The following is a 55,929-nucleotide window of genomic DNA, read 5'->3' as shown; positions in this document are numbered from 1 at the left end:
CCCCCTGGCTCGTCGTGGGGCTCGGTAATCCAGGGCCCGAGTACGCGATGAACCGGCACAACGTGGGTTTCATGGTGGCCGACCTGCTGGCCGAGCGGATCGGGGGGAGGTTCAAGCGTGCGGGCAGGGCGCAGGCGCAGGTGGTGGAGGGGCGGATCGGTCCTCCGGGGCCGGCGAACCGCCGGGTGATCCTGGCGAAGCCGATGTCGTACATGAATCTGTCGGGTGGTCCGGTGAACGCGCTGCGGGACTTCTACAAGGTGCCGGTGGCGAACATCGTGGCCGTGCATGACGAGCTGGACATCGATTACGGGATCTTGCGGCTGAAGCTGGGCGGCGGGGACAACGGGCACAACGGGCTGAAGTCGATGACGAAGGCGATGGGGTCGGACTACCACCGGGTGCGGTTCGGGATCGGGCGGCCGCCGGGGCGGATGCAGGTGGCCGATTTCGTGTTGAAGGACTTCTCCTCCGCGGAGCGGAAGGAGTTGGACTACTTCGTGGACCGGGCGGCGGACGCGGTGGAGGCTCTGGTGATCGAGGGGCTGGAGCGGGCGCAGAGTACGTACAACTCCTGACTTGTCGCCCGGGGAGGTTGACCGGTCGTAGGGGGATGGCCAATGATCCCGGCCATGCCTGCTGCCGCCGCCACTCGTTCTCGTCAGGCCTCGTCCGTCGCGCTCCGGTTCGGTCAGTTCGCCGCGATGGGGACGGTGACGGCGCTGATCCTGATCGCGGGGGTGTGGGCGTCGTGGGGTACGGCGCAGCACGTGATGCTGGCGAAGGGGCGGGAGCACGGCACGATCACGGTGGCGTCGTGTGGTGAGGATGCGTGTACCGGGTCGTACCGTCCGGTGTCTTCGGGGTCGAGGGCGCGGGGTCGGGTGGTGATCGCTCAGACGGTGGCGGTGCATCGGGGCGGTACGTACAGCGTGGTGGTGAAGCCGGGGACGGACGAGGTGGTGCGTTCGGGGCCGGCGGGGATTCTTTACGCGTGGGTGCCGTTGGGCGGTGCGCTGTTGCTGGCGTCGGTGGTGGTGGCGGGTGGTCTGCGGCGGACGCGGGCGGCCTGGGTGCTGGCGGGGTCGGGGGTCGCGCTGCTGACGGCGGCTTTCGTGACGGTGTGACCTCTCCGTCTGATGTACGGCATGAGAATGCCCCCGGGTTCGGGTGAACCCGGGGGCATTCTCATGCCGTGTGCGGTGGGTCAGCCGGTGTTGCGCAGGCCCGCGGCCACGCCGTTGACGGTCAGCAGCAGGGCGCGGGAGAGCAGCGGGTCGGGCTGCTCGCCGGCGGCCGCGGCGTCGCGCTGGCGCTTGAGGAGGGTGACCTGGAGGTAGGAGATGGGGTCCAGGTAGGCGTCGCGGATGGCGAAGGTCTGCTTGAGGACGGGGGTGGCGTCGAGCAGTTCCTTCTCGCCGGTGATCTTGAGGACTTCGGCGACGGTGAGCTCGTGTTCGGCCTTGATGGTGTCGAAGACGTGCTTGAGCTCGTCGGGGACGAGGGTGTCGACGTAGTGCTGGGAGATGCGCAGGTCGGTCTTGGCGAGGGTCATCTCGACGTTGGAGATGAAGTTGCGGAAGAAGTGCCATTGGCCGTGCATCTCGTCGAGCACGGTGTCGAGTCCGGCGGCGCGCAGGGCCTTGAGGCCGGAGCCGACGCCGAACCAGCCGGGGACGATCTGGCGGGACTGGGTCCAGCCGAAGACCCACGGGATGGCGCGCAGTCCGTCGAGCGAGACGCCCGAGCCGGGGCGGCGGGAGGGCCGCGAGCCCAGGTGCAGGTCGGCGAGCTGGTCGACCGGCGTGGAGGCGAGGAAGTACGTCGGCAGGTCGGGGTCCTCGACGAGTTCGCGGTAGGCGGCGTGGGCGGCGTCGGAGACGACGTCCATGGCGGCGTCCCAGCGGGCGAGGGCTTCGTCGGACTGGCGGGGTGCGGTGTGCAGGGCGGAGGCCTGGAGGGTGGCGGCGACCGTCAGTTCCAGGTTCTCGCGGGCGAGGGACGGGATGAGGTACTTGTCGGAGATGACCTCGCCCTGTTCGGTGACCTTGATCTCGCCTTCGAGGGTGCCCCAGGGCTGGGCGAGGATGGCGTCGTGGCTGGGGCCGCCGCCGCGGCCGACGGTGCCGCCGCGGCCGTGGAAGAGGCGCAGGCGTACGCCGTAGCGGTGGGCGACGTCGCGGAGGCGGCGCTGGGCGCGGTGGATCTCCCACTGGCTGGTGGTGATGCCGCCGAACTTGGAGGAGTCGCTGTAGCCGAGCATGACCTCCTGGACGTCGCCGCGCAGGGCTACGAGCCGTCGGTAGGAGGGGTCGGAGAGCATGTCCTCCAGGATGGTGTCGGCGGCCTTGAGTTCGTCGGTGGTCTCCAGGAGGGGGACGATGCCGATCTTGGCCCAGCCGGCGTGGAGGTCGAGGAGGCCCGCCTCGCGGGCGAGGACTCCGGCGGCGAAGACGTCGTCGGCGCCCTGGCACATGGAGATGATGTAGGACTCGATGACTTCGGGGCCGAAGACTTCGAGGGCCTTCTTGACGGTCTGGAAGACGCCGAGGGTCTTCTGGCCGGCCGCGTCGACGGGGGCCGGGGTGGGTGCCAGCGGCCTTCTGGAGCGGAGTTCCTTGGCGAGGAGCTTGGCGCGGTAGTCGCGGGGCATGTCGGCGTAGCGCCAGGATTCCTCGCCGAGGCGGTCGAAGAGCTGGCCGAGGGCGTGGTGGTGGGCGTCGGCGTGTTCGCGGACGTCCATGGTGGCGAGCTGGAGGCCGAAGGCGGCGAGGGTGCGGATGGTGCGGGCGAGGCGGCCGTCGGCGAAGAGGCCGCCGCGGTGTGCGCGCAGTGAGGTCTGGATGGTCCGCAGGTCCGTCAGGAGCTCGGTGGTGCCGAGGTAGTCCCGGCCCTCTTCGTGGGGAGTGCCCTTGGCGAGGCGCTGCTTGGTGTTGGCGAGCTTCTGCCGGATGCAGGTGGCCTTGAGGCGGTAGGGCTCTTCGGCGTTGAGGCGCTTGTAGCGCGGGCTGATCTCGGGCAGGCGTTCGAGGTCGGTGCGGAGGGATTCGAGGAGTTCCTCGGTGGCACCGGTGTAGCGGATGGAGTTGGAGAGCAGGCCGCGGAGTTCGTCGACGGTGTCGAGGGCGTCGTTGATGCCGTGTTCGTGCTGGAGGATGAGGACGTCCCAGGTCACCTGGGGGGTGACGTTGGGGTTGCCGTCGCGGTCGCCGCCGATCCAGGTGCCGAAGGTGAGGGGGCGGGTGTCGTCGGGGAGCTTCACCCCGACCCGCTCCAGTTCGGCGGTGAGGTCCTCGAGGACGTCGCCGACGGCGCCGGCGTGCAGTTCGTCGAGGTAGTAGATGGCGTTGCGGGCCTCGTCGGCGGGCTCGGGGCGGACGACGCGGAGCTCGTCGGTCTGCCAGACGAGGTCGATGTTCTCGGCCAGCCGGGTGTCGTGGCGGCGGCGGTCGGAGTCGATGACGGGGGTCTCCAGGAGCGCGGCGATGCGCCGGAGCTTGTTGAGGACCGACCGGCGGGCGGCTTCGGTGGGGTGTGCGGTGAACACCGGGCGAACGTTGAGGTGGGTGACCGATTCGCGGACGTGCTCGGGGTCGGCGTCCTTGAGGCGGTCGGCGGTGCGGGCGAGGAGGCCGCCTTCGGCGGCGCGCTTGGCGCGCAGTTCGCGGCCGCGGTGGACCTGCTCGGTGACGTTGGCGAGGTGGAAGTAGGTGGAGAAGGCGCGGACCAGCTTGGCCGCGGTCTGAAGTTCCGTGCCGCGCAGCAGCTCGGCGGCGGCCTCGCCGTCCTCGCGGGTGAGGCGGCGGACCCTCTCGACGAGCTCGAGCAGTTCGGGGCCTTCCTGGCGGACGAGGGTCTCGCCGAGGAGGTCACCCAGTCGCCGGATGTCGGCGCGCAGCTCGGTGCTGGTCGTGGTGGTCTGGTCGTCGGCACTGCTCACAGGTGCGGCTCCTTGCAGTGTTGAAGCTCGTCTGGGAGGGGACCCGTGTGTCTGGGCCGTCTGCCGCGCGGTGGGCGCCGCATACGGGCCGGGCATCCGGGAAGAAAACAGAGCGGACCGCGCTGTCCGACCGACTCCAAGGATAGGTGTCCGCCGGGACGCGCAGGTTCTTGGGCTCTTGCCGCCGGTAGACACGCTGCCATACTTACGACGCCGTAGGTTACGGAACCGTAGGGAAGGACCGCTCGAGTCCCGCTGGTTCCCCTCCGACCGGCACCTGTCTCGACCCTCGACCCCACAGGGGACGCGCATGACCTCAAGTTCCGATGTGATGGAAGACGCCCCGCAGTCGACCGGCACCCCGAGCCACTCCGCCACGCTGGGCGGCGAGCAGAAGCGTTCGATCGAGCAGATCACGCTGCTCCTCTTCATCACCGTCCCGTTCGTGGCGTTGCTGGCGGCGGTGCCGCTGGCGTGGGGGTGGGGGGTGAGCTGGCTGGATCTCGGTCTGCTGGTGTTCTTCTACTTCCTGGGCTGCCACGGCATCACGATCGGTTTCCACCGGTACTTCACGCATGGTTCGTTCAAGGCCAAGCGGCCGTTGCGGATCGCTTTGGCGATCATGGGTTCGCTGGCGGTCGAGGGTCCCCTGGTGCGCTGGGTGGCCGACCATCGCAAGCACCACAAGTTCTCCGACGCGGAGGGTGATCCGCATTCGCCGTGGCGGTTCGGGGAGACGGTTCCGGCGCTGGTCAAGGGCCTGTGGTGGGCACACATCGCTTGGATGTTCGATGAGGAGCAGACGCCGCAGGACAAGTACGCGCCGGACCTGATCAAGGACCCGGCGATCCGGGCGATCTCGCGCCAGTTCGTGCTGTGGACGGCGCTGTCGCTGGCCCTGCCGCCGCTGATCGGCGGTCTGGCCACCATGTCGTGGTGGGGCGCGTTCACCGGGTTCTTCTGGGGGTCGCTCGTCCGGGTGGCGCTGCTGCACCATGTGACGTGGTCGATCAACTCGATCTGCCACGCGGTCGGCAAGCGCCCCTTCAAGTCCCGGGACCGTTCGGGGAACGTGTGGTGGCTGGCGGTCCTGTCCTGCGGCGAGTCCTGGCACAACCTGCACCACGCCGACCCGACGTCGGCGCGGCACGGTGTGGAGCGGGGCCAGCTGGACTCCTCCGCCCGGTTCATCCGCTGGTTCGAGAAGCTCGGTTGGGCGTACGACGTGCGCTGGCCGTCACGCTCCCGTATCGATTCGCGCCGTAACCCCCAGGAAGGCGGCTCTCGGCGCCGGAAGGAGCCGGCCGAGGCGGCATGATTGACGCCGTGGCGACCGACTCCAGCAGCACCCCGAGCAATGAGAAGCCGCGGCGAGCGCGTCGCACCCGGATGACCGGTGCCGAGCGCCGCCAGCAGCTGCTGGAGATCGGTCGCACCCTCTTCGCGGCGAAAGGTTTCGAGGGCACGTCGGTGGAGGAGATCGCGGCGAAGGCCGGGGTGTCCAAGCCGGTGGTGTACGAGCATTTCGGGGGCAAGGAGGGGCTGTACGCGGTGGTGGTGGACCGCGAGATGCGGCGCCTGCTGGACATGGTGACCAGCTCCCTCACCGCCGGGCATCCCCGTGAGCTGTGCGAGCAGGCCGCGTTCGCGTTGCTGGACTACATCGAGGAGTACACGGACGGTTTCCGGATCCTGGTCCGTGACTCCCCCATCCCGCAGTCCACGGGTTCCTTCGCCTCGCTGATCTCCGACATCGCCACCCAGGTGGAGGACATCCTGGGCCGCGAGTTCAAGTTGCGCGGCTTCGACCCGAAGCTGGCCCCGCTGTACGCGCAGGCCCTGGTGGGCATGGTCGCGCTGACCGGGCAGTGGTGGCTGGACGTACGCCGCCCGAAGAAGGCCGAGGTGGCCGCGCATCTGGTGAATCTGGCGTGGCACGGGCTGGACGGGCTGGAGCCCAAGCCGCGGTTGATAGGGCATCGGAAGAGCTAGTGCCGCGACAGGCAACGTTCGCCCCGTCGCGACGCCCGGCACGCACTCTCGCCGCACCGGGCACAAGCCCAAGTACATCCAGTAAGAGGGCTCGCACCCGGCACGCCGAGAGCACGCACCGGACGCCGCTCCTTGACGGGCAAACGTTGCCTGCCGCGGCACTAGTGGTGTCCGGCACCGGGTGTTGATCACCCGATGTGATGACCTTTGCCGGTTCCGGCGGCTACGGTGGGTATCCAGGCTGTTGAATCCCGCTCATGGGAGGAATCACCATGACTGCCGAGCCGAGCGCCGCCCACGACTTCGAGCCCGGCATCCACCTGCCCGTGCCGCCCCCCGAGGGCTTCACGGTCGACGACCTGTTCACCCTGCCGGACCTCCCGCCGCACACCGAGTTGATCGACGGGAGCTTGGTCTTCGTGAGTCCGCAGCGACGTTTCCACATGCTGATGATCGACTTGCTGGTGAACCGCCTGCGCTCGACACTGCCGGACCACCTGAGCGTCGAGCGGGAGATGACCGTGGTCCTGAACCGCCGCAACGGTCCTGAACCCGACGTCAGCGTCGTCCGTGCGGAAGCGGTGGCCGGACTTGAGCAGACCCGGTTCGAGGCGGCGGACCTGGTACTCGCGGTCGAGGTCGTCTCCCCGGACTCCGAGGCCCGGGACCACGACACCAAGCCCTTCAAGTACGCAGCCGCCGGAATCCCCTATTTCTGGCTGGTCGAGATGGCCGAGGGGAATCAGCAGCCGGTGATCCGGACGTACGAGCTCGACCCGGTGACCAAGGCGTACGGGCCGACGGGCACGTACCACGAACGCCTCAAGGTCACCGCTCCCTTCGACATCGACATCGACATCAGCCTGGACGCCCTGAGGAAGCCGTAGTCACCGGTTCCAGGAACTCCAGCCGGTTGCCCACCGGATCCTCGGAGTAGAAGCGCCGGTGGCCGGGCAGGTTGTCGTCCCAGGTCACCGGCGCCCCGAGCGCCGCCAGCCGCGCCGCGTACGCCCCGATACCCGTCACCCGCAGCCCCGGATGCGCCTTCTTCGCGGGCCGGTAGTCACATTTTCCGCCTCCGGCGGGGGCCGCCTCGATCCCCAGATGCAGTTGCACGACCCCCGCCTGGAACCAGCAGCCCCCGCGCGCCGCCAGCGCCGGCGGCTTCGGGATCTCCGTCATGCCGAGGACGTCCACGTAGTACGCCCGCAACAGGTCCTCGCTCCCCGGCGGAGCCGCCAGCTGCACATGGTCCACGGCCGTGAGCATCAGGTCTCCCTCGTCGCCACGGCGAAGATCCGCCGGAACGGGAACGGCGTGCCGTGCGGGCCTGCCGGGTAGGCCTCGCGCAGGGCCGCGCGGTACTCGGCCAGGAAGTCCTCGCGCGCCTCCGGGTCGTCGGCGAGCGCGGTGAGGACCGGGCGCAGGCCCGTTCCCTTGACCCAGTCGAGGACCGGGTCCTCGCCCTGGAGCAGGTGGATGTACGTCGTCTCCCACACGTCCGCCGTACAGCCCGGCCCGGTCAGCCGTTCCAGGTACGCCTCGGGCGCGAGCACCGCGTCCTCGTGGCGCAGGACGTCCGCGAGGCGGTCCTTCCAGCGGGCGGAGTGGGCCAGGGAGCGCATCAGGCGGTGGCTGGGGGCGGCGAAGTTGCCGGGGACCTGGAAGGCGAAGGTGCCGCCGGGTTTCAGGGCGGCGATCCAGTCGGCGAAGCGCCCGGCGTGGTCCGGGACCCATTGGAGCGTGGCGTTGCTGATGATCAGGTCGTGGGGCTCGGCGGGCGTCCAGGTCCGGGCGTCGGCGGGGGCGAAATCGAGGCGGCCGCCGCCCGCCGTGGGGCCCGCGTGGTCGACGTGGGCCTTGTCGAGCATCTCGGGCGAGTTGTCGTACCCGGTGATGTGGGCGGTGGGCCAGCGTGCGGCGAGCAGTGCGGTGACGTTGCCGGGGCCGCAGCCGAGGTCGGCGATGCGGGGCGGGTCGCCGGGGAGGTCGGGGACGCGGGCGAGGAGGTCGGCGAAGGGGCGGGCGCGGTGGCCGGCGTGCCGGAGGTACTGGGCGGGATCCCAGGCGGGAGTGGTCATGTTCCCCACCTTCCCAACCCGACTATCTCGACGTCAAGAGACTTCACATCAAGAGACTTCATGTCGACACAACCACTACACTGATCGTCATGGAGGACGAGGTCGATCGGCTGGTCGCTGCGTGGCGCCGGGAGCGCCCGGACCTCGACGTGGAACCGCTCGAGGTACTCAGCCGGGTCAGCAGACTGGCCCGGCACCTGGACCGGGCGCGTCGGCTGGCCTTCGCCGAGCACCAGCTGGAGCCCTGGGAGTTCGACGTGCTGACCGCGCTCAGGCGCGCGGGGACGCCGTATCAGCTCTCGCCGGGGCAGTTGCTGACCCAGACCCTGGTCACCTCGGGCACGATGACCAACCGCATCGACCGGCTGGCCAAGAAGGGCCTGGTGGAGCGGCTGCCCGACCCGAGCGACCGGCGGGGCGTACTGGTCCGCCTGACCGGCGAGGGCCGGGACCGCGCGGACCAGTCGCTGGCGGGCCTGCTGGACCAGGAACGGGCGATCCTCGCGGAGCTGACCAGCGCCCAGCGCAGCGAACTGGCCGGCCTGCTACGCCAGCTGACCGCCCCGTTCGACAACATCCCCGGCTGAGGAGCCTGCCGGGCGGACCAGACCGGAGACGCGGGCTGGTCAGGCGCTGTTGGTCTCCTCCGGCCTGATCCGCCCGGCAGGCTCCAGATCGACCGGCCCGACCCCCGCCCGCCGGGCCAGGGCGACCGCGGCGAGGGTGGAGTGGACGCCCAGTTTGCCGAGGACGTTCTGCATGTGGGTGCGGACGGTGTGCGGGGAGAGGAACAGTCGTTCGGCGACCGCCTTGCGGCCGAGGCCCGCGACCATGCAGCGCAGCACCTCCCGCTCGCGCGGGGTGAGGGACTCCACCAGCCGCTCGCTCTCCGTGCGGTGCTTGCGCGCGGCGGTCAGTTCCCGCAGCACCCCGGTGAGCAGGGCGGGCGGCAGATGCGTCTCGTCGCGCAGGACACCGCGGATGACGTTCAGCAGCCGGGACAGCGAGCAGTCCTTGGCGACCCAGCCCGAGGCGCCGGCCTGGAGCGCGAGAGCGGCCCGGCGCGGGTCGTCCTTCTCGGCGAGGACCACGGTCCGTACCCCCGGCTGCGCCGACCGGACGCCCGCGACCAGCGAGATCCCGTCGACGAGGCCTTCCTCGTCGCCCTCCTGCACCGGCACGGCCGGGCGTATGCCGGGCACATGGCCGCCCAGGTCGGCGTCGACGAGCAGCACGTCGTAGCGGCGGCCCTCGGCGGCCGCCCGCTCCAGGCAGCGCAGCGCGGCCGGGCCGCTGCCGGCGGCGGAGACGTCGACGTCGGGCTCGGCGGCCAGGGCGGCGGCGAGCGACTCGGCGAAGATGCGGTGGTCGTCGACGACCAGGACTCGAATGCGAACCACTGAAACCCCCACTGGTCCGGGAAACGACGACCTTGCGGGTACGACCCCACGGTTGACGGAAACACAACCGCACGGCCGCCGCCGTGCGGACACTGCTACCCCCACCGCGGGCGTCGTACCCGCGTGTCTCGCCCCCTGATCAGCACCGGCCCCCACCGGTGCTGCACATCAGGGTACGGACCGGGGCGTGCGGCGGAAGGCTATTTGCAGAACTGGCCGTCCGGCGCGTTTATGGTGTGCCGCATGTTTCGTATTGAGGCGGAAGTCGACAAGGCCCGACATGATCTGCTCCGCGCCCGCCTGCGCGACGCGAACACGGCCGCGTCGCCCGTCCTGGCCGCCCTGCACGGCACGCCGGGCGAACGGGAGCGTCCGCTGCACGTGTGGGCGTCGGACGGGACGGGTGATCTCGCGGGCGGAATGGTCGGCCACACCTGGGCGACCTGGCTGCACGTGACGTACCTGTGGGTCGACGCCCGCCACCGCGGCGCGGGCCTGGGCTCGCGCCTGCTCGCGGAGGCCGAGCGGATCGCCCGCGCCGGCCACGGCTGCCACCACGCCCGCCTGGAGACCTGGGACTTCCAGGCGCCGAACTTCTACCGCAGGCAGGGCTACGAGGTGGTGGGCGTGATCCCCGGCTATCCGCCGGGGATCACGGAGTACACGCTGACGAAATCGCTGCTCTGACCGGCTCAGCCGACCCGGCGCGCCCCCGCCGCCGGTACCGCCTCGAACACGCGGGGGGCCGTGAAGCCGGCCGCCGCGAAGGCCTCCTCGACGGCCTTGCCGACGGTGTCGACGTCGGCGGCCTCCGCGAGCACGATCGCCGAGCCGCCGAAGCCGCCGCCGGTCATCCGGGCGCCCAGGGCGCCGCTCGCCAGCGCGGTGTCGACGACCAGGTCCAGCTCGGGGCAGGAGATACGGAAGTCGTCCCGCAGGGAGGCGTGGCCCTCGGTCAGCACCGGGCCGATCGCCCGGGTCTCGCCCGACCGCAGCAGGGACACGACCCGCTCGACCCGCTGGTCCTCGGTGACGACGTGGCGCACCAGGCGGCGCACCTCCTCCTCGTCGCCCAGCCGCTGAAGGGCCTCGTCGAGCTCGCCGTAGGGGATGTCCCGCAGGGCGTCCACGCCGAGCAGCGCCGCGCCCTTCTCGCAGCCCGCGCGCCGCTTGCCGTACTCGCCGTCGCTGTGGGCGTGCTTGACCTGGGTGTCGACGACCAGCAGCCGCATCCCCTCGGCCGCGAGGTCGAAGGGGATCTGCTGCTGGGACAGGTCGCGGGTGTCGAGGAAGAGGGCGTGGCCCTCCTCGCAGCACGCGGACGCCGTCTGGTCCATGATGCCGGTGGGCGCGCCGACGTAGACGTTCTCGGCGCGCTGGCACAGCCGGGCCAGCTGCCAGCGCTGGAGGCCGAGCTCGTACAGGTCGTTCAGGGCGAGGGCGACGACGACCTCCAGGGCCGCCGAGGAGGACAGGCCCGCGCCGGTCGGGACGGTCGAGGACAGGTGGACGTCGGCGCCGGTGACCGGGTGCCCGGCCTCGCGCAGCGCCCAGAGGACGCCGGCCGGGTACGCCGTCCACGCGCGGTCGCTCTGCGGCGCGAGCGCGTCCAGGGAGAGTTCCACGACGCCGCCCTCGACGTCCGCCGAGTGCAGGCGCAGCACGCCGTCGCCGCGGCGCGAGACCGCGGCGGTCGTCACGTGCGGCAGGGCGAACGGCATGACGAAGCCGTCGTTGTAGTCGGTGTGCTCGCCGATCAGGTTGACCCGGCCGGGCGCCGACCAGACGCCCTCCGGTTCGGCTCCGTACAGTGCGGCGAAGTCCTCGCGGACCTGCTGTGCCCCCACTAGTGCTCCCTTGCGATGTGCTGGGCGAACTCCCAGGCGTCGGCGACGATACCGGCGAGGTCCGAGCGGGTCGGCTGCCAGCCGAGGCGCTCGCGGGCGGCGCGGGCGGAGGCGACCAGGACGGCGGGGTCGCCGCCCCGGCGGGGGGCCACGACCTCGGGGATCGGGTGGCCGGTGACCTTGCGGACGGTCTCGATGACCTCGCGGACGGAGAAGCCCTCGCCGTTGCCGAGGTTGCAGATCAGGTGTTCGCCGGACCGCGCGGCCTTCAGGGCCAGCAGGTGGGCCTCGGCGAGGTCCGCGACGTGGATGTAGTCGCGGACGCAGGTGCCGTCCGGCGTCGCGTAGTCGTCGCCGAAGACGGAGATCGACTCCCGGCGGCCCTGCGCGACCTGGAGGACCAGGGGGATCAGGTGCGACTCGGGGTCGTGGCGCTCGCCGTACGCGCCGAACGCGCCGGCCACGTTGAAGTAGCGCAGCGACACGGCGCCGAGCCCGTGGGCCGCCGCCTCGCCGGTGATCATGTGGTCGACGGCGAGCTTGGAGGCGCCGTAGGGGTTGGTGGGCCTGGTCGGCGCGGTCTCGACGATCGGGACCTGCTCCGGCTCGCCGTAGGTGGCGGCCGTGGAGGAGAAGACGAGCTTGCGCACGCCCGCCTCGCGCATCGCGCCGAGCAGGGCCATGGTGCCGCCGACGTTGTTGTCCCAGTACTTCTCGGGCTTCACGACCGACTCGCCGACCTGGGAGGACGCGGCGAAGTGCAGGACGCCGTCGTAGGAGGCGTCGAGCCACTTGCCCGCGTCGCGGATGTCGCCCTCGACGAACGCGGCCCCGGTGGGCACGCCCTCGCGGAAGCCGGTGGTGAGGTTGTCCAGGACGGTGACCTCGTGTCCGGCTTCCAGCAGGTGCTGGGCGACCACGCTGCCGACGTAACCCGCACCGCCCGTCACCAGGTACTTCCCGCTCATGAACTCGCTACCTCTCGCAATCGCTGAGCCGCGCGCTCCGGCGGCACGTCGTTGATGAACACGCTCATGCCGGATTCGGAACCGGCGAGGAACTTCAGCTTGCCGGAGGTGCGGCGGATGGTGAAAAGCTCGAGGTGAAGCGCGAAGTCGTCCCGCGTGACGCCCTCGAAGTCCTCCAGCTGGCCGAACGGCGCCTGGTGCCAGGCGGCGATGTACGGCGTGGGAGGCTCACCGTCCCCGAAGATCCGGTCGAAGCGCCTCAAGAGTTCCAGATAAACCTTGGGGAATTCTGAGCGTGCCGCCTCGTCCAGGGCGAGCAGATCGGGGACGCGGCGCTTGGGGTACAGGTGGAGCTCGTACGGCCAGTGCGCGGCGTACGGCACGAAGGCCACCCAGTGTTCACCCTCAAGGACGACCCGCTCATCGGCGAGTTCCCTCTCCAGGATGGCGTCGAAGAGGTTCTCCCCGCCGGTGGCTTCCTTGTGTGTCGCGAGCGATCGCAACATCAGCGCGGTGCGGGGGGTGGTGAAGGGGTACGCGTAGATCTGTCCGTGCGGATGCCCGAGCGTCACCCCGATCTCGGGGCCACGGTTCTCGAAACAGAACACCTGCTCGACGGAGGGGAGATGCGACAGCTCGGAGGTCCGGTCGGTCCAGGCGTCCAGCACCAGTCGCGCCTGTTCCTCGGTGAGGTCGGCGAAGGAGGCGTTGTGGTCGGAGGTGAAGCAGACGACCTCGCAGCGGCCGGAGTCGCCGGCCAGCGAGGGGAAACGGTTCTCGAAGACGACGACGTCGTACCACGAGTCGGGGATCTCGCTCAGCCGGTCCCCGTGCGAGGGACACAGGGGGCACTCGTCGGCCGGCGGGTGGTAGGTGCGGCCCTGCCGGTGCGAGGCGATCGCCACCGCGTCGCCGAGCAGCGGGTCGTGGCGTACCTCCGAAGTGGTGACCGTGCGTTCCAGCGGGCGCCGGTCCACCGCGTCGCGCACCGCGTCGTCCTTCAGGTCGTAGTAGATGAGCTCACGACCGTCGGCCAACCGGGTCGAGGTCTTCTTCACCGCGACTCTCCATCCGTACACCCAGCAAGGCATCAAACAGAACCGAACACATCAAACCACAAACCCCCACGTCCGTCACCATCACAATCAAACAAAGAACACCAAGCAAGGTGAAAGCCGCATGCGAACACCCATGTACCTGGCCGCCGAGCTCCGGCTCCCGACCAACTGGCTCGACTACACGATCCTCGCGATCTACTTCGTCGTCGTCCTGGGCATCGGTTTCGCCGCCCGCAGGTCGGTGAAGACCAGCCTCGACTTCTTCCTCTCCGGACGCTCGCTGCCCGCCTGGATCACCGGCCTCGCCTTCATCTCGGCGAACCTGGCGGCCACCGAGATCCTGGGCATGGCGGCCAACAGTGCCCAGTACGGCGCCTACACCGTCCACTGGTACTGGATCGGCGCCATCCCCGCCATGGTCTTCCTCGGCCTGGTGATGATGCCCTTCTACTACGGCAGCAAGGTCCGCTCGGTGCCCGAGTTCCTGCTGCTGCGCTTCGACAAGGGAGCCCACCTCCTCAGTTCGATCCTGTTCGCCTTCGCGGCCATCCTGATCTCCGGAGTGAACCTCTACGCCCTGGCCATCGTCGTCGAGGCGCTGCTGGGCTGGCCCCAGTGGGTGGCCATCGTGGTCGCCGGCGCCTTCGTCCTCGCCTACATCACCCTCGGCGGTCTGTCCTCCGCCATCTACAACGAGGTGCTCCAGTTCTTCGTGATCCTGGCGGCCCTCATCCCCATCACGGTCCTCGGTCTGAAGAAGGTCGGCGGCTGGGGCGGCCTGACCGACCGGCTCACCACCCTGCACGGCCACAACTTCACCACCGCCTGGGGAGGCACCGGCATCGGCAGCGCCAACCCGCTGGGCGCCAACTGGCTGACCATCGTGCTCGGCCTCGGCTTCGTGCTCTCCTTCGGCTACTGGACGACGAACTTCGCCGAGGTGCAGCGCGCGCTGTCCGCGAAGAACCTCTCCGCCTCGCAGCGCACCCCGCTGATCGCCGCGTACCCGAAAGTCTTCATCGTCTTCCTGGTGATGATCCCGGGCCTGGTCGCGGCGGCCCTGGTGCCGAAGATCGGCACGACCGGCTCGGGCCTGCAGTACAACGACGCCATCCCCTACCTGATGGAGCAGCTGCTGCCCAACGGCGTGCTCGGCATCGCCGTGACCGGGCTGCTCGCGGCCTTCATGGCGGGCATGGCGGCCAACGTGTCGTCCTTCAACACCGTCTTCACCAACGACATCTGGTCGAAGTACGTGGTCCGGCACCGCGAGGACGCGTACTACGTGCGGTTCGGGCGGCTGATCACGGCGATCGGTGTGCTGGCGTCGATCGGCACGGCGTTCCTGGCCTCGTCGTTCTCCAACATCATGGCGTACCTCCAGACGCTGTTCTCCTTCTTCAACGTGCCGATGTTCGTCGTCTTCATCGTCGGCATGTTCTGGAAGCGGGCGTCCGCGAAGTCCGGCTTCTGGGGGCTGCTCGCCGGCACCGTGACCGCGATGGTCAACTACTTCGTGATCTACAAGAAGGGCATCATCGGCATCCCCACCGACCAGGGCGCCAACTTCGTCTCCGCCATCGCGGGGTTCGTGGCCGGCGCGGTGGTCATGGTCGCCGTGTCCCTGTTCACCGCGCCGAAGCGGGAGCGCGAGCTCCAGGGCCTGGTGTACGGCACGCGGTCGCCGGGGATGGCCGAGCCGCCCGCACCCGGGGACGAGGCGTGGTACCGCCGGCCGGCGCTGCTGGGCTGGGGCGCCGTGATCCTGGCCGCCGCCTGCTACGTCCCGTTCTCGTTCTGACCGCGGGAGGATGGAGAGACCATGTCCGAGTCCGAACACTCCGGGTTTTCCGACTCCTCCGAGTTCTCCGAGTTCTCCGAGGAGAAGCTCCAGCGGGAGGTCATCGAGCTGGAGCAGCAGTCCGCGACGGCCGCACGGATCTTCGATCTGCGGCGGATCATCGGCGGCCTGTTCGTGCTGTACGGGATCATCGTGACGATCGCCGGGATCACCGCGTCCGATGCCGAGATCGCCAAGGCACAGGGGGTGAACATCAACCTGTGGACCGGGATCGGGATGCTGCTGCTGGGGCTGTTCTTCCTGGCCTGGCTGAAGCTGCGGCCCACTCCGCCACCGGTTCCGCATGCCGCGCCGGACGAGGAGCGGGACGGCGCGGGCGGCTGACGGGCGCCGGGTGCGTCACGGCTCCAGGCCGGTGGACGCCCGGTCCAGCAGTCCCGTCCGCGCGGCCAGCGCCGCCGCCTCCAGGCGGGAGCCCACGCCCAGCTTCATCAGGACCCGCTGGACGTGGGTCCGGGCCGTCGACGGGGCGATGCCCATGCCGGCCGCGATCAGGCGGGTGTCCTCGCCGTCGGCGACCCGGACCAGGACCTCCACCTCGCGCGGGGTGAGCATCTGAAGGAGGCGCTGGCCCTCGTCGTCGGGCTGGGCGGCGGGGTTGAGGAGCTCGCTGAAGGCACCCTGCAACAGCTGGGGGGCGACGGCCGCCTCCCCGGCCCTGGCCTTCATGATCGCCCGCTCGACGCCCTCGATGCGCTCGTCGTGCCGGACGTAGCCGGCGGCACCCGCCGCGAAGGCCGCCGCGATGCCCCGCGGCGACGGGACCGGGCCCAGCACCAGGACCGCGACCTGCGGGCGCTCCCGCTTGATCTTCACCACGGGGTCGAACACCCCCGGCTCGGCGGGCGCCGCCGTACCCAGCAGGCACACCTCGGGCGCCCGGCTGATCACCAGGTCCGCCGCGCCCGCGGCCGGTGCCGCCGCCGCGAGGACCCGGTGTCCGCGCAGCTTCAGCGCCGAGGCCAGCGCCTCCGCGAGCAATCGGTGGTCGTCGACCACCATGAGCCGCACTCCCATAGAGCAACCCCCCAGTCCCCCCCATGGATGCCCCACTATGGATGCCCACGGTCCACTTGGACAGAGGGCCCCCCGGCACCCCGCCCTTCATGCCCCCGGAAGCTACACGCTTGTTCGACGTTGCGCTGCCCCTACTGGTGAGAAGTGCCCCGGAACGCTGAAATTCCCGCTATTCCTCACAATCGACAGCGCCTGACGGGTGATCAGTTCTTGGTGCCGAAGGCGACGACCAGGTCCTCCTCGCTGCTCGACGAGCCGGACTTGTCGTCCGCGTAGATCGCCGACATGTACAGGTGGCCCTGGGAGTAGAGGATCTCCGCGTACTCCGGGAGCATGTTGGTCTCCGCGTCGCGCACCGACTCGGTGGCCGGGTTCTCCAGCAGCTTGGTCTCCTTGAAGGAGCCGCCGGCGACGCTGACGATCTGCCCGCCCTTGTCGTAGGGCGGACGCTTGTACGCGAGCAGGTTGCCGCCGTCCATGCGCAGCGGGGTGATCGTGTAGCCGTCGCCGGCGTCGGCGCGCTGGCCGGTCTGCTTGCCGGTGCCCAGGTTGAAGGCGACGATCTCGTTGGTCCTGCTGTACTGGCCGGTGCCGTCGTGCTCCTCGGTCGGCACGTACAGCGTGTCGTTGCCGACGACGAGCTCCTTGCAGTACTCGACGCGCGTGATGCCGTCGCAGCGGCCGCCGAAGGAGTCGCCCGGCGCGGAGATCCGGGTGCGCAGCTTGCCGGTCTTGTTGTCGATGGAGAAGTAGTCCGAGATGCCGCTGCCGTCGCCCGCGCTGTCGCCGACGTCGGCGGCGACCACCAGCGGGTCGGTGGAGACGACGCTGGCGTACTCGATGCCCTCGGCCATCTTGTACTCGGAGATCACCTTCCCGGACTTCGGGTCGATGGTCTGGATGTGCAGCTGGCGGTTGTCGTACTGGCCGCACTTGCGCACCGCCACCAGCTTCTCGCCCCCGCCGTACCCGGCGTCGTAGCAGGTGTCGGTCGACTTCGGCCGCCACAGCACCTTGCCGGAGGCGATGTCGAAGGCGGCGCCGCCGCTGGTGCTGCCGACGGCGACGGTGTTCTGCGCGACCGTCACGTTCTCGAAGCTGATCGGGTAGTCACCGGAGTCGACCGACTTCGTCCACAGCTTCTTGCCCGCGTCGAGGTCGATCGCGGCGATCTGGCTGCACCCCGCGGAGGAGCCCTTCGCGGGCGTCTTCGGCTGGAAGGTGATCGCCGTCCTGCCGTCGGACGTGACGTGGTTCGTGGCCGCGCAGACCGGGCCGGGCAGCTTGATCGTCCACAGCTTGGTGCCCTTGGCGGGGTCGTAGCCGACGATCTGGGCGATGCCGCTCTTGGCGTACACCTTGTCGGTGATCCAGGAGCCGGCGGTGGAGACGGTGTCGTTCGCCTTGGGCAGCGGGACCTTGAAGAGCTGCTCGGCGGCGGTGTCGGCGGGCACCTTCTCCTTGCCGCCGGTGGAGGTGCCGCCGGTGCCGCCGCCCTTGTCGTCCTTGCCGCCCGTGCCGCCGCCGGAGCTCGCGGTGTCCTTCTTCCCGCTGTCGTCACCGCCGGACTTCGCGTACCAGATCCCGCCGCCGATGATCAGGGCGACCGCGACCAGCGCCGAGACGATGATGACCACCGAGCTGTTCACCTTGCGCCCGCCGCCCGGCTGGCCGGCCTGCGGGTGCATCGGCATGGTCGGCTGGCCCGGGTAGCCGTAGCCGGGCTGGCCGTACGCGGTCGGCTGCTGGGTGTACGGGGCCTGCGGCTGGGCGTACGGGTTCGGCTGCTGGCCGGGGTAGCCGTAGCCCTGCGGCGGCTGCGGAGGCTGCGGCGCCTGCGGGTAGCCGTAGCCGGGCTGCGGGGCAGGGGGCTGCGGGGCCGGCGGGGTCTGCGGCTGCTGGGCCGGGGGCGGCGGAGGCGTCTGCGCGGGCGGCGAGGTCTGCGGCGGCTGCGACGGCTGCGGCGGGCCGAAGCCGCCCTGCTGCGGGGGCTGGTTCGGGGGCGGGGGCGGCGGCTGGGTCATGGCTGAGGTACCTCGGGAGGAAGCTCGGAGAACGGAACGGAGGGCGGCGGAAGAACCGGGCTCACTTGCCGAAGGCAAGCATCAGCTTCTCCTTCGCGTCGTCGTTCCCGGACAGCCGGGTCGAGGAGATGTAGAAGCGCCCGTCGGCCCAGGCCACGGCGCCGTCGTAGAAGCCGTCCTCGATCTCCGCGGTGCCGCTGGGGTTCTGGAGCAGCTTCGTCACCTGGTGACCGGAGCCAACGGTCGGGATCGACACGACCTGGCCGCCGGTGTCGTACGACGGGTGCACGTACGCGACGAGCTTGCCGCCCTCGGTCTGGACGGGGACCATCGACTCGTCCACCGGGGACTTCACGCGCCACTTCGCCTTGCCGTTCGCGAGGCTGATCGCGACGATCTCGTTGGCGCCGCTGGTGGTGTCGGTCGGCAGATAGAGGGTGTCGGCGTCGACGGCGACGCCCTGGCAGCCCTGGAGGTCGCGTTCGAGGATGGCCCAGCCGCAGCTCGGGGCGAACTTCTCGTCGACCTTGACCTCGGAGCGGAACTTGCCGTCGGCGGTGAAGGTGGAGATGTTCCAGGCCTTCTTGTCCTCGTTGGTCAGATAGACCACGAGCGGGTCGACGGAGTAGGTCCGCGCGACCGTCCAGCCCTTCTTGACCTTCTGGGTCCACCTGACCTTGCCGGTGGCCGGGTCGAGCGACTGGATCTCGTCGTGCTCGTCGCTGCCGGCGGCGTCGCAGGAGGCGACGGCGATCAGCCGGCCGGTGCCGCCCGCGAACGCGGTCGGGAAGCAGTCGGTGCCGTACTTCTTCTTGTCGTACAGCTTCTTGCCGGTGCCGAGGTCGTACGCCGTGCCCGACTGGGAGCGGCCCACCATCAGCGTCTTGCCGCTGATGGTCAGCTCGACGCTGATCGCGCTGTCGAACAGCCCGCCGTCGGCGACCTCGCCGCTCCAGCCCTTCTTGCCCGTGTTCAGGTCGATCTGCTGGAGCTGGTTGCACTTGGCGCGGTCGCTGGTGCCGCTCATGTACGCCACGACGACCTTGTCGTCGGCCGACTTCTGCGGGGTGACCGAGCAGATCTTCTGCGGGAAGGTGATGGGGGACCAGGTGGGGTCGCCGTCGCCCACGTTGTAGGCGAAGACCTGCTTGTAGGCCGCCTTCACGGCCGTCTTGCCGGTGATCCACATGCCGGGCGCGTCGGCGCCGGAACCGGGCGCGTCCGGTGCCGTCTTGTACCAGAGGACCTTGGCCTCGCCGGACTTGCGGCCCGCGTTGAGGTCCTCCGGGTCCGAGCCGCCGTCGCCGCTGCCGTCACCGGGGTTGGCCGGGGCGCTGGTCGCGGTGGCCTTGCCGCCGTCGCTCTTCTGCGCGACCGGCTTCTTCTTGCCGCCGTCACCGCCGGCGACCGCGTACACGGTGCCGCCGATGACCAGCAGCGCCGCCACCGCCGCCCCGATGACGATCGCGGGCTTGCCCTTGAAGGGGCCGCGCGGTCCGCCGGGCGGCGGGGTGCCGGGCGCGCCGGGGTACTGCGGCTGCTGCGGGTAGCCGTACCCGGGCTGCTGTCCGTACGGGCCCGGCTGCTGCGGCTGGCCGTACGGACCGGGCTGCTGCGGCTGGCCGTACGGGCCGGGCTGGGCGTAGGGGCCGGGCTGCTGCGGGTAGCCGTATCCCGGCTGGGGCTGCGGCGGTCCGGCGGGCGGGGCCTGTGGCGGCTGGGCCGGCGGTGGCGGCGTCGGGGCGCCGAATCCCCCCTGGGGTGGCGGGCCCTGCGGCGGGCCGAAACCGCCCTGCTGCGGCGGCTGATCAGGCGGCTGGGTCATCAGCGCGTCTCCCCCTCGTTCACTGATTTTTAGCCAGTTCTCAGACCGCTCTTTCTACCACCCGGGTCCGACAGCACAGCGGGCCGGACCAACCCCTGTTCCCAAGGGAGGACCGGCCCGTGATGCCGTCGTTATGCGCCCGCACGCCCCCTTCACACGGCGCGCGCGCCGCCTACGCGTCCTCGGCGAGTTCCAGCCAACGAAGCTCCAGTTCCTCGCGCTCCGAGACCAAGTCCCGCAGCTGGGCGTCGAGTTCGGCGACCTTGGCGAAGTCCGTGGCGTTGTCCGCGATCTGGGCGTGCAGCTTGGACTCCTTGTCGGAGACGCGGTCCAACTGCCGCTCGATCTTCTGGAGTTCCTTCTTGGCGGCACGCTGGTCGGCGGCGCTCTTCTCCGCGACGGCCGGCTTGGGGGCCGAGGCGGTGGCGGAGGCGGCGACCACCTCCTCCATGCGCTGCCGTCGCTCCAGGTACTCGTCGATGCCGCGCGGCAGCATCCGCAGGGTGCCGTCGCCGAGGAGGGCGTACACCCGGTCGGTGGTGCGCTCGACGAAGAACCGGTCGTGGGAGATGACGATCATCGAACCGGGCCAGCCGTCGAGGACGTCCTCGAGCTGGGTGAGGGTCTCGATGTCGAGGTCGTTGGTGGGCTCGTCGAGGAAGAGGACGTTGGGTTCGTCCATGAGCAGGCGCAGCAGCTGGAGCCGGCGCCGCTCACCACCCGAGAGGTCCCCGACGGGCGTCCACTGCTTCTCCTTGTTGAAGCCGAACGTCTCGCACAGCTGACCGGCGGTCATCTCGCGCCCCTTGCCGAGGTCGACGCGCTCGCGTACCCGCTGCACGGCCTCCAGGACCCGCAGGTTCGGGTCGAGTTCGCCGACCTCCTGGGAGAGGTAGGCGAGCTTGACGGTCCTGCCGACGGCGATGCGCCCGCCCACCGGCTGCGTCTCGCCCTCCGTGCGGGCGGCCTCGGCCATGGCCCGCAGCAGGGAGGTCTTCCCGGCGCCGTTCACGCCGACCAGGCCGATCCGGTCGCCAGGCCCGAGCTGCCAGGTGACGTGCTTGAGCAGCACCTTGGGGCCGGCCTGGACGGTGATGTCCTCCAGGTCGAAGACCGTCTTCCCGAGCCGGGAGGAGGCGAACTTCATCAGCTCGCTGCTGTCCCGGGGCGGCGGCACGTCCTTGATCAGCTCGTTGGCGGCCTCGACGCGGAAGCGCGGCTTGGACGTACGGGCGGGCGCCCCGCGCCGCAGCCAGGCCAGCTCCTTGCGGACCAGGTTCTGCCGCTTGGTCTCCTCGGTGGCCGCGATGCGCTCGCGCTCGGCCCGCGCGAAGACGTAGTCGGAGTAGCCGCCCTCGTACTCGTACACGGCGCCGCGCTGGACGTCCCACATGCGCGTGGCCACCTGGTCGAGGAACCACCGGTCGTGGGTGACGCAGACCAGCGCGGAGCGCCGCTCGCGCAGGTGCCGGGCCAGCCAGGAGATGCCCTCGACGTCGAGGTGGTTGGTGGGCTCGTCGAGGACGATCAGGTCCTGCTCCTCGATGAGCAGCTTGGCCAGCGCGATCCGCCGCCGCTCGCCACCCGACAGCGGCCCGATGACGGTGTCCAGACCCTTCGGGAAGCCCGGCAGGTCCAGCCCGCCGAACAGGCCCGTCAGTACGTCCCTGACCTTGGCGTTCCCGGCCCACTCGTGGTCGGCCATGTCGCCGATGACCTCGTGCCGGACGGTGGCGGCGGGGTCGAGGGAGTCGTGCTGGGTGAGCACCCCGAGCCGCAGCCCGCCGGAGTGCGTGACCCGCCCGGTGTCGGCCTCCTCCACCTTGGCCAGCATCCGGATGAGGGTGGTCTTGCCGTCGCCGTTGCGTCCGACGACCCCGATCCGGTCCCCTTCGGACACGCCGAGCGAGACACCGTCCAGCAGCGCACGAGTGCCGTACACCTTGCTGACGTTCTCGACATTGACCAGGTTGACGGCCATTTCACTCCTGCCGGCGGGACTGTATCGATGTGCGGCTCCGCCGCGTGGGTCAGCCTCCCAGCCTAATGCGCGGGGGCGACTGGTCCCTCCGCCTTCGTCCTGCGCTCCAGGTACCGGTCCGTCGCGTCCAGCATCCAGGTGTCCGTCCCGGGCTTCCAGTCGACCGGCCCTATGTGCTCGCGGCCCTCCACGCAGCGCGGGTCGTCGCGGTTGGCCAGCCCGTAGACGGCGTGGATCCGGACCAGCTGGTTGTCCTCCCGGACCAGCCCGGCCAGCGCGTCCGTGATCCCGGGTTCGCGCCCGGGGTAGTCGGCGAGCCAGCAGCACACCCCGCCCCGCACGTCGCCGTCCGGGTCCCGGGCCAGCGTGAGCACGGCGGCGAGGCTCTCGGGCCGGACCAGCAGATGGGGCCGGTCCGCCGACCGTTCCAGGGTGTGCGGGACGATGCCGCGTACGAGGGGGTCGGGATGGGCGAGGTACGACAGCCCGAGCGCCTCGATCTCGGGGCCCTCCGCGTCCTGGCTGAGGGCGTACAGCACGGCCCTGAGCACCTCCGGGTCGCGCTCCTCGCGGGCCCAGGGCAGGAGGACCTCGGCGCCGCGCCCGTCGAAGGGCGAGGCCTCCAGTGCGCCTCCGATGCAGAGGGAGAGCAGCAGCTCCGCGGCGAAGAGCCGGTGCAGGCGCTCCGGATGTCGGCTCAGTGCCACGGCGCTCTGCCAGGTCTCCTCGTCCAGGCGCCGGGCGAGGACCAGACCGGCCTGCCCCCACACGGCGTGGTCCCGGTCACCGTGGGCCAGCGCCCGCGCGAGCACCCCCTCGAACGGTGCCGGCACCCCGAAGTCGTCCTCCAGGCAGGTGAGGATCCCGAGGTGCCCGTCACGCGCGGTCAGCCCGCCGAGCGAGAACCGCGTGCACCAGGCGTACTCCCCGCGGTCCATGACCCTCTCCCGCCGCACGGGCCCGTCCTCGCCGGCGCGTCGGCGCAGTTCGGCCTCCACGCCGGTCTCGGCCCAGTGCCGGGCACGCGCCAGCAGTTCGGCGCGCAGGGGCGCGGGGATCCGGCGGGGGTCGAGGAGTTCGTCCACCATCTCCACCGAGCCGCCGTCGACCGCCCGCAGCAGCGGGGTGGAACCGTCCGGCAGCGGCCGGAGCGGGTCGGCTCCCGCGTCCACCAGGGCTCTGGTGATCTCCTCGTCGCAGGCCGCGACGGCCGTGCAGAGCAGGGGCAGGCCCGTCTCCGGGTCGACGGTGTCCGGATCGGCCGTGTCCAGCAGCCTGCGGGCCCGGTCCGCGTCTCCTCTGCGTACGGCGGCGACGAGTTCGTCGGTGGTCAAGCGTCCCCCTCTGTGCGCAAAGCTCTGTGCGCGAAGCTCTGTGCGCGAAGGGGGCAGCCTAGTTACGGCCGACGGCTCGGGCAGCCGAATTTGCGCCGACTACGCCCCTGCCTCCGGTGAAACCACGCTCGCCCCCGGCGCCGGCGCCGTAGCGATCCGCACCGTCCGGCAGGTCCCGGACGCCCGCAGCGCCTCGGCCACCGCCGTCGCCGCCTCCGGGTCGCGGACCAGGAAGGCCGTGGTGGGGCCCGAGCCCGAGACCAGCGCGGTGAGAGCGCCGGCCGCGCGGCCCGCGGCGAGGGTGTCGGCGAGCTCCGGGAAGAGGGAGAGGGCGGCGGGTTCGAGGTCGTTGGAGACGGCGGCGGCGAGCGCGTCGGGGTCGCCCTTGGCGAGGGCGTCGAGCAGGTCGTCGGAGGCGACGGGCTCGGGGATGTCACGGCCCTCGGCGAGCCGGTCGAACTCGCGGAACACGGCCGGGGTCGACAGCCCCCGGCCGGCCATCGCGAACACCCAGTGGAAGGTGCCGCCGACCTCCTGCGCGGTGAGTAGCTCGCCCCGCCCGGTGCCGAGCGCCGCCCCGCCCACCAGGCTGAACGGCACATCGCTGCCCAGCTCGGCGCAGATGGCGAGGAGTTCGGCGCGGGAGGCGCCCGTCCCCCACAGCTCGTTGCAGGCGACCAGCGCGCCCGCGCCGTCCGCGCTGCCGCCCGCCATGCCTCCGGCGACCGGGATGTCCTTGGCGATGTGGATGTGCACGGCGGGCTCGATGCCCCGGCGCTCGGCGAGGGTGAGGGCCGCGCGCGCGGCGAGGTTGGTGCGGTCCAGGGGGACCTGCTCGGCGTCCGGCCCGGCGCAGGTGATCCGCAGCTCGTCGGCCGGGGTGACCGTGACCTCGTCGTACAGGCCGACGGCGAGGAAGACGTTGGCCAGGTCGTGGTAGCCGTCGGGGCGGGCGGCGCCCACCGCCAGCTGGACGTTGACCTTGGCGGGGACGCGCACGGTGACGCTCACTTGCCGGACTCCTTGTGCTCCGCGATGCGCGCGAACTCCTCGACGGTCAGGGACTCCCCGCGCGCCTGCGGCGAGACCCCGGCGGCGACCAGGGCCGCCTCGGCCGCCGCCGCGGACCCGGCCCATCCGGCGAGGGCGGCCCGCAGGGTCTTGCGGCGCTGGGCGAAGGCCGCGTCGACCACCGCGAAGACCTCCCTCTTCGACGCCGTGGTCTTGACCGGCTCGGTCCGGCGGACGAGCGAGACCAGGCCGCTGTCGACGTTGGGCGCGGGCCAGAAGACGGTGCGGCCGATGGCGCCGGCCCGCTTGACCTCGGCGTACCAGTTCGCCTTCACGGACGGGACGCCGTACACCTTCGAGCCGGGCGGGGCTGCGAGGCGGTCGGCGACCTCCGACTGGACCATGACGAGGGTGCGCTCGATGCTCGGGAAGGTGTCCAGCATGTGCAGCAGCACCGGCACGGCCACGTTGTACGGCAGGTTCGCGACCAGCGCGGTCGGGGCGGGGCCCGGCAGCTCGGTGACGTGCATCGCGTCGGAGTGGACCAGGGCGAAACGGCCGGCGCGCTCGGGCATGCGGGCGGCGACGGTGGCGGGCAGGGCCCCGGCCAGTACGTCGTCGATCTCGACGGCGGTGACGCGGTCGGCGGCCTCCAGCAGGGCGAGGGTGAGGGAGCCCAGCCCGGGGCCGACCTCGACCACCACGTCGTCCGGGCGGACCTCGGCGGTGCGGACGATACGGCGGACCGTGTTCGCGTCTATCACGAAGTTCTGGCCGCGCTGCTTGGTGGGGCGCACACCGAGGGCGGCCGCCAGTTCACGGACGTCGGCGGGGCCCAGGAGGGCGTCGGGGGTGGGGCTGCTCACCCGACAAGGGTACGGGGCCGCGGCACGCGCCCTTCACCCGTGCAGCCGAGTCCCGCAGTGCGGCCAGGGAGCGGCCCCGCTCCGTACGTACAGCTTCTTCGCCCGGTACGTCTGTTCCGCGGCCGGGGCGTCCTGCGGGCGGCCGTTGCCGCCGAGGCCGTGCCAGGTGCGGGTGTCGAACTGGTAGAGGCCTCCGTAGGTGCCGGAGGAGTCCACCGCGTCGGGCCGTCCCCCGGACTCGCAGGCCGCGAGGCCCTTCCAGTCGAGGTGTTCGGCGCCCTGCACGGACGGGGGATGCGCCTTGGTGCCCACCTTCACCAGCTGTGTCCGGGGTGTGCGCACCACTTCGGACATCTCCCGGCGCGGCTGCTGCCTGACCCCGTTCACGGTCCGCTGGAGGTAGGTGACCCGTCTCAGTCCCGGCTGCCCGGCCCGCTCGACGACCTCCGTGCCCTTGAACAGGGAGGGGTCGTTCGTCCGCCGCACGTCGAAGGGGATCGCCTCCTCGCGGACCTCCTCGGCGCCGGTGATCCTCAGCACGGTCACCGTCTGCCCGTCGCGCGGGAAGCTGCCGGGCGGTACGGAGGTGGTGTCCTGGCCGTGCAGGGTGATCCCGGCCTCGGCCACCGCCTCTCCCACGGTCGCCGCGTTGGTGCGGATGGTGCGGGCGCGGCCGTCCGCCATGATCGTGACGGTGCGCTCGGTGCGCACGTCGAGCGCCAGCCCGGTACGTCCGATGGGCCGGGCCAGCGAGGTCGACAGGTACGCGCCCTCCGGCCGCACCCCCAACTGTTCGAGGGCCTCGCGCACCGTGTGCGCCGTCGTCCACACCTCGCGCCGGTGCCCGTCGAGCGTGAGCCGTACGGGACGCCCGTAACGCACCTCGACCTCGTCGCCGCTGGCCAGTGCCGTGCCGGGGGCGGGCACCACCACGTCGTGCGCGCCGGCCGGCACGCCTTCCTCGGCCAGCAGTTCGCTCACGTCGTCGGCGAAGGTGTGCAGGGTGCGCGGCTTGCCGTCGACGTCCAGCTCGATCGCCTTGTCCTTGGCGACGAACGCGGTGGTGCCGCCGGCGAGGAAGGCGACGACCAGCGCCTGCGGCAGCAGTCGGCGCACGGCGGACTCCGGACGCTCGGCGGAGCGCGCCCGGTGCCGGCGCGCGGCCCGCCCGCCGGCCTCGGGGGGCGCCACGGCTACGGCGGGCGCCACGGCCACGGGGGCCGCGTCGGGCTCCGGGTACACCGTCTCGGGCAGGCTCGCCATCCGCCTCGGCAACGGCAGCACCGGCTCGGTGACGAAGTACGCCTCGGCTTCGTAAGCGGGCCGGTAGGTGTCCTCGTAGCTCCCGTACGGCAGGGTCTCCGCGCCGTGCACGGAGGCGTCATGGCCGTACGGGCCGTACGTCTCGTACTGCGACTTGCTCACGCCGACACGCTCCAGGAGGCCAGAGGGGTCCGGATCGGGCCCCCAGAACCTAGCGGAGCGGACGTCACTCTCCAAAGCGACGCGACTACGGACGGTCGCCCCTCGAAATGGCGAAACCCGTCGAACTGGCGGTCAGTAGTCGAAGGCGCGAGCCGTGTTGGCGCCCAGCGCCGCCGCCAGGGTGTCCTCGTCGATGCCGCGCACGGCGGCCATGGCACGCACGGTGACGGGCACGAGGTAGGGGGCGTTCGGCCGGCCTCGGTAGGGCGCCGGGGTCAGGAAGGGCGCGTCGGTCTCGACCAGGACCAGCTCCAGCGGGGCGACGGCGAGGGCGTCACGGAGGTTCTGGGCGTTCTTGAAGGTGACGTTGCCGGCGAAGGACATGTAGTAGCCCTCGCGGGCGCAGATCTCGGCCATCTCCGCGTCGCCGGAGTAGCAGTGGAAGACGGTGCGCTCGGGGGCGCCCTCCTCCTTCAGCACCCGCAGCACGTCGGCGTGGGCGTCGCGGTCGTGGATGACAAGTGCCTTGCCCCGGCGCTTGGCGATCTCTATGTGGGCGCGGAAGGACCGCTCCTGGGCCGCCTTGCCCTCCGGGCCGGTGCGGAAGTGGTCGAGGCCCGTCTCGCCGACGCCCTTGACCTGCGGCAGCCCGGCCAGCCGGTCGATTTCGGCGAGCGCCTCGTCCAGCGCGGCGTCGCCGCCCGGCTCGCGGGCGCCCTGCCTCGACCAGCCGTCCGGGTCTCCGTGGACGATGCGCGGGGCCTCGTTCGGGTGCAGGGCGACCGTCGCGTGCACGCTGTCGTACGCCGCCGCCGTCTCGGCGGCCCACCGTGAGCCCTTGAGGTCGCAGCCGACCTGGACGACCGTCGTCACACCCACCGACGCGGCCTTCGCGAGGCCCTCCCCGACCGTGCCGGACTGCATGTCCAGGTGGGTGTGGGAGTCGGCGACGGGCACCCGGAGGGGTTCCGGGAGCGGCGGTGCTGCGTGCTTGTCGTGCTGGCCGCCCGCGGCGGAGGCGTTCGAAGGCATGCCCCGATCCTACGAAAGGGGCATGCCCTGCCGGTCAGCTCGCCTTGCGCTGGAAGGGATGGAGGAGATCGGACAGGTGCCAGTGGTGGTCCGGCTCGGCCGTGGCGTCCGCGGCCGCCGAGGGGACCTTCGGCGCCTCGACCGGTCCGGCCTGCGGTACGCGGTGCCGCTCGGCCGCGCCGCGGGCCGACGAGACCTGGCCCGCCCGCATGATCCGCACCACGTGGCCGTCGCAGTTCTGGCACGCGGGCCGGCTCAGCGGGGACGGCACGACCTGGCCGGCGGTCACGTACAGGACGAACTCGTGGCCGTCGGCGTCCACGTGGTGCTCTATCTCGTACGACCGTTCCCAGCCGTGCCCGCACCGCATGCAGGCGAAGGAATACGACTCGTGTACGACTGCGGTCGCGGTACCGCGCGGGCCGGTCTGCCCAGCGATCTCACTCATGCCAGCTCCTCCCCTTGGGGGCGAGGGACAGGTGCGTCCCTGTGACCAGTGGACTCTTCCGCCGACGTGAATGCAGCAGGGCCTGTCGAGTGTTGGAGGCGATTTGGACGTCGCTTGCCAAAGCGGCCCGGCGGCGGGGTCTGCGCTTTGCCTTGGGCGGCAGTGCTTTGCCCACCCATGGGGCGCACGCTCATGGGAGAAGAGGCCTGCTCAGGAGGGGTGTGAGCCCCTTCACACCCCCTCTCACACCCCCTCGGCGCGCTTCGCCGCCACGACCGCGTCGAACACCTCGCGCTTGGGAATCCCGGCCTCCACGGCGACCGCCGCGATCGCCTCCTTGCGGCGCTCCCCGGCCTCCTCCCGGACCCGGACGCGGCGCACGAGTTCCCCGGCGTCCAGCTCCTCGGGGCCGCGTTCGGGCGCCCCCTCGACGACGACGGTGATCTCGCCGCGCACGCCCTCGGCCGCCCACGCCGCCAGCTCGGCGAGCGGTCCGCGCCGCACCTCCTCGTACGTCTTGGTCAGCTCCCGGCAGACGGCGGCCCGCCGGTCGCCGCCGAAGACCTCGGCCATCGCGGCGAGGGTGTCGTCGAGGCGGTGCGGGGCCTCGAAGTACACCAGCGTGCGCCGCTCCTCGGCGACCTCCCGCAGCCGGGTGAGCCGCTCCCCCGCCTTCCTCGGCAGGAAGCCCTCGAAGCAGAACCGGTCGACGGGCAGCCCCGACAGGGCGAGCGCGGTGAGCACGGCCGACGGCCCGGGGACGGCGGTGACCCGGACGTCCCGCTCGACGGCCGCCGCGACCAGCCGGTACCCGGGGTCGGAGACCGACGGCATCCCGGCGTCCGTCACCAGCAGCACCCGCGCGCCGTTCACGAGTTCCTCGACCAGCTCCGGTGTCCGGGCGGACTCGTTGCCCTCGAAGTACGACACCACGCGCCCCTTGGGCGTCACACCGAGGGCCTGGGTCAGCCGGCGCAGCCGGCGCGTGTCCTCGGCGGCGACGACATCGGCACCGGCCAGCTCCTCGGCCAGCCGCGGCGGCGCGTCCGCGATGTCGCCGATGGGGGTGCCCGCCAAAACAAGGGTTCCAGTCACACCGTCATCCTCTCAGGGGCCCGGCGGGGCTTTCGGCGGCCCGGCGGGGCGGACGCATCCGGACCGGTACCACCCATGCACGGGACTCACACAGAACGGTTCCCTACGATGGCGCGGTGACCAGTACCGCGTCCTCCACGGACATCCGGCAGGGCCGGGCCCCGCACGACGAGCGGCCGGGGTGGCAGCAGCGGCTGCGCCGATTCGGCTACACGGCGGGGCCGAGAAGCGATCTCCGCGACCGGCTGGTGCCGCCGTACGCCGAGCCCAGCTCCCGTCTGTGGTCCGCCCTGGGCGTGCCGCCGATGCTGGCCGAGCGCATCACGCGCTGGTCGGGCTGGGGCGGTCCGCTGCTGGTGACGCTGATGGCGGGCCTGATGCGGTTCTGGAACCTGGGCAGCCCGAAGAAGGTGATATTCGACGAGACGTACTACGCCAAGGACGCCTGGGCGCTCGTCCACCGCGGCTTCGAGGTCAACTGGGACAAGAACGCCAACGATCTGATCGTGCAGGCGAACGGCCACGTCGCCGTCCCGACGGACGCGGCGTACGTCGTGCATCCGCCGGTCGGCAAGTACGTCATCGGGCTCGGTGAGCTGGTCTTCGGCTTCGACCCGTTCGGCTGGCGTTTCATGACGGCGCTGCTCGGCACGCTCTCGGTCCTGCTGCTGTGCCGCATCGGCCGCCGGATGTTCCGCTCGACGTTCCTCGGCTGCCTGGCCGGGGCGCTGATGGCGGTGGACGGCCTGCACTTCGTGATGAGCCGGACCTCGCTGCTCGACGGCGTGCTGATGTTCTTCGTGCTGGCCGCGTTCGGCTGCCTGATCATCGACCGGGATCGAACGCGTGAGCGGCTCGCCGCCGCGCTGCCGGTCGACGCCGACGGCCGTCTGCGCCCGGACGCCGACGTGGCCGACACCCTCCGCTTCGGCTGGCGCCCCTGGCGCTGGGCGGCCGGCGTGCTGCTCGGCCTCGCGATCGGCACCAAGTGGAACGGCCTGTACGTCCTGGCCGCGTTCTGTCTGATGGCGCTGCTGTGGGACGTCGGCGCCCGCAAGGTGGCCGGCGCCTGGCACCCCTACCAGGCGGTCCTCAAGTACGACACCGGCCTCACCTTCCTGGCCACGGTCCCGGTGGCCATCGGCGTGTACCTGCTCTCCTGGACCGGCTGGATCCTCTCCCCGGCCGACGGTTCCGGCGGCTACTTCCGCAACTGGGCCGCCACCGACGGCAAGGGCGGCTTCTGGTCGTACGTCTCGCCGGACTGGCTGCGCAGCCTGTGGCACTACGAGCACGAGGTCTACAAGTTCCACGTCGGCCTGTCCTCGCCGCACACCTACCAGTCCAACCCGTGGAGCTGGATCGTCCTGGGCCGCCCGGTCTCGTACTTCTACGAGTCCCCCTCCCCCGGCGCCGACGGCTGCCCGGCCGACGCGGGCCAGAAGTGCGCCCGCGAGGTCCTCGCCCTCGGCACGCCCCTGCTGTGGTGGACGGCCTGCCTGGCCATCCTCTACGTCCTGTGGCGCTGGGCCTTCCGCCGCGACTGGCGCGCCGGCGCCATCGCCTGCGGCATCGCGGCCGGCTACCTCCCCTGGTTCCACTACCAGCAGCGCACGATCTTCCTCTTCTACGCCGTCGTCTTCGTCCCCTTCCTCTGCCTGGCGGTGGCCATGCTGATCGGCACGATCATCGGCCCCGCCAGATCCACCGACGCCCGCCGCGTGATCGGCGCGACGGGGGCGGGCGTACTGGTTCTCCTGATCGCCTGGAACTTCATCTACTTCTGGCCGCTGTACACGGGGACGGCGATCCCGATCGACGACTGGCGTTCACGTATGTGGCTGGATACCTGGGTGTAGGACATATCTGGCCACATGCCTGATGTCCGTTCGGACACCTTTCCGAAAACCCTCCTCACAGGAGCCCCTCACGACACTTACAGTGCGGGCACCGGAAGTGACGGAACGGGGGAGGGGCGCGCGGGATGCGCAAGGGGGTCAAGGGCGCTGTCGTAGGCGGCGTGCTCGTGGTGTTGGTGGGCGGGGCCGGGTACGGGGCGTACAACGTCCTCTCCGCGCTGCACGACGACGGGACGGCGGCCGTGAAGACCGGGCCGCCGGACAAGGACGAGGTGAAGGACACCACCGCCAAGTTCTTCGCGGCGTGGGAGAAGGGCAAGGCGGCGACCGCGGCCTCGTACACGAACTACCCGGGCGACGCCGAGTCGCTGCTGACGGCGTACGGGCAGGCCGCGCACATCACCGAGGTGCACATCACGCCCGGCACCGCGAGCGGGGACACCGTGCCCTTCACGGTGAAGGCGACCGTGTCGTACGAGGGGAAGTCCGAGGCCCTCGACTACCGGAGCCGGCTGACGGTGGTGCGCGGTGAGACCACGCACCGGCCGCTGGTCGAGTGGCGGCCGTCCGTCGTCCACCCGCAGCTGCGCAAGGGCGACACACTCGTCACGGGCGACGCGGCGACACCGCCGATCGAGGCCGTGGACCGCGACGGGAAGGTGCTGACGAAGGAGAAGTACCCCTCGCTCGGGCCGATCCTGGACGAGCTGCGCAGCCGGTACGGCGACAAGGCGGGCGGCACGCCCGGCGTCGAGCTGGTGATCAAGCACGCCGACCAGAACGCCGCCGACACCACCCTCGTCACCCTCGCCAAGGGCAAGGAGGGCAAGCTCCGCACCACGCTCAGCGCCGGCGTCCAGGCGGCGGCCGAGACGGCCGTGCAGAAGTACGCCGAGTCGTCGGTGGTGGCCGTCAAGCCCAGCACCGGCGAGGTGCTCGCGGTCGCCAACCACCGGAACGACGGCTTCAACGCAGCCTTCCTCGGCGAGCTGGCCCCCGGCTCCACCATGAAGATCATCAGCGCCGCCACCCTCATCGACAACGGCCTCACCAAGGCCACCGGACCGGCCCAGTGCCCGCCGACCGCGACCTGGCAGAGCCAGACCTTCAGCAACCTCAAGGGCCTGACCCCCGACGAGCACGCCACCCTCTCCGACAGCTTCGCCCGCTCCTGCAACACCGCCTTCGTGAAGTTCGCGGACGACCTGAAGGTGGACTCCCTCACCAGGGAGGCCCAGGAACGGTTCGGACTCGGGCAGAACGACTGGAAGGTCGGCGTCCCGTCCTTCGACGGCCGGGTCCCCGCCTCCGGCGGCCCCGACACGGCCGCCAACCTCATCGGGCAGGGCCAGGTCCAGATGAGCCCCCTGAACATGGCGTCGGTGACGGCGACCGCGATGACGGGCACCTTCCGGCAGCCGGTCATCGTGTCCCCCGAGCTGGACGGGCGGGACATCGCCACGGCCCGCGGCCTGTCGCCGGCCACCGTCGCCCAGCTCCGCGCGATGATGAACCGCACCGCCACCAGCGGCACCGCGGCCGGCGTGATGTCCGGCCTGAGCGGCAGCGTCGGCGCGAAGACCGGCTCCGCCGAGGTCGACGGGCAGGCCAAGTCCAACAGCTGGTTCACCGGATACCGCAACGACATCGCCGCCGCCGCGATGACCCAAGACGGCGGTCACGGCATCGACGCGGCCGGTCCGATTGTCGCAACCCTGCTACGGACGGGTGGCTGAGATCACCCGAGCCGAAAGGGACTCTAGGGTGGATGCCGTCGTTGGGGAATGTGAGGGCTACGAGGGCAGCGGGGACCCCGGGGATTCGCGGAGGATCGAAGAGCAGTGGGCAACAGAAGACGCGTCGCCGAGCGACGGAAGACCAGCCCCGCCGTGGTCGGCGGGATGATCGCCGTGGTCGTCGGCGGCGCCGGGTTCGGTGTCTACGCGCTGTACGGCGGCGGCGCGTCGGCCGAGGACCGTGCGCACTCCGCCTCCGAACACAAGCACGTGAAGACCGGTCCCCCGTCCGCCACCGAGGTGCGCACCACCGCCGAACGCTTCCTGACCGCCTGGCGGCAGGGCAAGGTCACGCAGGCGGCGGCCGCCACCGACGACTCGGGTGCCGCCACCGCGCTGCTCACCGGCTACACCAAGGACGCCCACGTCAAGGGCGTCACGCTCACCGAAGGCACCCGCACCGGCGCCGAGGTCCCCTTCTCCGTGAAGGGCACGGTGTCGTACAAGGGCATCAGCAAGCCACTGGCGTACGACAGCACGCTCACCGTCGTAAGGCGCAAGAGCGACGGCAAGCCGCTGGTCGACTGGCACGCCTCCGTCGTCCACCCCGACCTGAAGGACGGCGACACGCTGGTCACCGGCGAGTCCGGCACCCCGCCCGTCAAGGCGCTGGACCGTGACGGCGGCGAGCTGACCGCGGCGAAGTACCCGTCGCTGGGCACGGTCCTGGACGGGCTGCGCGAGAAGTTCGGCAAGGTCGCGGGCGGCAAGGCGGGCGTGGAGCTGCGCGTGGTGCGCGGCAAGGCGTCGACGAAGGCGAAGCTGTCCGACAAGACGCTCGTCGAGCTGAGCAAGGGCACGCCGGGCACGGTGAAGACCACGCTCGACCCCGCCTTCCAGGCCGCCGCCGAACGGCAGGTCGGCAAGCAGAAGCGGGCGTCGGTGGTGGCCATGCGGCCCTCGACCGGCGAGATCCTCGCGGTGGCCAACACCGACCACGGCTTCAACACGGCCTTCCAGGGCTCCCTCGCGCCGGGCTCCACGATGAAGGTCGTGACGTCCACGATGCTGTTCGAGAAGAGGCTCACCACCCCGGGGGCCTCGCACCCCTGCCCCAAGACGTACAAGCTCGCCGGCTGGACCTTCCACAACGACGACGACTCCGAGATCAAGCACGGCACGTTCAAGATGAGCTTCGGGGCGTCCTGCAACAACGCGTTCATCGACTTCGCGCCGAAGCTGTCCGACAGCGACCTGACGAAGGAGGCCCAGCAGGTCTACGGCCTCGGCATGAACAACTGGGCCATCGGTGTCCCGTCGTTCGACGGCTCCGTCCCGGTGCAGAGCGGCGCGCAGATGGGCGCCTCGCTGATCGGGCAGGGCGGAGTGCGCATGAACCCGCTGAACATGGCCTCGGTGGCCTCGACGGTGGAGTCGGGCACCTTCCGCCAGCCCTACCTGGTGTCCCCGAGCGTGGACCACCGTACGACGGCGAAGGCCTCGCGCACGATGTCGTCGAAGACGCAGTCCGAGCTGAAGGAGGTCATGCAGTACACGGCCTCCTACGGCACGGCGGCCAAGGCGATGTCGGGGCTGGGCCCGAACTACGGCGCCAAGACCGGCTCGGCCGAGGTCGACGGCCAGAAGAAGCCCAACGGCTGGTTCACGGCGTACCGCGGTGACCTCGTGGCGGCCGGTGTGGTCCAGGCGGGCGGGCACGGCGGTGACACGGCGGGACCGATCGTGGCCTCGCTGCTGAAGATGGGCGGCTGAGCCCCGGTCAGGTCAGGCCCGTACGGGCTCGCCGACCAGGTAGGTCCGGCGCAGGAACCGGATCAGCGCCTTCGACTCGAACTGCACCACCGAGACGCCCTGCTTGTCGTGGAACTCCACCACGGCCTGCACCCGGCCGCACGGCCACACCCGTACGTCCCCGCTCTCCACCGGCACCCGCAGCCCCTGTTCGAGCAGAGACCGGGAGAGGGTCCACTCGTGCGGCCCGGGCAGGCCGACCCGCACCGCACGCGGGTCGGTATCGGGGTCGTAGCGAAGGACCACCGGCACGGCGGGATCCTCCGGGATGTCGTCGTCGGTGACTATGTGGGCTCGTGCGTACTGCTCGACTACAGACATCGGGCGGCCCCTCACCTTCGGTGACCTGTGCGGAAACTGTGCGTCCGCCTCCACTCCAATGTCGCATATCTCCCGTATTGTGCACCCCATGCCGCCAACTCGCTCTTGCAAGAGGTTCGCAACAACCCATTAAAATCAAACGGTGCACGTACCTGACGGATTCATCGACGCCCCCACCTCCGCGGTCACCGGCGTGGTCGCCGCCGGTGCCATCGCCGTGAGCCTGCGCGGCGCGCGACGCGAACTCGACGAACGGACCGCGCCGCTGGCCGGGCTGGTGTCGGCGTTCATCTTCGCGGTGCAGATGCTGAACTTCCCGGTCGCGGCCGGCACCAGCGGCCATCTGCTCGGCGGCGCGCTCGCCGCGATCCTCGTCGGGCCCTGCACCGGGGTCCTGTGCGTCTCCGTGGTCCTGCTCATGCAGGGCATCCTCTTCGCGGACGGCGGGCTGACCGCGCTGGGCGTGAACATCACCGACATGGCGATCGTCACGACCGTCGTGTCCTACGCCGTCTTCCGCGGCCTGGTGAAGGTGCTGCCGCGCAGGCGGCGCTCGGTCACCGTGGCCTCCTTCGTCGCCGCGCTGCTTTCCGTGCCGGCCGCGGCGGTCGTCTTCACGCTGATCTACGCCGTGGGCGGCACCACCGACGTGGCCCTCTCCAAGGTCGCCACCGCGATGATCGGCGTCCACGTCCTCATCGGCATCGGCGAGGCCGTGATCACCTCGCTCACCGTCGGCGCCGTGATCGCCGTACGGCCCGACCTGGTGTACGGCGCCCGCGGTCTCCAGCGGCGGCTGAAGCTGCGCGTGAACGGCGAACTGGTCGACGCCCCCGGGACACCGGTGCCGGCCGCCGCCCGGACCTCGCGCCGGAGGCTGTGGCTCACCGGCCTGGTCACCTCGCTCGTGCTCGCCGGGTTCGTCAGCTTCTACGCCTCCGCCAACCCCGACGGCCTGGAGAAGGTCGCCCACGACAAGGGCATCGACAAGAAGGCGGAGCGGCACGCGAGCTCCGACTCCCCGCTGGCCGGCTACGGCGTCAAGGACATCTCCGACGCCCGCCTCTCCGGCGGCCTGGCGGGCGTGATCGGTGTCGGGGTCACGGTCGTCGCGGGCAGCACGGTGTTCTGGGTGGTCCGCAGGCGCCGCACCGGCGACCCCGCCGAGACCCGTCGTACCGGCGAGCCGGCCGAGGCCTCCTGAGATGGGCGCCGGACACGCACACCGGCTCTACCGGCACGGGCACTCCCCCGTGCACGCCCTGCCGCCGCACACCAAGCTCGCCGCCGCCTTCGCCTTCGTGGTCGTCGTGGTGTCGACCCCGCGGGAGGCGATGTGGGCGTTCGGGCTGTACGCCGTCCTGCTCGGCGGGGTGGCGTACGTCGCGCGCGTGCCCGCCGGGTTCCTGCTGAAGCGGCTGCTGATCGAGGTGCCCTTCGTCGCCTTCGCCGTGCTCATGCCCTTCGTGGCGGAGGGTGAGCGGGTCGGCGTCCTCGGGCTCTCGCTGAGCGTGAACGGCCTGTGGGGCGCCTGGAACGTGCTCGCCAAGGGCACCCTGGGCGTCGCCGCCTCCGTCCTGCTCGCGTCCACCACCGAACTGCGCGAACTCCTCCTCGGCCTTCAGCGCCTCAAGCTCCCGCCGCTGCTCGTGCAGATCGCCTCCTTCATGATCCGCTACGGCGACGTCATCACCGACGAGATGCGCCGCATGCGGATCGCCCGGGAGTCGCGCGGCTTCGAGGCGCGGGGCGTACGGCACTGGGGCGTGCTCGCCAAGTCGGCCGGCGCGCTGTTCATCCGCTCCTACGAACGCGGCGAGCGCGTGCACCTGGCCATGGTGAGCCGCGGGTACGCCGGTTCGATGCCGGTGATCGACGAGGTGACCGCGTCCCGGGCGCAGTGGTCGTACGCCCTCACCCTCCCCTTCGCCGCCCTCGTCGTCTGTCTGCTGGGATGGATCCTGTGACACCTTCGCTGGAAGTGGCCGGACTGGCCTTCGCCTACCCCGACGGCCACCAGGCCCTGTTCGGTGTGGACTTCACCATCGCCCGCGGCGAGCGGGTGGCGCTGCTCGGCCCGAACGGCGCCGGCAAGACCACGCTCGTGCTGCACCTCAACGGCATCCTGGGCGGCGGCGCCGGCACGGTGACCGTGGCCGGGCTGCCGGTCGGACGGAAGCACATGGCCGAGATCCGGCAGAAGGTCGGCATCGTCTTCCAGGACCCCGACGACCAGCTGTTCATGCCGACCGTGCGGGAGGACGTGGCGTTCGGACCGGCGGCGGCCGGGCTGAAGGGGGCCGCGCTGGAGGAGCGGGTGCGCACCGCCCTGGAGCGGGTCGGGATGCAGGACTTCGCCGACCGGCCGCCGCACCACCTCTCCTTCGGCCAGCGGCGCCGGGTGGCGGTGGCGACCGTGCTCGCCATGGAGCCGGAGATCCTCGTCCTGGACGAGCCCTCCTCCAACCTCGACCCGGCCTCCCGCCGCGAGCTGGCCGACATCCTGCGCTCGCTGGACGTGACGGTCCTGATGGTCACGCACGACCTGCCCTACGCGCTGGAGCTGTGCCCGCGCTCACTGATCCTGAGCGACGGCGTGATCGCCGCCGACGGCCCGACCGGCGCACTCCTGTCCGACGAGGCGCTGATGCGCGTCCACCGCCTGGAACTGCCCTTCGGCTTCGACCCGCGGTCCGTGACAATGGGCGCGTGACACATCAAGAGGAGTCCGGGCCGCCGCTGTCGCCGCTCCTTGACGAGCAGTTGTGCTTCGCGCTGTACGCCGCCCAGCGAGCGGTGACGGCCGCGTACCGCCCGCTGCTCGACGAGCTCGGGCTCACCTACCCGCAGTACCTGGTCCTGCTGGTGCTGTGGGAGCGCGGCGAGACGACCGTGAAGGAGCTGGCCGGCGCCCTGCGCCTCGACTACGGCACGGTGTCGCCGCTGCTGAAGCGGCTGGAGGCGGCGGGTCTGGTCCGCCGCGAGCGCTCGGCGCGGGACGAGCGCTCGGTACTCGTCGCCTGCACGGTGCGCGGGGAGGACCTGCGTGAGCGCGCGGCCCGCGTACCCGGCACACTCCTGACGACGACGGGCCTCGACGCGGCGGAAGTCGCGCGGTTGCGCGAGGAGTTGTGGCGGCTCGCGGAACGCACCGCCCGAGCGGCGACCACCCGGTAATCGAAGTTACCCACAGTTACCTCCCCCGGCGGGGGACAGCCGACGTACCAGCCAGTACCTTGTGCACGATGCACTTGCGCACACCTGTTCTGGGGGAGGGCCCGCCATGACGGACGGCACCGCCGTCGACACCCGGCCGACGAAGATCATGTACGTCGCCGAAGCCACCGCGCACGGCGGCCGGAACGGCTATGTCACCAGCCAGGACGGCCATATCGAGCTCAAGGTGGCGATGCCTCCGGCGCTGGGCGGCGACGGCGACGGCACCAACCCCGAACAGCTCTTCGCGGCCGGCTACAGCTCCTGCTTCCACAACGCCCTGATCCTGGTCGGCAACCGGGCGGGCTACGACCTCACCGGCTCCACGGTCGCCGCCAAGGTCGGCATCGGCCCCAACAAGACCCGCGGCTACGGTCTCGCGGTCGCCCTCAGCGTCTCCCTGCCGGTCCTCGACCCGGACGTCGCCGCCAAGCTGGTCGACGCGGCGCACGAGGTGTGCCCGTACTCGAACGCCACGCGCGGCAACATCGATGTAACGATCGTCCTCGGCTAGCGAAACGCAGGAATCCCAGGCTCAGGGTCGGTGTTGCGGCCACTGTCGAAGGCGAGCCGGAGGGGAAGTACAGGACTATGGACGCGGACGCGGACGTGAACGGGGCGGTGGCCGAGGGCTTCGAGCCGGTCAGGGAGGCGTTCGCGGCCAACTTCGCGCTGCGGGGCGAACGGGGCGCGGCCGTGGCCGTGTACCGCGACGGGCACAAGGTCGTCGACCTGTGGGCCGGTACCAAGAACTTCGACGGCACGGACGGCACGGCTCCCTGGGAGCGGGGCACCGCCCAGATCGTGCGCTCCGCGACGAAGGGCGTCGCCGCCGCCGCGCTGCTGCTCCTGCACCAGCGCGGCGAACTGGACCTGGACGCCCCGGTCGGCGAGTACTGGCCGGAGTTCAAGGCGGCGGGCAAGGAGCACACCCGGGTCCGGGACCTGCTCGCGCACCGGGCCGGTGTGCCCGTCCTGGACCGGCCGCTGACGCCCGAGCAGGCCGCAGACCCCGACCTCGGCGCGGCGGCCGTGGCGGCCCAGGCGCCGGTGTGGGAGCCGGGCACCGACCACGGCTACCACGCGCAGACCTACAGCTGGCTCACGAGTGAGCTGCTCCGCCGGGTCACCGGCCGCCCGATCGGCGAGTGGATCGCCGCGGAGATCGCCGGGCCCGTCGGCGCCGACCTGTGGGTGGGGCTGCCGGAGACGGAGGCCGGGCGCGTGGGCCGGATCGGTCCGGTCGAGGCCCCCGAGCCGGCCGGCGCGCTGAAGACCCGCCCGAAGCGGGCGGTCGCCGAGGCCTACGCCGACCCCGGCTCCCTGACCTGCCGCGCCTTCGCCGCGATCACCCCGCTGCCCGACGAGAACTCCCCCGCCTACCGCGCCGCCGCCCTGCCCGCCTCCAACGGCATCGCCACCGCCGACGGCCTGGCACGCTGCTACGCGTCCCTGATCGGCGAGGTGGACGGCGGCACCCGCCTGTTCACCCCGGGCACGGCGGAACTGGCGCGCACCACGCACTCCGACGGAGCCGACCGCGTGCTCGTGGTGCACACCCGGTTCGGCCTCGGCCACATGCTGCACGGCGGCGCGTCCCCGCTGCTCGGCCCGGGTTCCTTCGGACACCCCGGCCGGGGCGGCGCCCTCGGCTTCGCCGACCCCGAGTCGGGCATCGCCTTCGGCTACGTCACCAACGGCCTGCGCAAGAGCGTGACGGCGGATCCGCGGGCACAGGCACTGGTGCGGGCGGTGCGGCAGTCCCTGCCGGCCGCCCGCTGACCAGTGCGGCGACAAGTGCGGTGCTCACACGTGGATCGCGTGGGACGTCCGCCCGGACGCCTCGTCGATCTCCTCGTGCGCCTTGGTCAGCAGTTGCATGGCCAGGTCGTTGAGGGCGCGGCCGCCCGCTATCTCCTCGCCGACCCGTGGCTGGTTGGCGTCGGTGCGGTGGCGGCTGGCGTGGCCGTGCGCCCGCACCTCCGTGCCGTCGGGCAAGCGGACCAGGGCCGCGGCCCGTGTGTGCTGCTGGTCCTCCTCGAACTCGAGCTCGATGTGCCATCCCACCGTGGTGCGCATCTGAACCACCTCCGGAACCGTTGATTCCAGAGTGCTCCTCGAAGGCCCGCGGCGTCACGTCGGGGCGCCACCGCACAGGCCGGGGACCGTCACTTCTCGTCGAAGCTGGCGAAGTACGCGGCGGCCATGTCCTCGTCCGCGTGGCCCTGCGCGGCGGCCCGCGCGAACCGTGCGGCGGCCGCCTCGGCGACGTCGAGACGGGCGCCGCCCCGCTCGCCGGCCCGGACGATCAGCCGGGCGTCCTTCTCGGCGGTGGCCACCGCGAACTGGGCCGGGGTCAGCCGCCCCTCCAGCACCAGCTGGGACTTGGCCCGCAGATAGCCCATGTCGAGCGGGCCGCCCTCGATGAGCCCGAAGAAGCTCTCCGGGTCCACGCCCAGCGCCTTCGACAGCGCCAGCACCTCGCCGGCCGCCGCAGTGGCCGCCAGGACCCAGCTGTTGGCGACCAGCTTCAGCCGGGTGGCCCCGGCCGCCGCCGCGTCCTCGCCGGCCCAGACGGTACGGGCGCCGACCGCGTCGAACACGGGCGTGACCGTCTCCCGCCCCGCCTCGGGCCCGGCGGCCAGCACGGTCAGCTGCCCGGCCTCGGCGGGCTGCCGGGTGCCGAGCACCGGGGCGTCGTAGAAGACCAGGCCGTGCTCGCGGGCGAAACCGGCCAGGTCGGCGACGGCTTCGAGTCCGGCGGTGGTGGACTGCACCCAGACGGCACCGGGCCGCAGGCCGGGCACGGCCTCGCGCATGGTCTCCCGGACCGTGTCGCCGTCGTACAGCATGGTCAGCACGACATCGGCGCCCTCGACGGCCTCGGCGGGCGTGCCGGCGATGTGCGCGCCGTCCGCGGCCAGCGGCTCGGCCTTGGCACGGGTGCGGTTCCAGGCGCGGACGGTGTGTCCGGCCCGGACGATGCAGCGGGCCATCGCGGCACCCATGATGCCGGTGCCCAGGACGCTCACGGTCAGCTTGTCGGTCATGGCGGTCACTCCCCTGTTCCCATGTCGCGGTAACAGGCCTCAGCTTCCCGTAGGCGGCAGGGACACGCCCGCTATCCGGTGTGCAGCATCAGCCCGATACCGACCACCATGAGCCCCGCGGCGGCGATCCGGGGCAGACCGAAGCGTTCCTTGAAGAACAGGGCCCCGATGGCCGCGCCGACGATGATCGAGGATTCCCGGAGCGCCGCGATGGGTGCCAGCTCGGCCCGGGTCTGGGCCCACAGGACCAGGCCGTAGGCGGCGACGGAGAGGGCGGCGCCGAGCAGGCCGAGGGCGGTGAAGGGGCGCAGGACGGCGACCGTCTCCCCGCGCCACCGCCAGAGGGCGTATCCGGAGATCCACAGCCCCTGGAGCACCATCAGCCAGGCGATGTACCCGAGGGCGGAGCCGGAGGCCCGCACGCCGAGCCCGTCGACGACGGTGTACGAGGCGATGGACAGCCCCGTCGCGAGGGCCGCCCCGATCGCCGCCCAGTCGGGCCGCCGCCCGCGCAGCCCCCACACGGCGACCCCGGTCAGCCCCGCGCAGGACAGCGCGACCCCCGCCGCGGCCCAGCCGTCGGGCACCTCGTGCGCGAAGACGGCGGCGAACACGGTGACCACCAGCGGGGCGGAACCGCGGGCGAGGGGATAGGCCTGCCCGAAGTCGCCCAGCCGGAAGGAGGTCATCAACAGGACGACGTACACGAAGTGGATGCCCGCCGAGGCGATCAGATACGGCCACGCCCGCGCCGCCGGGACCGTGGCGAAGCACGCCAGGACCAGCCCGATCAGCACACCGCCCGTCAGGATCAGGGTGAACCCGACGAGCTTGTCGGTGATCCGGTGCGCGATGGCGTTCCAGCTGGCGTGGGTGACGGCGGCGAGCAGGACGGCGGAGGTGACCAGCGGGGTCACGAGGTGCGCTCGCGCACGTCCACCAGGGTGGCTCGGGCGTGGGCGACCAGCGTGCCGGGTTCCATGGGGAAGACGGTGTACGGCGTTCCGGCGGCGCCCCACACGAGGTCGTGGCCGAGGAGTCCCCGGTCGGCGAGCACCCGCGTCCGGGTCCGGTGCCCGAAGGGCGGCACGCCCCCGATGGCGTACCCGGTCGTCTCCCGCACCACCTCGGCCTCGGCCCGGGTGACGCGAGCGGCCCCGAGCTCGGCCCGCACCCGCTCCACATCCACCCGCGAGGCCCCGTCCATGAGCACCAGCACCGGCACCCCGTCCGCCGCGAAGATCAGCGACTTGCAGATCTGGCTCAGCTCGCAGCCGATCGCGGCGGCGGCCTCGCCGGCGGTGCGGGTCGCCTCCGGGAAGCGGCGGATGCGTGCGCGGAGCTCCCCGAGGCCGAGTTCGTCCAGGGCGGCGGCGAAACGGGGGTGGGCTTCGCGGTGATCGTCGGCGTCAGTGGCGGCTGTCGTCGTCATGCCGGGCACGGTAGTGGCAGGCGTACCGGGCAGGCGACCGGGTTTCGGGCGGGCGCGGGGACAAGGAAGCCGGTGAGGGCGCGCCGTCCCCACGGCGCCCTCACCGGCGATTGTGGTCAGGAGCGGGGCGTCAGACGCCCACCAGCTCCCGGTCCTCGTCCTCGTCCCCGTCCTTGACGCGGGGCTCGTCACCGGCGCGCAGGCCCTCGCCCTCGACGTCCACGTTGGGCAGCGCGCGGTCCAGCCACTTCGGCAGCCACCAGGCCTTCTTGCCGAGGAGCGCGAGCACCGCCGGGACGATGGCCATACGGACGATGAACGCGTCGAAGAAGACGGCGATCGCGAGGCCGAAGCCGATCATCTTGATCATCGACTCGCTGGATCCGATGAAGCCGGAGAAGACGGCCATCATGATCACGGCCGCGGCCGTCACCACGCGTGCGCTGTACTTGAAGCCGGTCACCACCGCCTGGCCGGGCGTCTCGCCGTGGACGTACGCCTCCCGCATCCGGGTCACGAGGAACACCTCGTAGTCCATCGCGAGTCCGAAGACCACGCCGACCATGAAGATCGGCATCATCGACATGATCGGGCCGGTCTGCTCGACGTTCATCAGGCCCGACAGCCAGCCCCACTGGAAGACCGCGACCACCGCGCCCAGCGCGGCCGTCACCGACAGCAGGAACCCGAGCGCCGCCTTCAGCGGGACCAGGATCGAGCGGAAGACCACGATCAGCAGCAGGAAGGCCAGGCCGACCACCAGGGCCAGGTACGGCAGCAGCGCGTCGTTGAGCTTCTGGGAGAAGTCGATGTTCATCGCCGTGGAGCCGGTGACCAGCACCTTGGCGTCGGTCTTGGCGGTGATGTCCGCGCCCTTGTCACGGATGGCGTGGACCAGGTCCTCGGTGGTGGCCGAGGACGGCTTGGAGTCGGGGATGACGGTGATCGTCGCGGTGTCGCCGGCCTTGTTGGCCGCGGCCGGGGTGACCGTGACGACGTCCTTCAGGCCCTTGATCTCGTCGCCGACCTTGGTGAAGGCGGCCTTGGGGTGGGCGCTGTCCTTCGCGTCCACCACGATCATCAGCGGCCCGTTGAAGCCCGGCCCGAAGCCCTCGGAGAGGAGGTCGTAGGCGCGGCGCTGGGTGGTCGAGGTCGGCTGGGAGCCGTCGTCGGGGAGGCCGAGTTCCAGGGAGGCGGCCGGGATGGCCGCCGCGCCGAGGCCGATCACGCCGAGCAGGAGGACGGCGACCGGGCGGCGTACGACGAAGCTCGCCCAGCGCGTGCCCATGTTGGGGCGGCCCGCCTGCTTGGGCCCCCGGCCACCGCCGAGCAGCTTGCTCTTCTCGCCGGCCGGCTTGACCTTGCGGCCCGCGTAGCCGAGCAGCGCCGGGATCAGCGTCAGGGCGATCAGTACGGCGATGGCGACCGTTCCCGCCGCCGCGACGCCCATCTTGGTCAGCATCGGGATGTTGACGACGGACAGGCCGACCAGGGCGATGACGACGGTCAGACCGGCGAAGACCACCGCCGAGCCGGCCGTGCCGACGGCCCGTCCGGCCGCGTCCTCGCGGGCGCGGCCCTCGGCGAGTTCGGCGCGGTAGCGGGAGACGATGAAGAGGGCGTAGTCGATGCCGACGGCGAGGCCGATCATCGACGCGAGGGTCGAGGTCGTCGAGCCGAGGTCGAGGGTGGAGGCGAGCGCGGTGATCGTGGAGACGCCGATACCGACGCCGATGATCGCGGTCAGCAGCGGGAATCCGGCCGCGAGCAGCGAGCCGAAGGTGATGACGAGGACGACCGCGGCGACCGCGATGCCGATGACCTCGCTGGAGCCGGTCTCGGGGGTGGCGGTGAGCGCGTCACCGCCGATCTCCACGGTGAGCCCGGCGCCCCGCGCGTGCTGCGCGGCCTCCTTGAGGGCGTCCTTGGTGGAGTCCTCCAGCTCCATGCCGGAGACCTTGTACCGCACCGACGCGTAGGCGACCGTGCTGTTCTTGCTGACGGCGTGCGTGGCGTAGGGGTCGGCGACGGAGGAGACCTCGGAGCCGCTCTTCAGCTCCTCGACCGCCGCGTGGACGGCCTTCTTGTTCTCCTTGTCGGTCATCTTCTCGCCGCTCGGCGCCTTGAAGACGACCCGCGCGGTGGCGCCGTCGGCGGTGGTGCCGGGGAAGCGCTGTTCCAGCAGGTCGAAGGCCTTCTGGGCCTCGGTGCCCGGAATGGAGAAGGAGGTGTTGCCGGCAGCCGGCGCGGAGGCGGCGCCCACCCCGGCGAGGGTGAGCAGCGCGACCCATATCAGGGCGACGAAGTGCCGTCGCCGGAAGGCGAGACGGCCGAGTTTGTAGAGGAACGTGGCCACGGAGGCGTACTCCCGGTCAGGTCGTGGGTTCTTCTGGGCAGGGTCGATCAGCCCGACGACGTGAGCGGGTACGTCAGGTGGTGGGCTTGCTGGGGAGAGGGTTCAGCCGGTGGTGACGCCGAGGGCGGGGAGGACGACGGCGTCGATGTACGAAAGGAGGAAGGCCTGCGTCGGCGGCTGCTCGTCGATCATCGTGCGGGCGGCGAACCCACCGATCATCATGTGCATCACGTAATGGATCGCGGGGTTGTCCGCGCGGACCTCACCCCGGTCGATCGCCCGTTGCAGCACGCGGCGGAACTCCACCATCTCCGGCTCGATGAGGTGGTCCTTGAAGGCTCTCAGGAGGTCCGGGTTGGAGTGGATCGCCATGGCCAGGCCCCGCATCAGCGCTGAGTTCTGCTCCATCTCGCAGTCGTCCGCGCGCATGGTGAGGGCGTGCAGGTCACCTCTGAGCGACCCGGTGTCGACGTCATCGGCCGAGTGGCCCGGCTTGTCGTGCCGCACGGCCTTCGCCACCAGCTCGGCCTTTCCGCCCCACTGGCGGTAGAGGGTGGCCTTGCTGGACCGGGTGCGGGCGGCCACGGCGTCCATGGTGAGGGCGTCGTAGCCGACTTCGCGGAGCAGATCGAGCACGGCCTCGTACAACTCGGCCTCGCGCTCGGGCGTGATCCGACTGCGGCGCGCGGCGGCGACCTCGGTCATCTCTCTCACCCTTCCGCTCCGAACGACTCTGTTTCGTACAGGAAGAATGTAGCGCAAGGCACCAGCGAAACGAAACGGTTTCGTACGTGTGCTGCGTCACGCCTGGTCGGAGCGGGGCCTTTTTCACGAGTTGCTCCAGTCCGTCCCCGGGGAAAGCCTGGGGAGGTGAGCTATCTGCGCTTTCCGCATCTCAACGGAGAACTGCTGTGCTTCGTGGCCGAGGACGACCTCTGGCTGACCCTCCTCGACACCCCGGGCCGCGCCTGGCGGCTCACGGTCGACCGTACCAAGACCGGTCATCCCCGCTTCTCCCCCGACGGACGCCACATCGCGTACACGACCTGGCGCAGCCTGGTCCCCGAGATCCACCGGGTCGGGACCGACGGCGGGCCGGCGCGGCAACTGACGTACTGGGGCAGCCCGGACACCCAGGTCTGCGGCTGGACCCCGCCCGACGAGCACGGACACAGCGACATCCTCGCCGTCGCCTCCCACGGCGAGCCCTTCTCCTACTTCACCTGGGCCTACAAGGTCACCCCCGACGGCGACCCGGGCCGCAAGCTGCCCTGGGGCCCGGTCTCCGACATCCAGGTCGCCGACGTCGACGGCGAGCACAAGACGCTGCTGCTGACCGGCACCCCGCCGCACGAACCGGCCTCCTGGAAGCGCTACCGGGGTGGCGCCACGGGCCGGCTGTGGCTGCACGGGCAGCGGCTGCTGCCCGACATCGGCGGGCATCTGCACTCCCCCATGTTCGCCGGCGGCCGCATCGCCTTCCTCTCCGACCACGAGGGCATCGGCAACCTCTACTCCTGCGCCTACGACGGCACCGACCTGCGCCGCCACACCGACCACGACGCCTTCTACGCCCGGCACGCCTCCAGCGACGGCACCCGGGTCGTCTACCAGTGCGCGGGCGACCTGTGGATGGTCGACGACCTGGCACCGGACTCGGAACCGCACAAGCTGGACGTGCGTCTGTCCGGGCCGCGCGCGGGCCGCCGTACGTACCAGGTTCCGGCCGCCCAGCACGTGGACGGCATCTCCGTGGACGAGACGGGCCGGGCTAGCGCCGTCGTCGTACGCGGCTCCCTGCACTGGCTCACCCACCGCGACGGCCCCGCCCGCACGATCACGGACACGCCCGGGGTACGCGCCCGGCTCCCGGAGATGCTGGGCTCGACCGGGCAGGTCGCCCACGTCACCGACGCCGAGGGCGAGGACGCGATCGAGATCGCCCAGCTCCCCCGCGCCACCGGCGACCGCGAGCCCCGCCGGCTGGCCTCCGGGCGGGTGGGCCGCGTCCTGGAAATGGTCTCGGACCCCGACGGCGAACGCCTGGCGCTCGCCGCGCACGACGGCCGGCTGCTGCTCCTCGACGTCACGGAGGTCACGGATGCCACGGAGGTCACGGACGTCTCAGATGTCACGGACGTCACGAAGAACGCGGAAGGCGCCGTCACCGAGCTGATCCGGTCGGTCAACGGGCCGGTGCGCGATCTCGCCTTCTCCCCGGACGGGGCGTGGCTGACCTGGTCGCATCCCGGGATCGGGCGCACGCTGCGGCAGATCAAGATGGCCCGGATAAAGGACGGGCTGATCCTCGACGTCACCAACGGCCGCTTCGAGGACGAGAACCCGGTGTTCACCCGGGACGGCCGCTATCTGGCCTTCCTGTCCTGGCGGGGCTTCGACCCGGTGTACGACGTGCACACCGGGGACCTGTCCTTCCCGCTCGGCTGCAAGCCGTACCTCGTCCCCCTCTCCTCGGCGACCCCCTCCCCCTTCGCCCTGAACCCGGAGGGCCGGCCGGCGGCCGGTGGCCTGGACCCGGTCGAGGACGAGGAGGGCGGCGAGGCGGGCACGGTGACCGTCGAGGTCGAGGGGCTGGAGAACCGGGTCACGCCGTTCCCGGTCACCGCCTCCAAGTACTCCGCGCTGCAACCGGTCGCCGGCGGCGGCCTGGTCTGGCTGCGCTGGCCGATCTCGGGCGCGCTGGGCGAGACGTTCGCCAATCCGGACGACACCACCGGCCGGCCGACGCTGGAGTACTTCAACATCGCCAAGGGGAAGAAGTCCGAACTCGTCGGCCACCTGGACTGGTTCGCGGTGAGCGGCGACGGCACCCGGCTGGTCGTGGTCGACGAGGGCGAGCTGCGGGCGGTGCCGTCCACCGAGTCCGGCGACGCCGACACGACGACCTGGATCGACGCCCGCCGGATCCTGCACGAGGTCGACCCGGCCGCCGAGTGGCGCCAGGCGTACGACGAGGCCGGCCGTCTCATCCGCGCCTACTTCTGGGACCCGGGGATGTGCGGCATCGACTGGGACGCGGTCCTCGACCAGTACCGGCCGCTGGTCGAACGCGTCGCCTCCCCCGACGAGTTCGCCGACCTGCTGCGCGAAGTGCTGGGCGAGCTCGGCACCTCGCACGCCTACGTCAGCGCCGCCCGCCGCAACGAGGGCCCGGCGCACTACCAGCGCCTTCAGGGTCTGCTGGGCGCCAACTTCGTGCGCCGGGACGATCGTTGGACGGTCAAGCGGATCCTGGCCGGCGACTCGTCCGACTCCCGGGCCCGCTCCCCGCTGGCCGGCACCGGCATCCGGGACGGCGCGGTCCTGACCCATGTCGACGGCCGGCCGGTGGATCCGGTGGCGGGACCGTACCCCCTGCTGGCGGGGGCGGGCGGTACGACGGTGGAGCTGACCTTCGCGCCGCCGGAGGGCGAGGAGGGCCCGGCCCGGCGGGTCGCCGTCGTCCCGCTCGTCGACGAACGGCCCCTGCGCTACCAGGACTGGGTCGCCAAACGCCGCGCGCTGGTGCACGACCTAAGCGGCGGCAAGTGCGGCTACCTGCACATCCCCGACATGGGCGGTTCCGGCTGGGCGCAGTTCAACCGCGACCTGCGGATGGAGCTGTCCCGGCCCGCGCTGATCGTGGACGTGCGCGGCAACGCCGGCGGGCACATCAGCGAGTTGGTCATCGAGAAGCTGAGCCGGACCATCATCGGCTGGGACCTGACCCGCAACGCCCAGCCGGTGTCGTACACCTCCAACGCGCCCAGGGGGCCGGTGGTGGCGCTGGCCGACGAGGCGACGTCCTCCGACGGCGACATGATCACCGCCGCCTTCAAGCTGCTCAGAATCGGGCCGGTGGTGGGGCAGCGCACCTGGGGCGGGGTGGTCGGGATGACCGGGCGGCACCGGCTGGGCGACGGCACGGTCATCACGGTGCCGATGAACGCGGCCTGGTTCGACGCCTACGGCTGGTCCGTGGAGAACCACGGCGTCGCCCCCGACGTGGAGGCACTGCGCACCCCGCTGGACTGGGCGGAGGGCCGGTACGCGCAGCTGGTCGACGCGGTGGAACTGGCGCTGGAGCTGCTGACCACCGAACCCGCGGCGGTCCCGCCGGACTACCGCGACGTGCCGGACCGTTCGCGCCCCAAGCTGCCACGGCGGCCGACGGACCGGTGAGCGGGCAACGGACCCGTGAGCGGCCGACGGACCGGTGCGCGGCGTGCGCGCGGGGAGGGGCGCCCCTCGTCAGGGGCGCCCCTCCGGGTCAGGAGACCGCGTCAGGCGTCGTAGTCCTGGCTGAAGCGGTCCTGCATCTCCTGCTCCGTGTCGTCGATGTCGTGACGACCGCGCTCACGCTGCTGCTGGCCGCGCTGCGGGGGCTGGTGCTGGCCGTGCTGCGGAGACTGCTGGCCACGCTGGCCGGCCTTCTCACGGGCCTCGCCCATCTTCTGCTTGCCCTGTTCCTGCATGCCGCGGGCCTTCTGCTGGCTCTGGTCCTTCATACCCATGTGGGTTCACTCCCGTAGTGGGTGGGGGTTGGCCCCTCGGTGGGGCCTCGACCAGATTCACACGGGCGGACACAGTGCGCATTTCGATCATTAACGGTGCGTAACGCCCGCTGGTCCAGGGCTAGTTTCGCCGCACCGACCGCTCCTGCTCGTCGGCCTCCCCGCCCGCGCCCACCAGGCCCGTCCGCATGCCCCGCAGCCGGGGCGCGAACCGCCGCATCTCCCGCTGGCCCACCGTCCCGATGAGACCCGGCAGATACCCGCGCACGCCCTGCATCCCGCGCAGCCACCGCTGCCCGTACACATGGCCGGCCCGCCGCTCGATCCCGGCCACGATCCGGTCGACCGCCGGGCCCAGCGGATAGGTCTTGTTGGACGGCCACGGCAGCCGCTGCCTGAGCTCGCGCATGACCTCGTCCTGGTCGGCGCCGCGCACCATGTCCGTGTCGGTCCACGACAGATAGGCCACGCCGACGCGGACGCCCTGATGACCGACCTCGGCGCGCAGACTGTGCGCGTACGCCTCCACACCCGACTTGGACGCGCAGTACGCCGTCATCATCGGCGCCGGGGTGATCGCGGCGAGCGAGGCGATCTGGAGCAGATAGCCCCGGCTCTCGATCAGCACCGGCAGGAAGGCGCGGGCGGTCACCGCCGAGCCGATCAGATTGACCTCGATCACCCGCCGCCAGGCCTCCGGGTCGGAGTCCACGAAGGGACCGCCGGTCGCCACCCCGGCGTTGGCGACGACGATGTCGACCTTGCCGAACCGCTCCTTGACCTCCCGGGCGACCCGGGCCATCGCCTCGTGGTCGGTGACGTCGGCGTACCAGTGGTCGCTGTCGCTGTGCAGCCGCCCGGAGACCTCCTTCAGTGCCTCCGGCTCCAGCCCGACCAGCGCCACCCGGGCGCCGCGCGCGGAGAGCTTGCGCGCGAGCAGCTCGCCGACGCCGCGCGCGGCCCCGGTGACCACCGCGACCTGTCCCTCGAGATCCACCCTGCTCATGCGCTCTCCTCGACCGTGTCCGTCACGTACCCGCAGACCAGTTCCCGGATCTTCCCGGTGACCAGTTCCGGTGCCTCCACCGGTGTCATGTGGCCGACGCCGGCCAGCTCGGTGCTGCCCACGCAGTGCGGCAGCGCGGCCACCAGCGACCGTGCGTGCACCGGCGGGGTCATCCGGTCCGCCGTGCCCACGACCACGACCGTCGGCGCCCTCAACTCCCTTACGCCGTGGTCGAGATCGAGCGTGTCCAGCACCAGTGACCAGGCGTGGCGCACGGTGCGCGGGCAGGCGTGCACGATCCGCGCGCACGCCTCGACCATGTGCGGGGCCGAACCGGCGCCCATGGTGGCGTACTTGAGGATGCGCCGCGCGAGAGGCGTGACCGGCCCCAGCGGGGCGCGCGAGCCCAGGACGCGCGCCGTGAGCCAGGTGCGCACCCGCCCCGCGCGCAACGGCACCACGAGCGACTCGGCGACCAGCCGCGAACTGCCCGTGCTGCACAGCAGGACGGCCGCCGCGTGGTCCCGGAAGCGGGCGCGCGCCGAGGCGGCCAACACCGTCATCCCGCCCATGGAATGGCCCACGATCACGGCCTTCTCCCCCGGCGCGAGGGTCTCGGCGAGCACCGCCTCCAGGTCGTCGGCGAGCGCCTCGGCGGTGCAGCCGGGGCTCGCCGGGCTGCGGCCGTGTCCGCGCTGGTCGTAGGCGATGACCCGGTGGTCCACGGCCAGCTCCCGGATCTGCGCCGCCCAGAACGCGGTCGAGCAGGTCCAGCCGTGGGCCAGGACGACGGGGGGCGCCTCGTCGGGGCCGTGCACCTCGACGTGCAGCCGGGCGCCGTCGGCGGAGACGGCCGTCAGGACGCGGCCGGGGACAGGTGGGGCGTACGGGCCGGAGGCCACGTGGGGGAGGCGGCTCATGCGGTGACCTCGCTGGGGCTGTGGGACGCGTCGGGGGTCTTCTTCGTGGCGGGCGGCCGGACCACCTCGTACTCCGCCAGGTCCACCCGTCGGGTCGCCCGGCGGAACTCGGTGGGCGTGCCCGGCCAGATGGTGGTGTTGCGGCCGCTCGCGTCCAGGTACCAGCTGGTGCAGCCGCCGGTGCTCCACACCGTGCGCTTCATGCGCTCCTGCACCTTGTGGTTCCAGGCCCGGACGGCGCTCGGGCGGGCGTCGAGGGCGACCCGGCCGCCGAGGACGTCCAGCTGGCGCACGAAGTCGGCCAGGTAGTTCAGCTGGGACTCGATCATGAGGATCATGGAGGAGTTCCCGAGGCCGGTGTTGGGGCCGATGACCGTCATCCAGTTCGGGAACCCGGCGGCACTGGCCCCGCGCAGCGCCTGCATCCCGTCCTTCTTCCAGGCCTCGGCGAGGGTGCCGCCCTCCGCCCCGACCACCCGCTCGGCGATCGGCATGTCGGTGACGTGGAAGCCGGTGCCGAAGACGATCGCGTCGGCCTCGGCCTCGCTGCCGTCGGCGGCGACGAGGGTCGAGCCGCGCACCTCGGCGAGCCCGCTCGCGACGACGTCGACGTTGGGGCGGGTGAGGGCCGGGTAGTACTCGCTGGACAGCAGGATCCGCTTGCAGCCGATGCGGTAGTCCGGGGTGAGCTTGGCGCGCAGGGCCGGGTCCTTGACGGCCCGCGCCATGTTGCGCTTGGCGATCTGCTCGACCAGGCCCAGCTCGTCGGGGTGCCTGGTGAACGCCTGTACCTGCAACTCCCGGATGCCCCACAGCAGTCCGCGCCTGAGCTGCGTGGTGAACGGCAGGGTCCGGTGCAGCCGCCGCTCGACGCCGCTGATCGCCCGGTCCATCCGGGGCATCACCCACGGCGGGGTGCGCTGGAAGAGGGTCAGCCGGGAGACGCGGGGCTGGATGGACGGCACGATCTGGATCGCCGACGCGCCCGTACCCACCACGGCGACCCGCTCGCCGGTGAGGTCGTGGTCGTGGTCCCAGCGGGCCGAGTGGAAGACCTTGCCGGGGAAGGTGTCGAGGCCGGGGACGTCCGGGATCCTCGGGTCGGACAGCGGGCCGGTGGCGGAGACGACGACGTCCGCCGACAGCGCGCCGCCGGCCGTCTCGATGTCCCATCGCAGCTTCTCGGTGTCCCAGGTCATCCGCCTCACCTCCGCGCCGAAGCGGATGTGGGGCCGCAGCCGGAAGACGTCCGTCACGTGTTCCAGGTAGGCGCGGATGTGCTCCTGCCCGGAGAAGGTGCGCGGCCAGTCGGGGTTGGGCGCGAAGGAGAACGAGTACAGATGTGACGGCACGTCACACGCGCACCCCGGGTAGCTGTTGTCCCGCCAGGTGCCGCCGACGCTGTCGGCGCGTTCCAGGACGACGAAGTCGGTGACCCCCTCGCGGCGCAGTCGCACGGCCGCGCCCAGCCCGCCGAATCCGGATCCGATCACCGCCACCCGCACGTGTTCGCGTTCGGTCATCCCGACAGCCTCCTGCCCGACGTGACTGCGCCAGTGAACACTGGCGCAATGGGACTGTAGAGCAGCTCCGTACCGACCGGTAGGGGGTGCGACGAGGAAAGTTACCCCGGGTACGACATAGGGTGCGGGCGTGGCAGACAAGCGCGAGTACCGCATGGAGGAACTGGCCCGGCTGGCCGGCATCACGGTGCGCACCCTGCGTTTCTACCGGGAACGCAAGCTGATACCCCCGCCCCGCCGCGAGGGCCGTATCGCCTGGTACGACGACCACCACCTGGCCCGCCTGCGCACGATCTCGGCGATGCTGGAGCGCGGGCACACCCTGAACGGCATCGCGGAACTCGCCGAGGCCCTCGACCAGGGCCGCGACGTCGCCGACCTGCTCGGCGTCGACGACCCCACCGAGGAGGAGCCGGTCCGCCTCACCCCCGAGGAACTCGCCGCCCGCTTCGAGGGCCACGTCACCCCGGAGAACCTCGCCGCCGCGATGGAACTCGGCTATCTGGGCACCGACGGCGACGAGATCGTCCACATCAGCCGCCGCCTGCTGGACGTCTCCTCCGCCCTGGCCCGCGAGGGCATCCCGCTCGCGGAGGTCCTGGCGGTCGCGGGGCGCGTACGCGAACACGCCGACGCCCTCGCCGCACTCTTCACCGACCTCGTCCTGCGCCACGGCCCCGAGGAGGACCTGCAACGCCTGCGCCCGCTGGCGCGCAGCGTGGTGGAGGCGGAACTGTCACTGGCCCTGGACCGACGGCAGCGCAAGCAGGGCCAGGACCTGTCCTAGAGGTCGTAGACCGCCGTCACCGGCGCATGGTCGGACCAGCGCTCCTCGTGCGTGGCCGCCCGCTCCACGAAGCCCTTGACCGCCTTGCCCGCGAGCCCGGGGGTGGCCACATGGAGGTCGATGCGCCAGCCGGAGTCGTTGTCGAAGGCGCGCCCCCGGTAGGACCACCACGAGTACGGCCCCGCCACGTCCGGATGCAGTGCCCGTACGACGTCGACGTAGCCGCCGTCCGTCTCGTCGAAGACCTGGGTCAGCCACTGCCGCTCCTCCGGCAGGAAGCCGGAGTTCTTGGTGTTGGAGCGCCAGTTCTTGAGGTCGGCCTGCTGGTGGGCGATGTTCCAGTCGCCGACGACGAGCACCTCGCGCCCGTCGGCGGCGGCCCGCTCGCGCAGGTCCTTGAGGTAGGCGAGGAACTCGGCCATGAAGCGGATCTTCTCGTCCTGCCGCTCGGTGCCGACCTCGCCCGAGGGCAGATAGAGGGAGGCGACCGTGACGCCGGGCAGGTCGGCCTCGACGTACCGGCCGCTGGTGTCGAACTCGGTGGAGCCGAAGCCGATCCGGACGCGGTCGGGTTCGCGCCGGGTGTAGAGGGAGACGCCCGCGCGGCCCTTGGCGGCGGCCGGAGCGTGCACGACGTGCCAGCCGTCGGGCTGCCGCACGGCCTCGGGCACCTGCTGCGGCTCGGCACGCACCTCCTGAAGGCACACCACGTCCGCCGAGGTCTCCGCGAGCCACTCCACGAAGCCCTTCTTCGCGGCGGCCCGCAGTCCATTCACATTCACCGAGGTCACAGTCAGCACCAGGGCACGATACCGGCACACTGGACGGGCACTGATTTTCGATAAATTCCCTACTATGCATGAATGTACGATGCCCAGCATGAATATTCGTCGTGTGCCTTTCGACCACTCCGACGCCGTGAAGCTGAACGACGAGGTCCAGGCCGAGTACCACCTGCGCTACGGCGACGGCGGTGACGCCACCCTCCTCAACGCGTCGGACTTCGAGCCGCCGAGGGGCGTGTATCTGATCGCGTACGACACCACCGGCAGACCCGTCGCCACCGGTGGCTGGCGCAGCCAGGACGCCAACGGGGAGGGCAACACGGACGGCGACGCCGAGCTCAAGCGCATGTTCGTGGTCGAGGCGATGCGCGGCCGGGGCCTGGCCCGCCGCATCCTGACCGCCCTGGAGGACGACGCCCGTGCGGCCGGCCGCCTCCGCATGGTCCTGGAGACCGGCACCAAGCAGCCGGAGGCCATCGCCCTGTACACCTCCAGCGGTTACGAGCCGTGCGTCAAGTTCGGCTACTACCGCCACTACGAGGACAGCCGCTGCTTCGCGAAGACGCTGCGGTGAGCTCGGTGAGCTGCAACGGCCGTCGCCCGAAAGCGCCCTTCCCTACTTCCCGCCGATGCCCTTCTCCCCGATGTGGAAGATCTTGTGGCTGCCGCGGGTCATGTCGACGACCAGCTTGGTGGGGTGGCTCTTGCCCCAGGTGAGGGTGATGACGGCCTCTGTGTGATCGGCGGTGCCGTTGTCGGTGACCTTCCAGGCGAGCGGGACGTTCTGGGCGCGCAGGACGCCGTTGGCGTGGTTCCTCTTCTCCCAGGCGTTCAGTTCCTTCTGGAAGGCGGGGGTGAGGTAGTGCTCGCGCAGCGCGGCCCGGAGCTTGACGCTGCCCTCGTCGTTCATCGCGTCGATGTAGGTGCCGTAGAAGTCGGCGATGCGGGTGATGTTGTCGGACGTCTTGCCGCTGACGCTGCGCGGGGTGCCGGCGGAGGCCGCCTGAGCGGTGGCGCCGAGGCCGAGGGCTACGGCGAGGACGCCGGCGGTCAGGGCGGTGCGGGCCTTGCGGTTCATGTGTGATCTCCGTTTGCTGATGGTTGTGTTGGTCGGTTGGCCGTCCGTGCGATGAGCTGACTGAGCCGGCCTGCTCGGGTGCGCCTGGGCACGGAGGTCCCCCGTGAATGAGCGCATGGGTGAATGAGTGCCTGGGTGCATGAGTGGCTGGGTGCATGAGTGCACGGACGCCGGATGTCGCGGCGACGCCGGTGGGTCGGTCCGGCCCTGGTCGGTGCGACACCAAGAGCATCAGCCGGCACGGGAGCCCGGCGCAACGCTCGACGCCCGTTCGGCGACGGTGGAACCATCCCAGCCCTTCTGACGTGCAGGTATATGGGTGCCTGGGA

Annotated in this window: 52 protein-coding genes (1 of these 52 only partly in view); 21 read left to right on the top strand and 31 right to left on the bottom strand. The window is 71.3% G+C overall.

The annotated features are described in order from the left end of the window. Nucleotides 1–578, top strand: the 3' portion of a protein-coding gene (pth, locus tag ABZ915_RS38605; protein ID WP_361813189.1) for an aminoacyl-tRNA hydrolase. Its footprint begins 25 nt before the window's first position; 578 of the gene's 603 nt are visible here — the last part of the coding sequence; the start codon falls outside the window, past its left edge; it ends in the stop codon at nt 576–578. Nucleotides 579–620: 42 nt separating this feature from the next. After that, nucleotides 621–1,127: a hypothetical protein gene (locus ABZ915_RS38600; protein ID WP_361813187.1), complete on the top strand. Its 507-nt coding sequence runs from the start codon at nt 621–623 to the stop codon at nt 1,125–1,127. Nucleotides 1,128–1,207: 80 nt separating this feature from the next. Here the strand turns inward: ABZ915_RS38600 and ppc are convergent, their stop codons facing one another. Further along, nucleotides 1,208–3,940: a phosphoenolpyruvate carboxylase gene (gene ppc / locus ABZ915_RS38595; RefSeq protein ID WP_361813185.1), complete on the bottom strand. Its 2,733-nt coding sequence runs from the start codon at nt 3,938–3,940 to the stop codon at nt 1,208–1,210. Between the two features lie 310 nt (nt 3,941–4,250). On the opposite strand from ppc, the gene ABZ915_RS38590 reads away from it, so the two are divergent. The 3 genes from ABZ915_RS38590 to ABZ915_RS38580 all read left to right on the top strand — a co-directional run bounded on the left by ABZ915_RS38590 (nt 4,251) and on the right by ABZ915_RS38580 (nt 6,819). Further along, nucleotides 4,251–5,258: a fatty acid desaturase gene (locus ABZ915_RS38590; RefSeq protein WP_361813183.1), complete on the top strand. Its 1,008-nt coding sequence runs from the start codon at nt 4,251–4,253 to the stop codon at nt 5,256–5,258. After that, the gene (locus ABZ915_RS38585; RefSeq protein ID WP_361813181.1) at nt 5,255–5,932 is read left to right on the top strand and encodes a TetR/AcrR family transcriptional regulator; all 678 of its coding nucleotides are present in this window, start codon (nt 5,255–5,257) and stop codon (nt 5,930–5,932) included. The genes ABZ915_RS38590 and ABZ915_RS38585 overlap by 4 nt, the downstream gene beginning before the upstream one ends. A gap of 272 nt (nt 5,933–6,204) precedes the next feature. Further along, nucleotides 6,205–6,819, top strand: coding sequence for a Uma2 family endonuclease (locus ABZ915_RS38580; RefSeq protein ID WP_361813179.1), 615 nt, complete (start codon nt 6,205–6,207; stop codon nt 6,817–6,819). On the opposite strand, the gene ABZ915_RS38575 is transcribed toward ABZ915_RS38580, so the two are convergent. Both ABZ915_RS38575 and ABZ915_RS38570 read right to left on the bottom strand, forming a co-directional pair. Then, entirely contained in the window at nt 6,791–7,201 is a 411-nt protein-coding gene (locus tag ABZ915_RS38575; RefSeq protein ID WP_361813177.1) for a glyoxalase, read from the bottom strand. The two genes, ABZ915_RS38580 and ABZ915_RS38575, sit on opposite strands and share 29 nt — an antisense overlap. After that, nucleotides 7,201–8,013 carry a trans-aconitate 2-methyltransferase gene (locus tag ABZ915_RS38570; RefSeq protein WP_361813175.1) on the bottom strand — a complete coding sequence of 271 codons (813 nt, stop codon included), beginning with the start codon at nt 8,011–8,013 and terminating at the stop codon, nt 7,201–7,203. The genes ABZ915_RS38575 and ABZ915_RS38570 overlap by 1 nt, the downstream gene beginning before the upstream one ends. Before the next feature lie 89 nt (nt 8,014–8,102). Here ABZ915_RS38570 and tamR point away from each other — a divergent pair, with 89 nt between their 5' ends. Beyond that, a complete protein-coding gene (tamR, locus tag ABZ915_RS38565) occupies nt 8,103–8,600 on the top strand; it encodes a MarR family transcriptional regulator TamR (protein ID WP_361443438.1) in 498 nt (165 codons plus the stop codon). A 39-nt stretch (nt 8,601–8,639) separates the two neighbouring features. Here the strand turns inward: tamR and ABZ915_RS38560 are convergent, their stop codons facing one another. Next, a complete protein-coding gene (locus ABZ915_RS38560) occupies nt 8,640–9,413 on the bottom strand; it encodes a response regulator transcription factor (protein ID WP_361813173.1) in 774 nt (257 codons plus the stop codon). Between the two features lie 231 nt (nt 9,414–9,644). On the opposite strand from ABZ915_RS38560, the gene ABZ915_RS38555 reads away from it, so the two are divergent. Then, entirely contained in the window at nt 9,645–10,100 is a 456-nt protein-coding gene (locus ABZ915_RS38555) for an N-acetyltransferase (protein ID WP_361813372.1), read from the top strand. Nucleotides 10,101–10,105: 5 nt separating this feature from the next. On the opposite strand, the gene galK is transcribed toward ABZ915_RS38555, so the two are convergent. The 3 genes from galK to galT are packed head-to-tail and all read right to left on the bottom strand — an operon-like array spanning nt 10,106 to nt 13,286. Then, the gene (gene galK / locus ABZ915_RS38550) at nt 10,106–11,260 is read right to left on the bottom strand and encodes a galactokinase (RefSeq protein WP_361813171.1); all 1,155 of its coding nucleotides are present in this window, start codon (nt 11,258–11,260) and stop codon (nt 10,106–10,108) included. Next, nucleotides 11,260–12,228 (bottom strand): UDP-glucose 4-epimerase GalE, encoded by a 969-nt coding sequence (gene galE / locus ABZ915_RS38545; protein WP_361813169.1) that lies wholly within the window; start codon nt 12,226–12,228, stop codon nt 11,260–11,262. Before galE ends, galK begins: the two co-directional genes overlap by 1 nt. Continuing rightward, nucleotides 12,225–13,286: a galactose-1-phosphate uridylyltransferase gene (gene galT / locus ABZ915_RS38540; protein ID WP_361813167.1), complete on the bottom strand. Its 1,062-nt coding sequence runs from the start codon at nt 13,284–13,286 to the stop codon at nt 12,225–12,227. Before galT ends, galE begins: the two co-directional genes overlap by 4 nt. A gap of 121 nt (nt 13,287–13,407) precedes the next feature. Between galT and ABZ915_RS38535 the strand changes: the two genes are divergently transcribed. Then, nucleotides 13,408–15,087, top strand: coding sequence for a sodium:solute symporter family protein (locus ABZ915_RS38535; protein WP_361813165.1), 1,680 nt, complete (start codon nt 13,408–13,410; stop codon nt 15,085–15,087). Between the two features lie 21 nt (nt 15,088–15,108). Then, complete coding sequence (locus tag ABZ915_RS38530) at nt 15,109–15,471, top strand: hypothetical protein (RefSeq protein WP_361813163.1); 363 nt, start codon at nt 15,109–15,111, stop codon at nt 15,469–15,471. Between the two features lie 15 nt (nt 15,472–15,486). Here the strand turns inward: ABZ915_RS38530 and ABZ915_RS38525 are convergent, their stop codons facing one another. The 11 genes from ABZ915_RS38525 to rsmI all read right to left on the bottom strand — a co-directional run bounded on the left by ABZ915_RS38525 (nt 15,487) and on the right by rsmI (nt 29,205). After that, complete coding sequence (locus ABZ915_RS38525; RefSeq protein ID WP_361813161.1) at nt 15,487–16,164, bottom strand: LuxR C-terminal-related transcriptional regulator; 678 nt, start codon at nt 16,162–16,164, stop codon at nt 15,487–15,489. A 203-nt stretch (nt 16,165–16,367) separates the two neighbouring features. Further along, the gene (locus tag ABZ915_RS38520; protein ID WP_361813159.1) at nt 16,368–18,188 is read right to left on the bottom strand and encodes a PQQ-binding-like beta-propeller repeat protein; all 1,821 of its coding nucleotides are present in this window, start codon (nt 18,186–18,188) and stop codon (nt 16,368–16,370) included. A gap of 61 nt (nt 18,189–18,249) precedes the next feature. Continuing rightward, complete coding sequence (locus ABZ915_RS38515) at nt 18,250–20,013, bottom strand: PQQ-binding-like beta-propeller repeat protein (protein WP_361813157.1); 1,764 nt, start codon at nt 20,011–20,013, stop codon at nt 18,250–18,252. Nucleotides 20,014–20,185: 172 nt separating this feature from the next. After that, nucleotides 20,186–21,994 (bottom strand): ABC-F family ATP-binding cassette domain-containing protein, encoded by a 1,809-nt coding sequence (locus tag ABZ915_RS38510; RefSeq protein WP_361813155.1) that lies wholly within the window; start codon nt 21,992–21,994, stop codon nt 20,186–20,188. 62 nt (nt 21,995–22,056) lie between these two features. Then, nucleotides 22,057–23,328, bottom strand: a complete 1,272-nt coding sequence (locus tag ABZ915_RS38505) for an ankyrin repeat domain-containing protein (RefSeq protein WP_361813153.1) — start codon at nt 23,326–23,328, stop codon at nt 22,057–22,059. A gap of 99 nt (nt 23,329–23,427) precedes the next feature. Next, the gene (locus ABZ915_RS38500; protein WP_361813152.1) at nt 23,428–24,339 is read right to left on the bottom strand and encodes a 4-(cytidine 5'-diphospho)-2-C-methyl-D-erythritol kinase; all 912 of its coding nucleotides are present in this window, start codon (nt 24,337–24,339) and stop codon (nt 23,428–23,430) included. Further along, on the bottom strand, nt 24,336–25,205 hold the full coding sequence (gene rsmA / locus ABZ915_RS38495) for a 16S rRNA (adenine(1518)-N(6)/adenine(1519)-N(6))-dimethyltransferase RsmA (RefSeq protein ID WP_361813150.1): 870 nt from the start codon (nt 25,203–25,205) through the stop codon (nt 24,336–24,338). The genes ABZ915_RS38500 and rsmA overlap by 4 nt, the downstream gene beginning before the upstream one ends. Nucleotides 25,206–25,238: 33 nt before the next feature. Continuing rightward, a complete protein-coding gene (locus tag ABZ915_RS38490; protein WP_361813148.1) occupies nt 25,239–26,630 on the bottom strand; it encodes a ubiquitin-like domain-containing protein in 1,392 nt (463 codons plus the stop codon). A gap of 132 nt (nt 26,631–26,762) precedes the next feature. Further along, nucleotides 26,763–27,662: a TatD family hydrolase gene (locus tag ABZ915_RS38485; RefSeq protein ID WP_361813146.1), complete on the bottom strand. Its 900-nt coding sequence runs from the start codon at nt 27,660–27,662 to the stop codon at nt 26,763–26,765. Between the two features lie 34 nt (nt 27,663–27,696). Then, on the bottom strand, nt 27,697–28,110 hold the full coding sequence (locus tag ABZ915_RS38480) for a hypothetical protein (RefSeq protein WP_361813144.1): 414 nt from the start codon (nt 28,108–28,110) through the stop codon (nt 27,697–27,699). 243 nt (nt 28,111–28,353) lie between these two features. Beyond that, on the bottom strand, nt 28,354–29,205 hold the full coding sequence (gene rsmI / locus ABZ915_RS38475) for a 16S rRNA (cytidine(1402)-2'-O)-methyltransferase (protein WP_361813142.1): 852 nt from the start codon (nt 29,203–29,205) through the stop codon (nt 28,354–28,356). Between the two features lie 116 nt (nt 29,206–29,321). Here rsmI and ABZ915_RS38470 point away from each other — a divergent pair, with 116 nt between their 5' ends. From ABZ915_RS38470 to ABZ915_RS38460, 3 genes are all read left to right on the top strand, one after another. Then, complete coding sequence (locus tag ABZ915_RS38470; protein ID WP_361813140.1) at nt 29,322–31,064, top strand: phospholipid carrier-dependent glycosyltransferase; 1,743 nt, start codon at nt 29,322–29,324, stop codon at nt 31,062–31,064. Between the two features lie 125 nt (nt 31,065–31,189). Next, nucleotides 31,190–32,800 (top strand): penicillin-binding transpeptidase domain-containing protein, encoded by a 1,611-nt coding sequence (locus ABZ915_RS38465; protein WP_361813138.1) that lies wholly within the window; start codon nt 31,190–31,192, stop codon nt 32,798–32,800. Between the two features lie 105 nt (nt 32,801–32,905). Beyond that, entirely contained in the window at nt 32,906–34,573 is a 1,668-nt protein-coding gene (locus tag ABZ915_RS38460; RefSeq protein ID WP_361813136.1) for a penicillin-binding transpeptidase domain-containing protein, read from the top strand. A gap of 12 nt (nt 34,574–34,585) precedes the next feature. On the opposite strand, the gene ABZ915_RS38455 is transcribed toward ABZ915_RS38460, so the two are convergent. Continuing rightward, complete coding sequence (locus tag ABZ915_RS38455; RefSeq protein ID WP_361813134.1) at nt 34,586–34,933, bottom strand: SsgA family sporulation/cell division regulator; 348 nt, start codon at nt 34,931–34,933, stop codon at nt 34,586–34,588. A gap of 142 nt (nt 34,934–35,075) precedes the next feature. Here ABZ915_RS38455 and ABZ915_RS38450 point away from each other — a divergent pair, with 142 nt between their 5' ends. The 6 genes from ABZ915_RS38450 (at nt 35,076) to ABZ915_RS38425 (ending at nt 39,931) form a co-directional block, all read left to right on the top strand. After that, nucleotides 35,076–36,137, top strand: a complete 1,062-nt coding sequence (locus tag ABZ915_RS38450; protein WP_361813132.1) for an energy-coupling factor ABC transporter permease — start codon at nt 35,076–35,078, stop codon at nt 36,135–36,137. Nucleotide 36,138: 1 nt separating this feature from the next. Beyond that, the gene (gene cbiQ / locus ABZ915_RS38445) at nt 36,139–36,900 is read left to right on the top strand and encodes a cobalt ECF transporter T component CbiQ (RefSeq protein ID WP_361813130.1); all 762 of its coding nucleotides are present in this window, start codon (nt 36,139–36,141) and stop codon (nt 36,898–36,900) included. Next, entirely contained in the window at nt 36,888–37,646 is a 759-nt protein-coding gene (locus tag ABZ915_RS38440; RefSeq protein ID WP_361813128.1) for an ABC transporter ATP-binding protein, read from the top strand. The genes cbiQ and ABZ915_RS38440 overlap by 13 nt, the downstream gene beginning before the upstream one ends. After that, nucleotides 37,643–38,110, top strand: a complete 468-nt coding sequence (locus ABZ915_RS38435) for a MarR family transcriptional regulator (protein WP_361813126.1) — start codon at nt 37,643–37,645, stop codon at nt 38,108–38,110. Before ABZ915_RS38440 ends, ABZ915_RS38435 begins: the two co-directional genes overlap by 4 nt. Before the next feature lie 106 nt (nt 38,111–38,216). Continuing rightward, nucleotides 38,217–38,663, top strand: a complete 447-nt coding sequence (locus ABZ915_RS38430) for an organic hydroperoxide resistance protein (RefSeq protein ID WP_361813124.1) — start codon at nt 38,217–38,219, stop codon at nt 38,661–38,663. Between the two features lie 77 nt (nt 38,664–38,740). Next, the gene (locus ABZ915_RS38425; protein WP_361813122.1) at nt 38,741–39,931 is read left to right on the top strand and encodes a serine hydrolase domain-containing protein; all 1,191 of its coding nucleotides are present in this window, start codon (nt 38,741–38,743) and stop codon (nt 39,929–39,931) included. Between the two features lie 24 nt (nt 39,932–39,955). Here ABZ915_RS38425 and ABZ915_RS38420 read toward each other — a convergent pair whose 3' ends face one another. The 6 genes from ABZ915_RS38420 to ABZ915_RS38395 form a co-directional block, all read right to left on the bottom strand. Continuing rightward, on the bottom strand, nt 39,956–40,228 hold the full coding sequence (locus tag ABZ915_RS38420; RefSeq protein ID WP_361813120.1) for a DUF1876 domain-containing protein: 273 nt from the start codon (nt 40,226–40,228) through the stop codon (nt 39,956–39,958). 89 nt (nt 40,229–40,317) lie between these two features. Beyond that, nucleotides 40,318–41,199, bottom strand: coding sequence for an NAD(P)-dependent oxidoreductase (locus ABZ915_RS38415; protein WP_361813118.1), 882 nt, complete (start codon nt 41,197–41,199; stop codon nt 40,318–40,320). 71 nt (nt 41,200–41,270) lie between these two features. Then, a complete protein-coding gene (locus tag ABZ915_RS38410) occupies nt 41,271–42,116 on the bottom strand; it encodes a DMT family transporter (RefSeq protein ID WP_361813116.1) in 846 nt (281 codons plus the stop codon). Further along, nucleotides 42,113–42,631, bottom strand: coding sequence for a YbaK/EbsC family protein (locus ABZ915_RS38405; protein WP_361813114.1), 519 nt, complete (start codon nt 42,629–42,631; stop codon nt 42,113–42,115). Before ABZ915_RS38405 ends, ABZ915_RS38410 begins: the two co-directional genes overlap by 4 nt. A gap of 130 nt (nt 42,632–42,761) precedes the next feature. After that, the gene (locus ABZ915_RS38400) at nt 42,762–44,987 is read right to left on the bottom strand and encodes an MMPL family transporter (protein ID WP_361813112.1); all 2,226 of its coding nucleotides are present in this window, start codon (nt 44,985–44,987) and stop codon (nt 42,762–42,764) included. 102 nt (nt 44,988–45,089) lie between these two features. Beyond that, complete coding sequence (locus tag ABZ915_RS38395; RefSeq protein WP_361813110.1) at nt 45,090–45,692, bottom strand: TetR/AcrR family transcriptional regulator; 603 nt, start codon at nt 45,690–45,692, stop codon at nt 45,090–45,092. Between the two features lie 165 nt (nt 45,693–45,857). On the opposite strand from ABZ915_RS38395, the gene ABZ915_RS38390 reads away from it, so the two are divergent. After that, the gene (locus ABZ915_RS38390) at nt 45,858–49,169 is read left to right on the top strand and encodes a S41 family peptidase (protein WP_361813108.1); all 3,312 of its coding nucleotides are present in this window, start codon (nt 45,858–45,860) and stop codon (nt 49,167–49,169) included. A 101-nt stretch (nt 49,170–49,270) separates the two neighbouring features. On the opposite strand, the gene ABZ915_RS38385 is transcribed toward ABZ915_RS38390, so the two are convergent. From ABZ915_RS38385 to ABZ915_RS38370, 4 genes are all read right to left on the bottom strand, one after another. Then, entirely contained in the window at nt 49,271–49,501 is a 231-nt protein-coding gene (locus ABZ915_RS38385) for a hypothetical protein (protein WP_361813106.1), read from the bottom strand. 121 nt (nt 49,502–49,622) lie between these two features. After that, nucleotides 49,623–50,507: an SDR family oxidoreductase gene (locus tag ABZ915_RS38380; protein ID WP_361813105.1), complete on the bottom strand. Its 885-nt coding sequence runs from the start codon at nt 50,505–50,507 to the stop codon at nt 49,623–49,625. Next, nucleotides 50,504–51,427 carry an alpha/beta hydrolase gene (locus ABZ915_RS38375; RefSeq protein ID WP_361813103.1) on the bottom strand — a complete coding sequence of 308 codons (924 nt, stop codon included), beginning with the start codon at nt 51,425–51,427 and terminating at the stop codon, nt 50,504–50,506. The genes ABZ915_RS38380 and ABZ915_RS38375 overlap by 4 nt, the downstream gene beginning before the upstream one ends. After that, a complete protein-coding gene (locus tag ABZ915_RS38370; protein ID WP_361813101.1) occupies nt 51,424–52,950 on the bottom strand; it encodes an NAD(P)/FAD-dependent oxidoreductase in 1,527 nt (508 codons plus the stop codon). The genes ABZ915_RS38375 and ABZ915_RS38370 overlap by 4 nt, the downstream gene beginning before the upstream one ends. A gap of 130 nt (nt 52,951–53,080) precedes the next feature. Here ABZ915_RS38370 and ABZ915_RS38365 point away from each other — a divergent pair, with 130 nt between their 5' ends. After that, nucleotides 53,081–53,737: a MerR family transcriptional regulator gene (locus ABZ915_RS38365; protein WP_361813099.1), complete on the top strand. Its 657-nt coding sequence runs from the start codon at nt 53,081–53,083 to the stop codon at nt 53,735–53,737. Here ABZ915_RS38365 and ABZ915_RS38360 read toward each other — a convergent pair. Beyond that, nucleotides 53,734–54,537, bottom strand: coding sequence for an exodeoxyribonuclease III (locus ABZ915_RS38360; protein ID WP_361813098.1), 804 nt, complete (start codon nt 54,535–54,537; stop codon nt 53,734–53,736). The genes ABZ915_RS38365 and ABZ915_RS38360 overlap by 4 nt on opposite strands. A gap of 79 nt (nt 54,538–54,616) precedes the next feature. Here ABZ915_RS38360 and ABZ915_RS38355 point away from each other — a divergent pair, with 79 nt between their 5' ends. After that, nucleotides 54,617–55,096 (top strand): GNAT family N-acetyltransferase, encoded by a 480-nt coding sequence (locus tag ABZ915_RS38355; RefSeq protein WP_361813096.1) that lies wholly within the window; start codon nt 54,617–54,619, stop codon nt 55,094–55,096. A gap of 42 nt (nt 55,097–55,138) precedes the next feature. On the opposite strand, the gene ABZ915_RS38350 is transcribed toward ABZ915_RS38355, so the two are convergent. Next, the gene (locus ABZ915_RS38350; protein ID WP_361813094.1) at nt 55,139–55,600 is read right to left on the bottom strand and encodes a hypothetical protein; all 462 of its coding nucleotides are present in this window, start codon (nt 55,598–55,600) and stop codon (nt 55,139–55,141) included. Between the last annotated feature and the right edge of the window lie 329 nt (nt 55,601–55,929).

Origin of the sequence: Streptomyces sp. NPDC046915, from assembly GCF_040644935.1 — a bacterium.
In the GTDB taxonomy this organism is placed as follows: domain Bacteria; phylum Actinomycetota; class Actinomycetes; order Streptomycetales; family Streptomycetaceae; genus Streptomyces.
This window is presented reverse-complemented; position numbering and strand designations above follow the sequence as displayed.

What these genes read in the sequence shown, in the direction of transcription:
- ABZ915_RS38600 (WP_361813187.1), top strand. Translation starts at nt 621, where the DNA reads ATGATCCCGGCCATGCCTGCTGCCGCCGCCACTCGTTCTCGTCAGGCC.
- ABZ915_RS38590 (WP_361813183.1), top strand. Translation starts at nt 4,251, where the DNA reads ATGACCTCAAGTTCCGATGTGATGGAAGACGCCCCGCAGTCGACCGGC.
- ABZ915_RS38585 (WP_361813181.1), top strand. Translation starts at nt 5,255, where the DNA reads ATGATTGACGCCGTGGCGACCGACTCCAGCAGCACCCCGAGCAATGAG.
- ABZ915_RS38580 (WP_361813179.1), top strand. Translation starts at nt 6,205, where the DNA reads ATGACTGCCGAGCCGAGCGCCGCCCACGACTTCGAGCCCGGCATCCAC.
- ABZ915_RS38575 (WP_361813177.1), bottom strand. Translation starts at nt 7,201, where the DNA reads ATGCTCACGGCCGTGGACCATGTGCAGCTGGCGGCTCCGCCGGGGAGC.
- ABZ915_RS38570 (WP_361813175.1), bottom strand. Translation starts at nt 8,013, where the DNA reads ATGACCACTCCCGCCTGGGATCCCGCCCAGTACCTCCGGCACGCCGGC.
- tamR (WP_361443438.1), top strand. Translation starts at nt 8,103, where the DNA reads ATGGAGGACGAGGTCGATCGGCTGGTCGCTGCGTGGCGCCGGGAGCGC.
- ABZ915_RS38555 (WP_361813372.1), top strand. Translation starts at nt 9,645, where the DNA reads ATGGTGTGCCGCATGTTTCGTATTGAGGCGGAAGTCGACAAGGCCCGA.
- galE (WP_361813169.1), bottom strand. Translation starts at nt 12,228, where the DNA reads ATGAGCGGGAAGTACCTGGTGACGGGCGGTGCGGGTTACGTCGGCAGC.
- ABZ915_RS38535 (WP_361813165.1), top strand. Translation starts at nt 13,408, where the DNA reads ATGCGAACACCCATGTACCTGGCCGCCGAGCTCCGGCTCCCGACCAAC.
- ABZ915_RS38530 (WP_361813163.1), top strand. Translation starts at nt 15,109, where the DNA reads ATGTCCGAGTCCGAACACTCCGGGTTTTCCGACTCCTCCGAGTTCTCC.
- ABZ915_RS38525 (WP_361813161.1), bottom strand. Translation starts at nt 16,164, where the DNA reads ATGGGAGTGCGGCTCATGGTGGTCGACGACCACCGATTGCTCGCGGAG.
- ABZ915_RS38520 (WP_361813159.1), bottom strand. Translation starts at nt 18,188, where the DNA reads ATGACCCAGCCGCCGCCCCCGCCCCCGAACCAGCCCCCGCAGCAGGGC.
- ABZ915_RS38515 (WP_361813157.1), bottom strand. Translation starts at nt 20,013, where the DNA reads ATGACCCAGCCGCCTGATCAGCCGCCGCAGCAGGGCGGTTTCGGCCCG.
- ABZ915_RS38510 (WP_361813155.1), bottom strand. Translation starts at nt 21,994, where the DNA reads ATGGCCGTCAACCTGGTCAATGTCGAGAACGTCAGCAAGGTGTACGGC.
- ABZ915_RS38485 (WP_361813146.1), bottom strand. Translation starts at nt 27,662, where the DNA reads ATGCCTTCGAACGCCTCCGCCGCGGGCGGCCAGCACGACAAGCACGCA.
- ABZ915_RS38480 (WP_361813144.1), bottom strand. Translation starts at nt 28,110, where the DNA reads ATGAGTGAGATCGCTGGGCAGACCGGCCCGCGCGGTACCGCGACCGCA.
- ABZ915_RS38465 (WP_361813138.1), top strand. Translation starts at nt 31,190, where the DNA reads ATGCGCAAGGGGGTCAAGGGCGCTGTCGTAGGCGGCGTGCTCGTGGTG.
- ABZ915_RS38455 (WP_361813134.1), bottom strand. Translation starts at nt 34,933, where the DNA reads ATGTCTGTAGTCGAGCAGTACGCACGAGCCCACATAGTCACCGACGAC.
- cbiQ (WP_361813130.1), top strand. Translation starts at nt 36,139, where the DNA reads ATGGGCGCCGGACACGCACACCGGCTCTACCGGCACGGGCACTCCCCC.
- ABZ915_RS38440 (WP_361813128.1), top strand. Translation starts at nt 36,888, where the DNA reads ATGGATCCTGTGACACCTTCGCTGGAAGTGGCCGGACTGGCCTTCGCC.
- ABZ915_RS38430 (WP_361813124.1), top strand. Translation starts at nt 38,217, where the DNA reads ATGACGGACGGCACCGCCGTCGACACCCGGCCGACGAAGATCATGTAC.
- ABZ915_RS38425 (WP_361813122.1), top strand. Translation starts at nt 38,741, where the DNA reads ATGGACGCGGACGCGGACGTGAACGGGGCGGTGGCCGAGGGCTTCGAG.
- ABZ915_RS38420 (WP_361813120.1), bottom strand. Translation starts at nt 40,228, where the DNA reads ATGCGCACCACGGTGGGATGGCACATCGAGCTCGAGTTCGAGGAGGAC.
- ABZ915_RS38415 (WP_361813118.1), bottom strand. Translation starts at nt 41,199, where the DNA reads ATGACCGACAAGCTGACCGTGAGCGTCCTGGGCACCGGCATCATGGGT.
- ABZ915_RS38405 (WP_361813114.1), bottom strand. Translation starts at nt 42,631, where the DNA reads ATGACGACGACAGCCGCCACTGACGCCGACGATCACCGCGAAGCCCAC.
- ABZ915_RS38395 (WP_361813110.1), bottom strand. Translation starts at nt 45,692, where the DNA reads ATGACCGAGGTCGCCGCCGCGCGCCGCAGTCGGATCACGCCCGAGCGC.
- ABZ915_RS38385 (WP_361813106.1), bottom strand. Translation starts at nt 49,501, where the DNA reads ATGGGTATGAAGGACCAGAGCCAGCAGAAGGCCCGCGGCATGCAGGAA.
- ABZ915_RS38380 (WP_361813105.1), bottom strand. Translation starts at nt 50,507, where the DNA reads ATGAGCAGGGTGGATCTCGAGGGACAGGTCGCGGTGGTCACCGGGGCC.
- ABZ915_RS38375 (WP_361813103.1), bottom strand. Translation starts at nt 51,427, where the DNA reads ATGAGCCGCCTCCCCCACGTGGCCTCCGGCCCGTACGCCCCACCTGTC.
- ABZ915_RS38370 (WP_361813101.1), bottom strand. Translation starts at nt 52,950, where the DNA reads ATGACCGAACGCGAACACGTGCGGGTGGCGGTGATCGGATCCGGATTC.
- ABZ915_RS38355 (WP_361813096.1), top strand. Translation starts at nt 54,617, where the DNA reads ATGAATATTCGTCGTGTGCCTTTCGACCACTCCGACGCCGTGAAGCTG.
- ABZ915_RS38350 (WP_361813094.1), bottom strand. Translation starts at nt 55,600, where the DNA reads ATGAACCGCAAGGCCCGCACCGCCCTGACCGCCGGCGTCCTCGCCGTA.